The organism is Photobacterium makurazakiensis, from assembly GCF_050336715.1.
GTDB classification, from domain to species: domain Bacteria; phylum Pseudomonadota; class Gammaproteobacteria; order Enterobacterales; family Vibrionaceae; genus Photobacterium; species Photobacterium makurazakiensis.
This window is the reverse complement of the sequence record NZ_JAKJSJ010000011.1, coordinates 57,672-115,342: the sequence shown is the minus strand read 5'-3', so window position 1 is coordinate 115,342 and position 57,671 is coordinate 57,672. Positions and strand designations below refer to the sequence as shown.

Genomic DNA, 57,671 nt, shown 5'->3' with positions numbered 1-57,671 from the left:
TCAGTGTGCTTTGCGTGACAGCCAATGAAAAATCTAAACTACTATCAATTGCAGATTCTTTTATCTTAACCGCATCGTTAAATGGCGAAGAATCAACAGGGATGATATCTGGACAAATGCCGCTTTTGATGGCGATTGATCATATCTATTTCCGCTATGTTTCTGATTATCGTGATTCGATCCAAAACTGGGTAGTGACAGAGCAGCCCTTCCTGAGTGAATAAACATCATGAAAGCACTCTGAATCCTGTATCTGGAGACTATTTGTGGAGAATACTTGGTTATACGGCTCATAAAAAAAGCCCGCAGGGTAGGCGGGCAAGGTCCGGAGTTATCGTTATTGTAGTAATTGTCTTGGGGAGCGCTGCTAGTAGCTGCGATATTCTGTTGGGGTTTTGCCTGTTTTGCGCTTGAAAACACGGCAAAAATAATTCGAATCGTGGTAACCACAACGCTGAGCAACTTCTTCTAAGCGGAAGTTGTAGCGCTTGAGCATGAATTTAGCGCGCTCTAGCCTGACCCATGCAATATAATCAGCAAAGCGCATGTGCCCTTCTTGTCGGAATAATCGAGATAAGTGGTTAGGGGAAATATTAAACCTAGCTGCAACGGTATTACGGTTTATATTCCGGTGAAAATTCTCTTGTACATAAATACAAATGCCCTTGAATAGATCTTCACTTCGGCTATTAGTATCTTCAGCCGGCTTTTCAATCATATCCTTGCAATAGCTTAACAGCGCAAGTAATAAATACTTATCGGCGGGCTGCTTCTTCTTTTCATGCGCGAGAGTAGAAAGTGCATTCAAAATATGATCAATAGCATGGCCGGTTCGCTGTGGGACGCTGTACTTCACGACATCATAGAAGCCATCTTCATTTTCATGCTTGCTGACCAAACTTAGTCCCAGCTGGCTTTTGCCAAATAGTAGACTCAGCACCGAGCATTCATGATCCCAGTTGGGCTTATTCCAAGCATTGGCTGGAATAAACAGTGCGTCGCCAACCACCAAAGAGACATTGTCAATTTGCTGCTGATGGTTTTCAAAATGATTTTCGTACTTGCCTTTAAAAACTAATTCAAGACGAGGGAAGTTAACCTGGTAACTTGCTTCCGGCGGCGGAACAGAATCACCAGCAAACCAAATATGCTGAAAAGATGCATTGTCAGAGATGGCGCTATCAAGTAGGTCAGAGAAGGTATTCTTCATGTCACTCAATCTAATATATCTCGTTGGCCCCATGCTTTTCGTGAGGACGATGAATGGTAATGTGGCTGATATAGACGTCGTTTAGGTATAACGATTATGACTTAAGTTGCAGCAGTTTCATTATTATGGATTATGTAGCTTGTGGCGATATCTTGCTCTGTTAATTGTTAACTCGGTACCATTTAATTTGAGTTATTAGTCTTAAATTATGGCGTTACGAGACTTTTCACTTCTCTCGTAACGCCATCATGCACGCTATGAATTAGGCTTGAGCAAGATGAGCTTCAATTTTATCCATAATTTGTGGTGCTTTTTTCACTGCATCGGCAACACCGATGCGTACTATTTTTTTACCTTTGAAACGCTCTTCATTTTTGATGGCAATATCTTTGGTTAAAATTATGATGTCAGCTTGCTCTGCTTCTTTGAGCGAAATTTCATTTTCAATGCCAATTGAGCCTTGAGTTTCAATTTTAACGTCCCAGCCTTTTGCTTTTGCTGCAGTTTCCAATGCTTCAGCTGCCATGTAAGTATGTGCAACACCAGATGGACAAGAGGTAACACCAAGTACTTTCATTATTTTTCTCCCGAATGGTTCTAATTAATCAAATTCTAATTCAAGGCTGTCTTCTTCTACGTCTTCCGTAGATTCTTTACGTTCTTCGATTGGTTTTTTCAGTGCGTTCACCATTAGCGCTGTGGTGACAGCACCAGCGACGGTTGCGAGTAGATAGAAAAGGCGACCATCCACGACAGGCAGTACAATTAGGCCACCCCATGGTGCGTGGTTAAGTACGCCAAGCATAAAGGCCGTTACGTTACCGACAATACCACCTACTACGATTGATGGAATAACACGTAGTGGGTCAGAAGCTGCGAAAGGAATCGCGCCTTCGGTAATACCGATACAACCCATGATACCAGCAGCCTTTCCTGCTTCACGCTCTTCTGGTGAATAGCGCTTTGGCGACAGTAAGGTAGCTAGGAACATACCAAGTGGTGGTACACAGATAGCGACACCAACACCACCCATTAGCCAAGGCTGAGTACCGACTTGGGTTTGAGCAAACAGCGTTGCCACTTTATTAATTGGACCGCCCATGTCGAATGCAGTCATACCACCAAGAATTGCACCTAAGAATGCTTTTGATACTCCAGCCATGCCTTGTAGCCAGACATTCATACCTTCCATTGCCATTGCAATAGGAGTACCAATTACCCAAATAACTAACCCTGAGACAATAAAGGTACCGCCAATTGGTAGAATGAAATAGGTTGAGATAGCCTTCAATTTATTAGATAGAGGAATGCGTTTTAGTTGCAAAACCACATAACCGGCAATAAATCCGACGATAATCGCGCCGAGGAAGCCAGCATTCACTTGGTTCGCAAGGTAGGCACCAATCATACCCGGCGCAAGAGCTGGGCGGTCGGCAATTGAATAGGCAATATAACCACCAAGAACAGGCACGAACAGGGTAAAGCCTGCGATACCCATGTCCCAAATACCGGTTAGGAACGGGCCTTCTGGCTGAGCCCCTTTACCGTTAAGCATTACCGATAAAGCAAGTAATACACCACCTGCCACAATGAAGGGCAGCATATGGCTGGTCCCTGTTAATAAGTGCCGTTTCATCACCGCCAATTGGTTTTTCATTGAAATCACTCCATTTTCGTTATGGTTTATTTTTTTAGTTGGCGGGGGAGCCAACGTTATTGGTCTGAGCTAATCACTGCGACAGTATGCTGTCTTGTTGGCTGTAATTATGAGACTGAGCGAGTGAGGAAACTATTGGATAAAGAAAGCATTAACTGGACAATTGTATCCACCGCTAGCAGATGTGATGTAGCTCTCAGCCGTTTGGTGACTAAGCTCACGGTATATAGCTTTTTTGTCTACATGACATGGTGCTAGGTATTAAAAGTCCAGTTGGAGAAAAAAATCCAGTTAGATGAAAAGATGAACGCGATTGCGTTTATAACTTAATCAACAAAATCATCAGTTGGTTTAATTGAACGTATATTGCTGGATAAGTGAACGGTTGGACTTGTTTAGGGTTTACAGTATTACGCAATGTCCGTATTATCTGCCGCACAACGGAGAGATGGCTGAGTGGCCGAAAGCACCTGACTTGAAATCAGGCGAGGGGCGACCCTCCTAGGGTTCAAATCCCTATCTCTCCGCCACATTCAGAAAGCCCAGCAGAAATGCTGGGCTTTCGTCGTTTTAGTGGCAGCGAAAGGGATTTGAAAATCCTGCCATACCAAAATCGCTCCGCCACATTAGAAGAAGCCGCTGATTTATCAGCGGCTTTTTTGCATCTGAACTCTCTCTAAAAATCCCACGAAACCGCCCTTAACGAACCCACCTAAATTATAAAAAAAAGCACCTTTTTACGTTATCTCACTCCTCCTTCGACCATCGTCAAAGCTAAATATAATTCGCTTATTGTATGACTGAATTGTCGGTGTGTTTTTACATATGCGCTCAGGAGATATGGCATATGTTGGCAAGCCCAATATGGAATTTAATAACAGCTGTAATGATTACAGCACTAAGTATTTTTTTTGTTGATTTAGTGTTAAATATCGCGTCAATTCGCTATTTAATTCGGTTTTTTCGCTGTTAATTGATTAGATGACCAAATAAATTTGATATAACTGTCTGAGTTAATGTAGGGTATTGAAAGGTTTGTGGGGAATGAAACCCTTAAATAAGGATATTTTTATGCGTAAAATTCTTGCGGCATCGCTTGTTCTAGCCAGTGCATCGTTCACCGTTTCTGCTGAAGAGTGTGGCAAAGTGACTATTGCCGACATGAATTGGAATTCAGCAACATTAATGGCCAATGTGGATCGATTTATCTTAGATCATGGTTACGGATGTGATGCTGTATTGGTGCCGGGCGACACGATGCCAACAGGGGCGTCGATGGTCGAAAGAGGGCAACCAGATATTGCGCCAGAGTTTTGGAGTAACTCGATGAAAGCCGCTCTCGATAGAGGGGTTGCAGAAGGACGTATTCGCTATGCGGGCTCTAGCTTATCAGATGGTGGTGAAGAAGGTTTTTGGGTTCCGGAATATATGGTTAAAAAAGACCCGACTTTAGCCACTATTGAAGGTGTTAAAGCTAACGCTAAATTGTTTAAGCATCCTGAAGACCCAAGTAAATCTGCTTTCATGGGGTGTCCTGCAGGATGGAATTGTCAGATTTCAGCAGGTAATTTATTTAATGCTTTAGAGCTGGATAAAGCAGGGTTTGATTTGATTGATCCAGGTTCAGGTGCAGGCTTATCGGGTTCGATTGCCAAAGCATATGAACGTGAAGAAGCATGGTTTGGTTATTACTGGGCACCAACCGCGGTATTGGGTAAATACAAAATGGTGAAAGTTGATTTCGGCTCGGGTGTTGATGAGCAGCAATTTAAAGACTGTACTACTAACGTAGATTGCTTGGATCCAGTGCCGACCATGTACCCGCCATCGCCAGTTGATACGGTCGTAACTGAAAGCTTTGCGAAAAGTTCACCAGAAGCTGTTGAGTACTTATCTAAACGTGCCTTTACCAATGCGAAAATGAATTCATTATTGGCATGGATGGAAGACTATCAAGCTGATGGTGAATTTGCTGCGGAACATTTTTTGAATGAGAACCCAGAAATTTGGACGACATGGGTAAGTCCTGAAATAGCGGACAAAGTGAAGAAAGCGTTAGCAGCACTGTAAGTCTTTATAAAGCCCGGCAATTGAGAAGCCGGGCTTTTGCATTTTTAGGAAAAATTGTTATGTCAGATAAATCATGGTTGACGGAAATTCCGCAGCTTGACCGTTACCAACTGCTTGAAATTCGTAAAACACTCGATGGTGCTTACCGTAGCTTTTCTCGTGAATATGGTGACAGCATCGAATCCTTCTTTGACCCATTATTAACGTTCCTTATCTGGTTTGAAAAACTTCTGCTGGGCACGCCATGGTGGATAGTTATTGGTGTGTTAGCGGGCTTAGCATATTTAGCGAGTCGTTCATGGAAGCTAACCGCTGGGGTTGTTGTCGCCTTCACATTGATCGGTGTGTTCGGTATGTGGGACAACACCATGCGTACTATGAGTATTATTTTAGTCTCGACCATGGTTGCCATCGCAATTGGTATTCCCATTGGTATTGCGATGGCGCGATCCAACAGGGTGCAATCTATTACGATGCCAATGCTCGATATTATGCAAACCATGCCAGCATTCGTGTATTTGATCCCGGTCGTAATGTTACTGGGGATCGGTAAAATTCCAGGTGTGATTGCCGTGGTGATCTATGCGGTTCCACCTGTTATCCGTCTAACTAACCTGGGTATTCGTTTAGTTGATAAAGAAGTACTTGAAGCGGCTACCGCTTACGGTGCAAGCCCTATGCAGCGTCTATTCGGGGTACAGCTTCCGTTAGCAATGCCAAATATTATGGCGGGTATCAACCAAACTATCATGATGGCACTTGCCATGGTTGTTATTGCTTCAATGATTGGTGTTAAAGGATTAGGACAGCCAGTACTTCAATCCATCACAAACCAATATTTCACTTTAGGCTTACTTAACGGTTTAGCGATTGTGGCATTGGCGATTATTTTTGACCGTATTTCTCAGAGCTATGCAAAGCGTACCCAACAGCATTTAGGAGGTCGCTAACATGACGAACAAATCACAAACAACACCGCTTATTCGGGTTAAAAACTTGTACAAAGTGTTTGGCCCCAACGCAAAAGCAGTGTTGGAACAAGTGAAAGCGGGGAAATCGAAAGATGATATTCTGGCAGAAACGGGTCACACCGTTGGGCTTTGTGATATCAATTTGGAAGTGAATCCGGGGGAAATCTTTGTCGTCATGGGGCTATCGGGTTCGGGTAAGTCTACGCTTATTCGTCACTTTAACCGTTTGATTGACCCAACCGAAGGTGTGATTGAGATTGCGGGCACAGATGTCATGAACCTGAACGATAAAGGGTTACAAGATTTCCGCCGTAATAAAATGTCAATGGTATTCCAGCGTTTTGGTTTGATGCCACACCGCACTGTATTGCAAAACATCGGTTATGGTTTGCAAGTTCAAGGGGTGAAGAAAAACGAATGGGAAGCCAGTGCTCGTGAATGGCTTGAAACGGTAGGTTTGAGTGGATATGAAAAGCAATATCCATCACAGCTATCTGGTGGGCAGCAACAGCGTGTAGGGTTAGCCCGTGCTCTATGTACCGATGCTGATATCTTGCTAATGGATGAGGCATTCTCGGCGCTCGATCCATTAATTCGTAGTGAAATGCAAGACCAACTCATTGAATTACAAGAAAAGCTGCATAAAACAATCGTGTTTATTACCCATGATTTAGATGAGGCACTACGCTTGGGCGATAAAATTGCTATTTTGCGCGATGGTGTATTGGTTCAGCAAGGTGAGCCGGTCGATATTTTATTGAATCCTGCTGATGATTATGTCGAAGCCTTTGTAAAAGATGTTAACCGTGCACGTGCCTTAACGGTAGAAACCGTGATGAAGCCGCAAGGGGTGAGGATTTCTGCTGAAACAATTGGTGAAGCCGTCGCAGAAATGCGTAAAGCCAAAGATGATTACGGTTATTACATTAACGATGAAGGCTACCAAGGGGTTATAACCCAAGAGACCCTCGAAAACGCCGAGCAGGCCGATTATGGCAATGCGATTGATGAATCTATGTTAGAAGATGTGCCTTCAATACAAACAGATGCATTATTAGAAGCGGTGATCCCTGAAACATTAGAGAATAAGCACCCGTTACCCGTATTGAATGCTGAGGGTGAAGTCGAGGGGCGTCTGTCTCGTTCAACGTTAGCGGAAGTACTTAGTGAGCATAGTGCTTCATCTGATGAAGAGGCTGAAAGCAATGTTAAAGATAGTGTATCGGCTAGCAGTAAAGCAGCATAAAGTTACCTGAATTCATTCCGAATGAAATATTCTAAAACACCTCTGTCAGTTACTCTGACAGAGGTGTTTTTTATGTAGACCAGCAATTATCTGCCCCTCTACTTTATTTTTCTGAGTCTTCTGTCATCCTACAAATTTATTACTTTTTTACCTGCCGATATAAGCATATATATCATGGTGTTATTTTCTCACTTCTCATTTAAGTACCACCTCTCTCAAAGCTAAGACAATGTATAAGGTCTTGGTTATAGGCGTATGACTAAACTTTTCAGGCAGAACAGCAATGACTGTTGGAGGAATGTATGAGAAAGCAAATGATTTGGGCATTATTGCTCTCAGTTGCGTCTTTGGTTGGCTGCCATGATGAAGAATTAAATTTTGCGGTAACCTTATCGGGTTCGCAGGAAGTTCCGCCAGTGCAAACAACTGCGATGGCATCCGGAACGGTGACACTATTAATCACACAGGGTAGTGAGGATCATTTCTTCTCGCTTCCTTCAGGGCATATGAATAAAGAGGATGAGCCTGAATTTGGCAACGATGATACTTATACATTGAGTGCTGAGATAGATATCAGTGCGGTTGATAATGTGCTTGCTGCCCATATTCACCAAGGCAGTGTTGGAGAGAATGGTTCTGTTGCATTTGAATTTACGGATAACGGTGACGGTACGATGATAGTTACCGAAACCGACATTACCATGGAGCAGGCTGGCATGTTGATGGGCGGGGAATGGTATATCAATGTTCATACCCAACAAGCTCCGCCGGGAGAAGTGAGAGGGCAAATAGTGGATGCCGATACCCAAGTCCTGGCATTTGCTCTTAGTGGACGTCAGGAGGTCCCTGCGCTTGATACCGACGCATTTGGGCATGGTTATGCAACGGTCAATACAGTTAGCAATGATATTGATTTAACGGTGCTGACTACTGGGGTGGAAGATGCTGTTGCAGCTCATATCCATGAAGGTGAGATAGGTGCAAACGGTGGTGTGGTTGTATTTCTTGAGCAAAGTACTGAAGACGCGACAGTATGGCAAACACCAGATGGCACTAGCCTCGAGACCGATGTTGTGGAAACAATGCTAGCGGGTGGTCACTATGTCAATATTCATACTCCAGGTGTACCAAGTGGAGAAATCCGCGGCCAAATATTTAATGACACAGTAACAGTATTTGCATTTGGTTTAAGCGGTGACGAAGAAGTGCCTCCGGTTGTTACTGATGCGGCGGGTGACGGCTATGTGTGGTTTGATGGCGCAACAGGCTTATTGTCAGTCCTTATTCTAACAACAGGCTTAGAAGAGGCCGTTGCCGCGCATGTGCATCAGGGAGAGATTGGTACTAATGGTGGTGTAGCTGTTGAGCTCGAGCAAGACACGGGTGATGTGAATGTATGGCGAAGTCCTGATAACGCTATGTTGGATGAAGAAACAGCCAACATCCTGCTAATGGGCGGTCATTACCTTAATATTCATACGCCAGCAGTGCCAAGCGGTGAGGTACGGGGGCAAATAGATTAAATGTCGTGGTGTTGTTAACTCGCCCTGCAACAAAGCTGGCTATGGTTGATTGTAAATGAATATGAAGAAGGCCGCATTTGCGGCCTTTAATGTTAGCTTTTTTGGGGCTTGGTATAGTAACTATAGGGAGGCGATTAGTCAGAACTCAGTACAAAGCTATCTTGTAAGGTAGTGTATCGTTCATAGCCTTTGTGCCAAGCAGTAACCAGATCAGGTTCATGCTCAAAGTTGATGCATTGACCCTGGTACTTCTTCCCTTTTAGGCCATTATCGTAGGCCGCATTCAATTCACAGAATGTGCCATTGCCTCTGTTAAAGCCTTCATTGTATTGCTCGACTTGTTCTTTGTTTACAACAGTCAGGAAGGTTAACTCAGTAGCAGATCTTTGATGTTGACCTGTCGCACCATCACTAAAACCTAATTGATCCCACTTATTCTGCTTAGCAAGTTGAGTATCTGTGATAAAGCTCGAACAACCAAATAGCAATGAACTGGCGAGGGCAATTGATAATAATTTCATTTTGGCTCCTTAACACCTAATCGGGCTTAACATCAAATTGCCATTTAACTAAAGCAGCAGATCGTGGTTTTGTATAGAAAATAAGAGAGTAATTTATATGTTGACTTAAAGTTAACTTTAACTTTTATACTTGGCCTTCATCTTATTTATAGGGGTTAAGCGCATGAAAAAAGTATTATCAATAAATAGCAGTTTACGTATCGATGACTCACACTCACGCCAGCTAGTCGGTAAAATTATTGGCCAAATCAAAGGGCGCGGAAATGGCGCGGTGGTTACGGAACGTGACGTTGCGACATACCCTATTCCTCATTTTAGTGCAGAGACTGCTCTCGGGTTCTCTGGTGGTGAAAGTAAGGAGGCGTTGGCTGCAAGTGCCTTATCAACTCAGCTAATCGATGAAGTAAAAGCTCATGATGTTATTGTTATTGGGGCGCCAGTGTATAACTTTGCCATACCGAGTACCTTAAAAGCGTGGATTGACCATATTACTCGCGCGGGGGTGACATTTAACTACACAGCGGAAGGGCCGAAGGGATACTTAACCGAAAAGAAAGTGATCATTGTGATAGCTAGCGGAGGTGGACAAGTTGAAGCCATTGAGCAGCAATTGAGTTTAACACTATCGATGATTGGCCTTGATGATGTGACCTTTGTTCATGCCACGGGGTTAGATATGCCCGATAGTGCGCAGAATTTAGCAGCAATTCATCGTGAGATAGACGCATTAGCAACACGGATTGCTGCATAGGTGCTACTGATGAATTTAACTGCATTCTTTGAGCGTATCCATTATAGCGGCAGCACGATGCCAACACTGTCAGTACTGACGGCGCTACAGCGGCAATTTCTTTTACATGTACCGTTTGAAAATCTCTATATACGGAACAAAACAGCGTTGGACTTATCCCATGATGGTGTTTTTGAGAAAATTGTTCTCAAGCAGCGTGGGGGAGTATGCTTCGAGGCAAACGCCTTATTCCATGATGCTTTGCAAGTACTTGGTTTTGATGTCACGTTTATCGGTGCCGAAATGAACTCAGGTCAGCCTCTTGGTGGAATGAGAAATCATATGGCGCTCATTGTTACTATAGCCAGTGAACGCTATTTGGTGGATGTCGGGAATGGTCGAGATTTCGGTGAGCCTAAACGTGTCGACAGACCCTCAGCAACAATGGGAGAGGATACTCAGTATAAAGTGGATAGCTTTGAAGGCATGAAAGCGCTATATCGATTGAATGAAGAATCCGTTTGGGAGCCGAGATATATTTTTAGCGATACCCCATGGCAGCGCGAAGATTTCTCGACAGCAAGCCACTTTGTTCAAACGTCACCTGAGTCATGGTTTACCCAAAAAACGCTGGTGTCACTCAGAACAAATGATGGCCGAATGACATTATCAGATGGTTTGCTAATCCATACTGTAAACAATGTAAGAGATGAGAAGCCAGTCTCTGAATCAGAGAGCACTCAATTGCTGAAGGATATATTTGGTTTATCAGAGTGATAATGTGAAGTTAATATCGAATAACTTTCTGACTTCACTTAATATGGATAAAGCCCCCCCAAGTTCTCTACGGGGGGATAATAATGAAGAAGGTTATTTAGTCAGTGTCTCAGTTTGATTATAATTTGCTCAAAGTGTTGGAAGTGTTGTTAGAAGAGCAAAGCGTAACAGCTGCGGCTTCGCGGTTGCACCTAAGCCAATCCGCAGTCAGTAAGCAGCTTGCCAAGTTAAGAGAAACGTTTGACGACCAACTGTTTGAACGAACTGCACACGGACTGAGGGCCACCCCACGTGCAAAACAACTCGCACCTCATTTACGGCAGGTTTTGCAGCAGCTTGATCAATTCACTCGGCCAAACCATTTTGATCCGAGTGATAGCGAACGAGAGTTTCGCATTCACATGGTTGAAACGGCTTATTCCCTGACTTACCCCTATTTTATGCCGGAGCTATTAGTACAAGCGCCAAAAATAAAGCTTGATGCCCAGACATGGAACCATACCAGTGAAGATAAGCTTATGCGTTGTGAAATCGACATGGCGATTAGCTGCCGCGAGTGGGATCTTCGTTCTACCAGCCACATTGATAATATTCCATCACAGCTACAGTTTGTCGAGTTGGCTCGCGATCACCCTGTGTGCCTTGTTCGTCGAGGGCACCCTTTACTGAAAGAAGAATGGAATCTTGATACATTTTTAAAGTATCGCCACTTACAGGTGACATTTGGCGGTATTGATCAGTGGTTGTTGGATGATGTATTAAAGCTACAGCACTTAAAGCGAGATCAAGCGGTCAATATGACCGACTTTTATAGTGCGATGGGGCTGTGTGAGCAAAGTGATTTAATTTTGTGTGCCCCAGCCAAGTATGCTTCGCATATGCTCACTAGCTATGATCTACATACGCTTGAAGTGCCAGTAGATTTAGTGCCGGGAGGGTACGTGCTAATGTGGCATCGTCACTTTGAACTTGATCCAAGCCATCGTTGGTTACGCGAGCTGATCATCGATAAAGTGAAGAATGTTTCTTTACTCAACCAGCGAAGTTAATTGACTCTGAAGTGGGTAATACGTACTCGCTATACCCACTTCAACTCATGATAACAACCACGTGGAACAGCGAAACAATGGCTGTAAGTCGGTTACGCAACGGTTGATAGTTCTTGGGGTTTTGCTCTTGTTCGACTTCTCGAACTTTTTTCTCGGCAAACCATACCGCAATAAAACCAAAGAGCAAAACCGATACCGACCAGAAGTAACTGTCTGGTGAGTGCAGCAATACGCCCCAAGCAATAAACGCAAATAGGTTACTAAGGATAAGCGCATTACGACTTAGTGAGTGCTTTATATGATCGATGGCATTGCCCCATAAAACACCCGAAAGAAAGCTTAAAATCACCGCGCTATAGGCAACAAAAACCTTTTCGGCCTCTAAGCCAAATAACGTCTTATCTATCCAAATACAGATGATGGCCAGAATAAAAGGGACTAAACCAAGATATGCCAGTCGTGACATCGTTTGAGCGGGCGAGAGTGCCATCGGCGATCTTCCATAGAAAACTTACATGTTTTCAAAGCATAGTTGATTGCCCGTAAACAGGAAAACTCGGTCAGTTTAATGATCGGGGATCTGTAAACTCAATTATATAAATGCGTTATGGTTGTGGTCCCACCTTACTATTCTGCTCCAGAGTGGAACATAAAAATGGTAAATCCGTATTAGCAAGTAGCACGCTGAAATGATCGCGGAGAAAATCGCCGCGTTACTAAAACTTAACCCACCGGCAAATGGAATGAGTAAAGCAACGGCAGAGAGCACGATAACACGCCATGTTGTGGCGATATTGTAAGCAATCCAATGTTCAAAGTTGGTATTACGTAAATATCGACCGAGTATCGCCAGAGAAAGCAAATAGCAGGTTGGCACCAGACAAATGATTGTTAATGGCCAGCCGCTATATAGGGTTACACCAATCAATAATTTGCCCGATATCATATATGTCATGGCGAGAGAGTGGATGAAATCAATTGGCAAAAAAAGCGCAAATAGAGTTAATACACTGCCAACGGCATAGCTCACTGAGCCAGCAAATAGAATAAAAAAGACGGGTAAACCAATCAAAATATGAACAAGAGGTGCAACCGTTAAGCCGTGAAGTAGCCACTTTATGAGGTTGGCATTTTTAATCATGGTATTGCCTCCTTAATATGTGAAGGGGAACCGAGCTCATTCCGTTGATTTAGCGGTTAATCTATTATGTACATAAATTCATACTGACATGACGAATATTTGAACGATGTTTGATTAGCGTCAAGCGAGAGCTGAAATTTTTTACAGGATGGTTGAGGGCATTCTGTGATGTTCCTTCAATGCCAGCGCTTTTTAAGGTTTTTAAATGTCTGGCACTTATTACCAATTTTTGCCATAAGGCATTACCATAAGGCTGTTGGCTTAAATTGATTGAGATAAAAATGAAAAATAGTTTTTTTGCAGTGGCAATCTTACTGGCGATACCAATGTCGGATGCACATGCGGCTGTGGAAAATACGCCTGTTAGCTTTCAAGATATCCCGCAAGTAATGGTGAAATTTGATAATGCACCAGAGTACCAAAAGAAAGCGCTAACATATGGGCGCCTTCCACATGATGTGGAAATTGGTCGAGTACTTGTGACCTATATTGCGGATGAAGAAGGTAAGCCAGAAATCGAAACAAAAAACATTGTCACGGAACAGATTGTGATTGCTCGTAATCCAGAGCCAGTGAGTGGTGCCGTGTATAATGAATGGTTAGTTCCGCAAGAACAATGGGCTTTAACCTATGGTGAAGTACCTATGTTCGATCGATTTATGCCTTTTCAACGGGTAAAGAGTATTAAAGCCATTTTGATCACCGATGAAATACTGGCTTTACTGGGTAGTGAAGATGGCAACACTGCCGTTATCGACGTGGAATGGACTGAACAAGGGATGACGGTTTATAAAGATGGGTACTTGGTCGATGCGGGTTATGGCATTGCCCCTGATGAAATGAAGAAAACGTATAAGCTAATTGAAAATGAATAAACACTTGCTACTTGATTTGATCCTTACAGAGCTCAACGCTGTCTATCAAAGTGCGGTAGAGGCAACGGAGCGGGCTCAGAATACGGCAACAGATGATCAGAATGTTGCAGAGAACCAATATGATACTCTAGCGCTTGAGGCTGCGTATTTAGCACATGGGCAAGCGCAACGGGTCGCGGAGTGCCAAGCTGATATCACCGCTTATCAGCAGTTGAAATTAACACTCACGGAAATCAATAACCGAGTTACTCTTGGGTGTTTTATCCATTTAATCGATGAAGATGATAACGAAAAATTCGTATTTTTCGGTCCTGCCGCTGGTGGTGTCAAAGTGTGCTTTGAAGAAAAAGAGGTTATTGTTGTTACGCCGACATCGCCCTTTGGCGAAGCGCTTATTGGCCGCGAGCAAGGCGATGAAATTGATGTTCATATCGGTAATAAAGTGGTGCTTTATGATATTGAAAGCGTTGTTTAGGTAAGGGTATGTAGACAAGCGCTTTACGCTGCTGTCTTATCAAATCGATGGGTAGATATTAAAAAGGGAAGCAGCTGCTTCCCTTTTTTATGGTGGGGTAAAGTTACGCTTCAGGCTCTATGCTGTCTGAATTCATAGTAAGCAATTGGTCTTTTTGCTCATTCATCAAGTCATCGTAGATGGCAACAGTTTCTTTAAACTGCTCTTTTTCCTTGCTTGGAACCGATGAAGCCATTGGAATATTGGCTGTCATAGGGTTAACAGCGCGGCCTCGGATCAGAAATTCATAGTGAATATGTGCACCTGTTACACGGCCTGTTGCGCCAGCTAACGCAATACGTTGTCCTCGAGTGACCTTCTGGCCTTTACGAACAAGCATCTTACTATTATGCAGGTAGCGTGTACGGTAATTAGAACCATGTTCGATAACAATATAATTACCCGCATAAGGATGGCTTAGTGCTTGAACGACCACACCGTCACCAGTAGCAAGTACAGGGGTGCCTGTTGGGGTAGCAAAGTCGACACCATTATGGGGTGATACACGGCCTGTTACAGGGTGGCGTCGTTTAGGGTTAAAGTGAGAACTAATACGCCATTTTTGGTTTGATTGGTAAGGGTAGCGCATGAAAGCACGTTGTAGGCTCTGGCCTTTAGCATCATAGAAATTACCGTCACCATGAAGGTAAGCGGAGGTTGTTTTACCACGGCTATGAATACGTATCGCACGAATTTCATGCTGACCCGTTAAGGTGCTTTTTACCGACTGGCGCGATACTACAACTTCGAAATTATCACCTGCACGTATATCTCGAGCAAAATTAATCTTATCTTTTAGTAAGTTGGTGATCTCATAAATTTCAGTCAAATTTAGTCCAGCTCTTTGGGCTGAGACAGAAAAGCTGCCATTTATTTCACCTGTGGCAATGGTATCTTCCCAATCACCAGGAATTGAAATTTCCTCTACCTCAAATGCGGTATTATCAACACGCTGATAGGCTACCTTCTCTGCGAGACTGAATTCTAATTCAAGTCTTTCAAGTCTTTTTTCCTCACCATCAAGCCAAAATCGTAACCGGTGACCAGGTTGCAGAGTGTCAATTTTAAGGTAATTGAGATCAGCTTCCATAAGCAGTTGAATATCAGAGTATGGGACATTCAAGCGGGAAAAAATTTGGCTTAAAGAATCGCCCTTGTGAATCGTGTAGGCAAAGCGTGGCGGTTCAATCACGGGCTGGTCAGTGCTACTTTCATTGCTCCATGGTGTTGAAGAAAGTGCCAGCTGTAGCGGGATTTCTCGAATAGGCGAGGTGTTATAACTGAAGATAGCAGCCAAAGTGAGAACAGAAAGGCCTGCTAGCCCCAAAAATTTGATCGACATCCACTTGTTAGGGATTGTCATTTTTTGCGATGACATACAAAAAGAACTCGTCGTTATTGTTTAGTGGTAAGGGTTCTTTGTTGGGCATGGCCAGTGAAGCGCCTAGTATCCATACCAACTTAAATAATGCGTTAGCATCAGCTTCAAATCGAGACACATATTGCCACAGGTCGGACTTTTTGTTTGTCAAAAAACTTAGTATTTACACTTTTTTATCGTGGACGGATTATTTTGCGTAAGAAAGGTGATTTTAGTCACATTTTTCAGCGGGATGGTGCGTATTTGTTCACCACAATAAGCGATGTTTGAAACTTATTATGGTGAATAATCAAGAAAGGCAGATGAGTAGAAATGTCATTATTTTGTCTTTTACAGCTTGAATTGTTTTCCACAATCTTTGCAGATATGTATAGATTTGTAGAAAACTCTCTGCCAAAAGTTGCGTTTTATGCGCGCTAGATTATGACAGCTACATTCCATGTGTGATTTTCCTCAAGTAATTTATTACGCACACAGTCTCACATTACAAAGCTGAATGTATGCTTAATTGTACTCATTTGTCTTAATTATGATACAGGTTTGATGTGCTGGTCACGTTATGTGTGTGGATGCATTGCTTTGTAAAGTGTATTTAGAATGTTTAATGCGATATAGGAATGGGGTGATACAAGTTTTATGGGAAATGAGGGGGAGGGATTTCAATGTTATCGGGGGAGCGGTAAGGTCTTGAGTTAGACCTTACCAGCTATTTCTTTTACAAGAATTGGATTTTCACAGCTTGTAGCTTTGTCTTCGAGTCATCCATGATGAACTCAACAAGGCTGCCTGAAACTGGTTGGCCTTGGCTTGCGACATTCATTGCCGAAAAACCAATGTCGCCACCTAAATCACATGTGATAAGGCCAGTGTTATTTTGAGGGTTAAAGCTGCGGATAATGCCAGTTTGTGAAGTCATGATTTTTCCTTAAGCCCAAAGCCTGCATTTTGGAGTATAAAAATAGACTGGGTTTCAGTGCTATGTACTCACTTGCATTGGTTTTGTGGCTATTCAATTGAGTATGTATACGCTTAGTAACATGCTTAAACAAACATGTTAGTTCTGTCGTTTTACTCTGTGACCTTTATATCACCGTCAGGCGATCACCAACGCGCTGACTCATCACTGTTTCTTGCTCGCAACTTAGCGTGAACAGTGGAAATATAGAGTGAAATCTTTTAGAGGAGCTTGCTTACTTTGGCGAGAAGTGAGACGTGTTCTTCGGAAATCATTGCAGGTCTGAGTAGCAGACAAATGGACTCTACTCGTAAAATTTGCTGTTGTAAATACATTTTATTGCAATAAAGTGTGGTTTATGTCGTATTTTGTGGGTGATTTCAGCTTGGTTTAATAAAGTAGTGCTATTGCGTTTACACGTTGGTTTGGAAACGCACATCAAAATCAACGTAATAAGTACAGTCCAGACCTGAGGTAAATCGGTCGAAAATACGGTTCACAATTTGGTGATAATTGGGGGTAATGATGGCATCGACCGCACCACATAGGAGGTACTGTTTGGATGTCGAAGTGAGATTATGAGTAAAAAATGTGATTTTTTCCGCTTTCTCGGCTTCAATTAACGCTTTCACAATACCTCGGTTACCTGAACCGACATTGTAGATACCTGTAAGATCATCATAACGCTTTAGTAGTTTTTCGATGAAAAAGTGATTGTGCTCTGGCTCATCATTTCCATAAATTGGCGGGATTAGAGTCAGTTTTTTTGACAGTGCATTAACACTGGTTTTAAATCCATCTACTCGCAGTTTATGGTTCCAATATTTATCGACACCACCGACTATTGCGATTCGACCTTGAGTATTTGAGTTGAATTTTGTCATCAAATAACCGGCTGTTTCACCAGCATTAAAGTTGTTAAGGCCAATGTAATTGCATGCTCGCAGGTTTGGGCCGGGTTCACTCAATAAGCAGATACAGGGAATATTGTGTAAGGTGAATCGCCCGAGAGCCGATGCCACTGTGGGGTGTTCCAGAGGTTGCATTACAACCCCAAGGCATTTATCTATATCAATACTATTCAATACTGATGACAGTGAGCGATGATCCAGTTTGTCATAATTGCGCCAGCATATTTGGATATTACGTTCTGCCGCAGTGGTGTGGACGAAGGAGTGCAGGTTTTCATCGATTGAAGGGCCTGCGCCAGCAGGTAAGATAAAGGTTAGCTTTTTCCCTGCCTGCTGAAGATAATTTTCTTGGCTTAGCTGCGTTCTCAGCTGCTCAATGCCGCTCAACACTTTATCTCGTGTAGATTGACGAACAGTACCACGATTGTTTAGTACGCGGTCAACGGTTGCGGGGCTGACACCTGCCATAATGGCAATGTCTGAAATCTTAAACTCCTGCATACAGCACTCCTTTTTTACAGCCAAATTAAGATAACAGTGAGGGTAACCACAGTACCGTTGCCGGGAAAAAGATGGTGATAGCCATAATGAAGACATTCGCAGAAAGAAACGGGAGTGCTCCCATAAAGATCTGTCCAATTCCCATTTTAGATATCGCCGAGCAGACATTTAGGCAATTGCCCACTGGTGGTGTACAGGCTCCCACAGCAAGTCCGGTGATGAGTAAAACGCCAAACTGTAGTGATGAAACCCCCGCTTCGGCTGCTACCGGCAAGAAAATGGGAGTCAGGATCAAAATCGCAGGGCTAACATCCAAGAAAGTCCCGATGGCCAAAATAAACAGTCCTAATAACAGCATTAGTGCAATTGGGGATAACTCAAGACCCGTCAAGAAAGTACTAATTTGGTAAGGGATATTTTCTAGCGCAAGAACCCAAATATACAGCTGGGACAGGGCGATGATCATCATAATTTTTGAGCTGGTGGTGACTGTCGCACTCACACAAGATAAAAACTGTTTCATGGTGAGATTACGGGTGAGGAAGAAGCCAATGACTGCCGCGTACACCACTGCGATCGCTGATGACTCGGTTGGGGTTGCGATACCCAAAATCACGACACCAATAATCAGGATTGGCATTACCAGCACATAAGAAGATTTAATGACTTCAGTGACAACGATTGACAAGCTAATTTTGATGTCTTCTTTAGGAAACTTGTTTTTGTACGCAATGAATATCGTCATTCCAACCTGGAATAGGCCGATCATTAGCCCCGGTATGGTGGCGGCTAAAAAGAGCGCACCAACAGATTCTTGCGCAGCGATAGCGTATAAGACCATTGGTATAGAGGGAGGTATGATCATTCCCATGGTGGATGAAGCAACGGTGATCCCAGAAGAAAACTTTTTCGGGTAGCCTTTTTTCTCCATAGCAGGGATCAAAATAGATCCGATAGAAGCGGTATCAGAGGTTGAGGATCCTGAAATGCCACCAAACACCATCGAGGAGCCGACGTTAACCAGTCCTAGTCCACCGCGAAGGCGGCCAACAAAGAGCATGCAGAAGTTAATAAGTCGTTGGGTGATCCCCGACTCATTCATCAACATACCCATGAAGATGAACAGTGGTAGTGCCATGAGTGAGTATGAACTGAAGCCTGCAAATAAGCGTTGTGGTAAAACAGCAATAAGGTCGGGTTCATTCATGAAAAAATAAAAAAAGGATGAGATCCCCAAGGAATATGCAATGGGTACCCCTAAAAACAAAAGAACCGCCAAACTGCCTAATAATAAAAACATAATTAATCTTCCCCTAACCAAGACTTTCCAAGTGTGTCGGTATCAATGACTCCGACAGCAATTTTTATCCCACAGAAAAACATCGATAGTGTTGTACATAACGGCACAGCGGCCTGCGCCCACCAGCGGGGAACTTGCAATAGAGGGATATTTGTATGACCTGTGGTTTCAATCCAATCTAATGAGTGAATGAAAATGACGTAGTTAATCGCGAACAATAGGCACAGGACAAGTAAATCAAGTAGCTTACGGACAGTGGGTGGCATTTGCTCTGCAAACCAGCAGATAGTGATGTGTTCTCGTTTGGCTATGGCGACGGCGGCGCCAAGGCTGGTTGTGTAAGCAAACAGAATTACAGCGATTTCGTTGGCACCCATAATCGACTGGCTAAAGCCATACCGTAAGACGACCTGGGTGACAACCAGTGATGCCATGATGAAAAAAAAGCTGCGAGACAAGATGTTGGCTATTCTGATCACAAAAGCTTCCGTACCCAATAAAAAGGGCACAATGCCGATGGTTGGCTGTGACTTTGGGGTGGTGTATTCGATATCCATAAACCCTTTCTCCTAAAACACCAATCGTGGGAATCAATTCCAATTGAAATAAAGCACCCCTAAGGGTGCTTTATCATTAGGATAATTAACTGCAGCTATTTGAGGCTTTTATCGCAGCATCAATGTCATCCCAGCTAAAATCACCACGTTTTACGAAGTAGTCATAGACCGATTTCGATTGTTCTTTCAGTCTTGTTTTATCACTATCTGACACATCCACCACGGTCATATTTTTCTTCATTTGTTCAATGGATTTTGTTTCTTCTTGACGGTATTGGCTGACATTCATCGCCATTGTTTCGCGGGCGACGTCATCAAAAGTTGTTTGCAGATCTGCTGGAAGGCTGTCGTACCATGACTTGCTGACCATTAGCGGGTCCGGACCTATGGAGTGGTTATCAATAGTGATTGATTTCAGTACTTCATTGAGTTTTGAGTCCAGCATGTTGGTTGGTTGGGCTGTTACCCCGTCGACAACCCCAGTACGTAACGCAGAATAGGTTTCTGTCCAAGCGACACCTTGCGGGTTACTGCCAATGGCCTGTTCAAGATGGTAGAGTACTTCGTCACCAGAAGGGACTCGCATTTTTACACCCTTCAGATCGTCAACGCTTTTAATATTGGCTTTATTCAAACCGTGCGCCCGAAAGCCGATAGAGATCCCGACCGCAGGAATATGGATCCCATTGTCTGCCGCTTCGTCTGATAGGTTTTGCATCCAATTGGATTGAACGAGGCACTCAGCTTGGTCCCAATTTTGAACAAGGTAAGGCAGTGACATAATGTTGTACTTGAAAGAAGCATCAGGGTAGTTACCGCCACGTGTTCCTTGAAGAACGCCAGTCGCTAATGCATCAAACGACTCACGCTCATTGCCTAAAACACCGCCAAAATAATTTTTTACCTTAATTCGGCCTTCGGTACGTTTCTCTAATTCTTTTTTAAAGTATTTCATTGAATCACTGCGCAGTGACTTACTTGTTTGGGTATGGGCATACTTGAAGGTATATGTTTCTGTGGCTTGTGCTGTAAGGGGAAGAGCAATTAACAGGGATAGCGGTAACGAAAGAAGCTTTTTCATTGAGTACATCCTTATAATTGTAATGTTGGGCCGGCTCAGCCGGCCCTGAGTTTCTATGCAAGTTCAGTTTGTTTAATACCAGAAAACTGGGATTGGAATTTATTGAATGAAGCCCGGAACCCGTCTTCGAAAGTGCCGTCCTGTGGTCGGTAAACACTTTCGAGTGAAATGGCACCGCTGTAGTTTTTGTCTAGCCATTCTGCGATTGCTGGCAAGTGTGGAGCCATTTGCCCTTGGCCTAGCGGACAGTTAGATATACGTGCCTGCTCAATGAAGACGTTAATGTCTTTCATGTGGACATGGCCTAAGTAGCCACCTTCGAGGTTTTGTAGGGCTTGAGTTGGGTCTTCATGGCAGAACAGTGAATTGGCAGGATCCCACATGATTTTCAGGTGGTTAGTACCGAGATCATCAATGAGTTTTTTACCTAAAGCCGTTGAGGTAATGATTGCGTTGTTACCTGTCTCGACAGCCAGTGTTATGCCTTCACGTTCTGCAAGTTCGACAATTGGGCGGAAAAGCTGGACAGTTTTGTCCCAAGCGCCATTGGCGACATTCCATTCTTCGGCGCCATTGTCGCCAAAGATGATCATTTCTTTTTTGAAGCTCATCGTACGAACAATCGGAGCCCCAAATTGCTGTGCCATTTCGATACAGCGCTGTAGTTTCTCCATGTGGCCCTGATACCACTGATCACCCACTTCTACATCAAAAACTGAGCGGCCTGCAAAGTTATGACGAGAAATTGATGAGACTTTTAGGTCATAATCATTGATAAGTGCTTTTGTTTCATTCAGTTGCTTGGCATCTAAATCTCCAACTTCCTTTTTGTGAAGAAACTGTAGTTCAGCATATTGCAAACCGTGTTCCTTCATTACTTCGAGCGCATAGGGAAAATCGCGACTGATACCATCTGTAATTACACCAAGCTTTGCCATTTTTCTTATCTCCTAATTAGTCACTTATCTATGAGGGATTTACCAGTTAACTTCTGTATCAGACAGTTGCTCTAGTACTTTCACAATTGTCCAGTTATCGCCTTCGGGGTAGACCGTTTTACCTGCTTGGAACAGTTCGTAGGCTGCTGAAGTGGTGAACATAGGGACACCTTTATCTTTAGCCATCGTCATTGATATCCCGAGATCTTTGTACATGGTGCCGATGTGACTGCCTGTTTTTTCAAATTTACGATCCATGATGAGCTTGGCGCAGTTCTTAAATAGCGGGCTGCCAACAGCACTGGCACCAAATACGTCGTAAAGTACCTTGCCAGAAACACCTGCTTTGCTACCCAGTACAAGAGATTCGAAAATAGCGGCAAATGAAGCACCGATATAAGCTTGAAGTGCGGCTTTAACGGTTTGTCCTTGTCCAGCTTCTTCGCCCACATGAAAGATATTGGATGAGATGGCTTCAAGTACCGCACGGTTGCCATCAAGCACTTCAGATTTTGCCGCTAACATTAGAGTCAAGGTGCCATTTTGTGATCCGGCTAAGCCACCGCTGACTGGCGAGTCGATGATGTTTAAGCCTTTATCCGTTGCGTACTTTGCGACGTCTTCCATTTCTGCAGGATGAATCGTTGCGGTAATAGCAATGGTGCTGCCTTTTGCCATCGTCTCAGACAAATCGGTGACAACTTGCATGGCTTGCTTGCCGTTCATAACCATTACAAAAGCAATATCTACGCTACTGCCTAAATGGTTACATGAGTCGGCTAACTCGCCTCCTGCCTCGCGAAATGCCAGTGCACGCTCTGGGTTTAAATCAAAACCAACCACCGTATACCCTGCCGCAAGAATGTTCTTTGCCATGCCGGCACCCATGTCTCCAAGACCAACAAAACCAACCTTTTTCATCTTCATGTTCCTATGCAATGAGTGTTACTGGATTGAATTTGATACTAGGTGGCTCTGATGTATTCCCTCAAGACAATCTGTCATGTAAAGGTTTCATTTGTGACTAATATGTTAATTCTCACTAGTATGAGGTTTTTTTTAACATCATGAAGGCTTTAGCTCACAGTTTTAAATAGGTAGAGACAAAAGTTCTACATTCTGTATTTATCTATCAAATATTTCGCCTATCAATTATTTTTCAGTTTATTATCTTGATGTATGTGCTGGGTGAATAAATAACCTTATAAAACAGGCTGTTATGTAAGTGTTTTTTTGATGGGATTAAAACCCTCAAATGATAATGATTTGTTAAACGTGGCGGCGAGAAATAATTGCAAATGCAATTACTCTAGACTTTGGTTCAAGAAGTGATTTTATGCTGGTAAGCCTATACTTGCCGATTAAGTCGTTATTCGTGATAACCCTAGAGGTGATCAGCTGGCATTTGCCTTGAAAGAGCGGCGATTGATTGGGGCAATGGCTGTCGGTCTGAGTCGTATTGGTAAAGAAATCCGTATCGCACAGATGTTGATAGAAAAGCGCGCGGAAATCCCTCCTGAAATGCTCACTTGCCCCACGACTGATCTCAAGAAACTACTTAAGATGTCAGCTAAGCCATTGTCTTGTAAAACTTGTAATGACTATGTGGTTGGGCAAGACATTGAAGATTAAGTATTGAAATAAAGCTGAGTTGTGTACGTGGGCAGGGAGCTGCGGAGGTACTTTTTTTGGGGGAGGGTTTGACTGTCTAAGTCTCAGTTATATCAGCGAAACTTAAATTTTGAGTCTATGACTGAGACTTATATGTGGTCACGTTTTAATGCTTTTATAGTTCCAGAACTTGATAAACGGAACGCTGGACTGTAAAATTCTTAGCAAGCGACTCCCTGCACCTGATGCATATTTCATCTGTGTTGGCGTAGGTTATTTAATTCTATTATGTTTGCCAAAGAGGACATGAAATGAGTAACACATTCGATCCAACGAAAGAAACGCTGGAAGCGCCAGATGAGAAAAGCTTTTGGGATAAAATGAAAAGTGGCGCGAGAAAAATGGGCGGTTCGTTGGCCTGTACTGGTATTGAAGCCTACTTAGCAATGTCAGACAAAGCGACACCTTATAAAGATAAGATCGTACTTGGTTCGGCTTTAGCCTACCTGGTATTGCCGGCAGATATGATCCCAGATATTGTACCGGTTGCTGGCTATACCGATGATGCAGCTGCATTGGGTATTGCCGTTAAAACCGCTAGCGACTCAATCACAGAGAAGCATGAGGAAGAAGCACAGCAGATTTGGGACGATTTATGATACTGGATATTATCCCTTCATTTCTTCTTCCGTTTATTGGCGGCATACTCTTATATATATTTGCCTTTGATGGCATAAGCGAAATTCGAGAGTTGATCTCAAGCATTAATAAGAATAAGCAAAAGAGGTTGAATAAAAATAAGCGTTAATTGCTTATCGTAACTTTGTATATTGATAATTCGTTATTTCAGCCACAGGCTATACTCAGTATATTACTAAGGATGAGCTATTCTCTGAACAATAGAGAGGACTGATGACATGACGAATAATGCAGCATTGATAGTGCCTGACATTACTCTGGTTTTGTCATCATGGTTTAATCAAGACTTTCGCCTTACTGACGACTTTCCTACCACCTAAGCCCCGCTTGGCGTTTTTAGCCAGTAACCCCTGTTGCTGTATGTGTCACTTCGTTCTTTATGAATGACAGTGTTGGTTGAGGTGAAATCGACGACTGCTCGTATTGTTTTCTGAGGAGTGGTTGTTGCGAGGAAATTATCATGAAACGCATTCCCGAACCCTTTCGTATCAAAATGGTCGAGCCTATTCGGATGACCGATGAGAATGATCGTCGGATCGCGCTTGAAGAGGCGGGTTATAACCCGTTCATGCTGCGCAGTGAAGATGTATACATTGATTTATTAACCGACTCTGGTACCGGCGCAATGAGCGATAATCAGTGGGCCGGATTAATGCTGGGGGATGAATCGTATGCGGGAAGCCGAAACTATTTCAATTTGTGCGATGCCGTTAAGCACTTCTTCGATTATAACCTCACCATACCCGCTCATCAGGGACGGGGGGCAGAGCAAATCCTTTTCCCTTGCCTAATAGAACGAATGCGTAATGTACGGGGTGGTACAGAAGCAATATTCCTGTCGAATTTTCATTTCGATACCACTGCTGGCCATATTGAAATGAGTGGTGGTAAAGCAATTAACTTACTTACCGAAAGCGCTTTGCACACCACGACTTATGATGATTGGAAAGGGAATTTCGATATCGCCAAACTTGCGGCTGCCATTGATCATTATGGTTCTACGAACATCGCCGCCATTATTACTACCGTTACGTGCAATAGCTCTGGTGGTCAGCCAGTATCGATGGCGAATATGCGGCAGGTGTATGAGCTAGCACAGAAGAATGATATTCCAGTGGTGATTGACTCTGCCCGCTATTGTGAAAATGCGTATTTCATCAAGCAGCGTGAAGTTGGCTATAGCGATACATCGATATTAGACATTATTCGAGAAATGTACTGTTATGGTGACATCCTTACCATGTCGGCAAAAAAAGATCCGATGGTTAATATTGGTGGTATGTGCTGTATTCGCGACCATCAAGAGCTGTTTCAAGCAGTGAGAACCCGTTGCGTACCAATGGAAGGCTTTGTGACTTATGGCGGCATGGCTGGTCGGGATATGGAGGCTTTATCTCGGGGATTATATGAAGCTGCCGATGAAGACTTTCTCCACTACCGGATCAGCCAAGTGAAATATTTGGGAGAGCGACTACGTGAAGGCGGCGTGCCAATCCAACACCCAACAGGTGGTCATGCCGTGTTTGTAGATGCAAAGAAAATTCTACCTCATATCCCACCGGCGCAGTTTCCGGCGCACGCTTTGTGCAATGAGCTGTACTTAGAGTCGGGCGTACGAGCTGTAGAGATTGGTTCATTGTTGCTGGGGCGAGATCCACAAACCGGTGAGCAGAAACCAGCACCGCTTGAATTAATGCGATTGACTATCCCAAGGCGGGTTTATACCAACGATCACATGGATTATGTTGCTGATGCGCTGATAGCGGTATGTAAACGAGCCAAGGAAATTAAAGGCTTAGCGTTTGAATATGAACCGCCAGTACTGCGTCATTTTACCGCGCGACTGAAGCCAATATCGAGTTAGCTGATGATAATTGAACAGGTTGCTTTAATTATCCCCTATTTTGTGTCGATTATTTGGATATTGACCTAGTGCTAACTTGCTGATGACTAAAAATGAACAAAAGCCTGTTTATTATATAAATCAAGTAACCGCCTTTAGTCATTTAGCTTATTAATAAAAGCTAATAAGGAATTGAAATGAAAAAAACTTTACTTGCATTGGTATTAGCTGGCTTAGTTTTAGCTGGATGTGATCAGAAAGCCACCCAAGAGCCAGCCCAGCCTGCGGAAGAATCGCCAGCTAGTGTTGCTGATCCAGCTGTGCCTGTGCAGCTGCCTGTTGAGAGTGACGAAGTGATGGCGCAGCAGGTTTCTGACCCAGATCATACTGCCCGACATGCATTGGATTGGAACGGTACATATACCGGCGTTTTGCCGTGTGCAGATTGTGAGGGGATCAAAACTGAGTTAGTGCTTCAGCTTGATGGGACTTTCACCCTTGTCGAAGTGTATTTAGGCAAAGAAAAAGGCACGTTTGAACAAGAAGGCACATTCAACTGGAACGCAGCAGGCAACACTGTCTCGCTTGTTGGTGGTAGAGATGAAGCGGTGCAGTATTTTGTGGCTGAAAATAAGCTGTTCCGGTTAGATCAAAATGGTGAGCGTGTTACCGGTGATTTAGCAAGCCATTATGTATTGAAAAAGCAGTAATCGTATTTTATGAATAAATAAAACTACGGTAACTCAACTGCCCTAATGTAGAACTTTAACATTGGGGCACTTACTCTTTTAATACACCTCCATTTCGTTGCTACGATATTTTTGTGTCAGCTTTTTTTACACTAAAAGATAATCTAGAAAGCAATAAAATAATTAAGTAAGGTAAGCTATTGATTTAAAATCGTCCAAAAAAGTTGGCCTATTAGTTGCTTTATACCTCAAGGAAATAGGGAGTGTAAAACAATGAATAAGTATACGAAGGTTTTGGCGTTATCATTTTTATTTACACCAGCTGCAGTAAGTGCAGCTGTCATTGACTATATGGTTATTACAACAGGTGACCAGTTTTTAATGTCTGATTCTGAAATCGGTGCGATAGGGGTAAATAATAGTACGTCCCCTCCAGGCTCTATGCCGAGTTTACCTGGTGGTACAGCGAGAACGGTTTCACAAGGTATTACTTTAGATGGTGACGCGGCACTTATTGGTAACGATTTCTTTAACTTTAGTAACTCTGATGTTCATTCCGCAGATACAGGTGTCGGCAATCAAGGTGTTGATTGTGAAGGTACATTTAATAATTGTAATGATGGAACCTCAAATGATCGGTATAACACAACCCCAGTCACCGCAAGCTTTTCTTCTTTCGGAAATAATAATGGTGCTCAAGGCGGAGTTGACCACTCTGGTTTAGTTACTGAGCTGAATAACTTTTTCACTCAAATATCAGGTGCGGCAGCAACAGGCACTGAAATTAATTTGAGTGATGGGCAGGTTAATAACCAGTCTAATGCGATTTGGGATTACAGCAGTGATGGTATTGATGGCTTAACTTATATTGACATTGTTACAAATGGCAATGACTTTAGTATTACGAATTCCAACATCACGATAGTGGGTGATGCTAATGATATTTTAGTTTTTAGGGTTGAAAATAATGAGGCCATGTTAGCCAGCCAAAGTAACCTACTACTAGATGGCGCCATTGGTGATAATAACGTATTGTTCTTTGTCGATGATGACTCTAGTAGCTTTGGTTTTAATAATGTGACTTTCCAAGGAATGTCGATGTGGGATATTGGTAGCTCTAGCAACGAAGCTGTGTTTAACAATGTCCAATTCTGTGGTCAGGTCATTACGGATAAAATCAACTTCCAAAATGTCAGCGGCTCTGGCTGTGCGATTGATTTTACTGAATTTGAAACACCGCCAACACCGACGCCTGCTCCTGCTTCTGTTTGGGTAATGCTTGGTGGTTTAGCGGGCTTAGGCATTACGCGACGTAAAATGAAAAAAGCATAAATAAGAAGATTAATATTTGCGGCTTATGGTTAAGACTCAATAAGCCGCAAATATTATGACGTGATTAAATGAGCGATTAGCTCACAACCTCAATATCACTTTTTGGTACACAGCAGCAGGCAAGCACTTTCCCAGCTTCTTTTTCACCCGGCAAAAGGGCTGGCACATCGGGTTGATCTACCACGCCAGATTCCACCGTCACTTTACATGCACCACACAGTCCAGCACGACAGCTATTGGCTATCATGATCCCTGCATCTTCAGCTTGCTCAAGTAATGTTTTCTGGTTATTGCCTTCAAACAAGTTACCATCAACGCTTACGGTGAATGTTTGCTCTTTTACGGGCTGTTTTTTAGCGACACCAAAGGCTTCTTGGTGGTAATTGGATAGCGCCAAACCAGCTTGCTGGAGTTGGTCTTTCGCTTGTGACATGAAAGCATCAGGGCCGCAGACAAAGACTTGGCGATCGGTAAGATCATCGATGATATTGAGATGCTTCCTTGATAGCCTGCCTTGCAAACCGTTCCATGCTTTGGAGGGGCGACTTAATGCAATATGTACGGTTAAATGCGGATGCTGTTTCGCCAGAGTATTGAGCTCTTCTTGGTAGGGGATATCGGCTTCCGTTCGGCATTGATGGTAAAACACCACATTACGAATCTGTTTGTTATCAGCCAAATAGCGCAGCATGGAAATCATCGGTGTAATGCCACTACCTGCGGATAACAATAAGAGTTTGTCGGTATGGTGGCCGAGATGAAAAGTACCATCAGGCTTATCTGCAACTAAAGAATCACCGACATGGAAATTATCATGAAGCCAATTTGATATTCGCCCTTCATCAACTCGCTTTACTGATATGGCATAACGACCAGGTCGTGATGGGCTTGACGATAAAGTATAGCGGCGTGATACGTACTCACCATTAACTTCGATTTGTAGTGGTAAGTGTTGACCCGGTTGGTAAGTTGGTAAAGTCTGCTGCTTCGTGGGCTCGAGCCAGAAAGTGCAAAAATCTTGGGCAATCTCTTCTCGCTCTACACAGGTGAGCGTGAGGTGCTGTTCGCTATTATCGGGATAAAACTCTTTTGGTTTTGTTTCGAGTACTTCTACCTTATCGCCCGCTCGAATTATACCTTCATTCAAAGCGATAAGATTTTGTCCGAAATAAACATCACCGCGGCTATCTGCACGAAATTGCGATAAGGTTTTTAATGGCTCTTTCAGAGAATTGAATTTACCTGTTATTGGATCAACCGTTGTCAGAATACAGCGTGAGCACGGTTTAACGGCTTCAAATTCAACTTCGCCAATACGAATACGTTTCCAGCTATCTTCGATGAATGGCTCATTACCCGTGACCACTAAATTGGTCCTGAAATTATCCATGCTGTGTTGCTGAGGACTGCGTTCATTGAGTGCTTGTAAAGAGCCTTCACTAATGATCAGTAGCGGGTAGCCATCAGCAAAGCTGACATTTTGATTAATTTTAGCCCTGACACGATTTGATTGCTCACCGGTGTAAAGCAACTGTACTGAAACGCCAATAATGTCGCTGAACCAGCTATTTGCTTCTTCGGTTGTGCTATAGGCATCAAAGCTATCACCCCAAACAATTGCTTCCGTTGTTGCCATTTGAAATTCAGAGTATTTCAACGTGATTGGTGTTTTGTTCGGATAGCTCAGCACTAACCCGTGTGGCAAAATTGCGGCAGAAACTTTTACTAATAGCGGGTACTTCCTTGCTGTGATCATTACACCGTCATCAGACGCGACCATAAAACGGCGATCAAAGCTTATACCTTGCTTTTCGACCCAAGCCTGTGACTGGCTTATTCCACCGATTGATTTAATCGGGAATACATTGATTTGCGAAAGTGCTATTTGGGCGGTTTCTGAATGAGTCACGGGTATCATCCTTGTCATTTTTGGACTTTGAGGTCTCAGCATTTTATCAAATTCTATTGCAGAAGTTGATTGAAATTAGCGCCAAATAAATCCACGCATAGCGAATTAGTGCTTTGTGTAAGCGTGTGATTATATTGACTTTTATGATGTTCAAATGAAGTTTATCAAGAGTTTCATTGCTTTCTGTCATCTTAATTAATATATGGTCGTTATATATTCTATAGGCATTATTACAACCAAAAGATAAGTGTTATGGGAATATTAAAACATTACGGAATGAAGTTTAAACTACTACTGCTAATCGCGAGTGCAGCAGTATTTATGTTAGCGATTACAGCTTTTCAAATAAATCAGGCTTATGAAAATGACATTGCTGAACGAAAAACAGCAATGCAAGAGCAGGTGAAAGTTGTTATTAGTTTGGTTCAATTTTATTCAGATCAATACCCGGCAGACAAGCAACAAGCACAGCAAGAAGCGAAGGCAGCCCTTTCTGCTATGCGGTTTGAAGGGGATAATTATTTTTGGGTGATCGCAACGGATAATACCTTGGTAATGCACCCATTGCGTCAACAGCAAGAGGGGCAGTCGATGCAGTCTGTCACTGATGCAAGTGGGAAAGCCCACTGGCAAGAGATGACAACCATTGCACGTAATACCGGTTCAGGCTTTTTGACCTACGCATGGATAGCACCTGGTGGTGACGTGTCAGAAAAAGTCTCATATGTTGAAAACTATGTACCGTGGGGATGGGTTGTTGGCACGGGCGTACACCTACTTGATATTGAAGCACAGTTTTTTAATAACATTGTGCAGCAGCTCAGCTTAAGTGCTGTGGTTATTGTTTTATTAGTGTTATTGGGGTTGTGGATCAGTAATGATATTTGCCGTCCACTGGAAAAACTGACTCATTTGGTTAGAAACCTTGAGCGGGGCGATCTTACCCAAGACTTTTCGATGGATCGACGTGATGAAATTGGGCGTATAGCCACAGCGTTACATTCAGCCTCTTCTTCGATGCGATTTACCCTACAAGCGGCAAATAGCAATGCAGACCAATCGGTGGCGATGGCAGGGACTATTGCCGCTGCAAGTGAACAGTGTGCCCAGTCGATCACCGAGCAGCATCAGCAGTTGGCTCAATTAGCGACAGCAATGGAAGAAATGACGGCGACCATTACCGAAGTTGCACAAAATGCAGAAACCGCTTCGCACTCAACGGCTGACATTAACTCGCAGGTTGATGCCAGTAATCAACGTATGCAGCAAGCCATTGGGTCAATACATAATGTATCAACGGGAATCGCCAACTCTGATGCCCGCGTCGGTGAACTGAAAATGGGTGTTGAAGATATAGGCAATGTAACCCAAGTGATCCAAGGGGTGTCTGAGCAAACGAATTTGTTGGCCTTGAATGCAGCGATTGAAGCGGCACGTGCTGGTGAGCAAGGCCGTGGCTTTGCCGTTGTTGCTGACGAAGTACGTAACTTGGCAAGCCGAACTCAGCAGTCGACTATCGAGATTCAGGAAACGATCGATAAGCTGACGACGAGTACGTTAAAAACGGTTGAATCGATGACCGAGAGTACTGAGCAGACTCAAAATAGTGTAGAACATACCGAACAAGTTCAGGAGGAGCTTAGCCGTATTGCTACGTTAGTAGCAGAAGCCAATGACATGATCATGCAGGTCGCGACAGCAGCTGAGCAGCAAGGAACCGTCACGGAAGAAGTCAATAATACGGTAGCGCACATTCATACCGCGACCGATGACATTAACCGCGCAGCACAACACTTGGCGTCTGAGAGCCAGTCGCTCAGCAGGGCAGCCTCTGAACTAGGTGAACAGCTTAAACATTTTAAAGTGTAATCTAAGCATCTAATAGAAAACGTTTTACCATAAAAAACCACAAGCATTGCTTGTGGTTTTTTTATATCTATTCAATGTGATTATTTCGCAAGTGCTTGGTTTAACCACTGATCGAACTGTCCTTTTGGCAGTGCACCATTGATTGTGTCAGCCAGTTGACCATCTTTGAATACCATAACGGTTGGAATGCTACGAATGCGATATTGGGCAGCTAACGCCTGCTGTGCTTCGGTATCAATTTTAACAAAGCGTACGTCGCCATTACGTTCATTAGCAACGTCTTCAAATACAGGCGCAAAGCCAACACACGGGTTGCACCAAGGGGCCCAGAAATCAACGACTACAGGCTTATCACCCTGTAGTAATGACAAGAAGTTATTGGTAGTACCTTCAATAGGCTTACCGTCTAGCAAGTGTTCCTTACAAGCGCCACAGGTAGCGGTATCACCAACACGCTCAGTAGGGATGCGGTTCATCGCTTTACAATGAGGACAGCGGGTAGTCATTGTTGTCATAGTTACGTTCCATTCGATATTCTTAACGTACTAATTTAACGACTACCCCGAAAATAGAAAAGCAGGAATAACAGATTATAGTGATAGAAATAATCTATCGGTTATGATTTCACCTTGTAATATTGGTTGTTTGTATTGCCAATAACGCACCAAACCGTGGCTTAGTGAATAAGTCCCATATCTCTAGCTTCCTCAATGGTTAAGCCGCTTGCTCTGATATCACGAAGTATTTCAATGCGACGACGTGCTTCTGCTTGCTGGCGCTTATTTTTAGATACGTGAGACGCTGTCTCGTCTTTGTAATCCCACTTCGAAGAGACATTAGCCATCTCATTGTGGTCGATAGAATTGATAGACACAATTACCTCCTGAAATTAGTCCTGCGTCGAAATCCACCTATCTTTATCAAACGTTTGTGACAGAGTTAAGACGAACAAATCGACTTTGTGACATATCCCAAATTTGTGCAATTCTAATGAAAACTTGCTTTCCACGGGCTCGAAACGCGAGTACTGTTGATGATTCCACTCTGCGAATAATAGACTGTTTTAGATCAATTTTTTCGTCACTTAGCTAAGTTAGGAATGTATTGCTTAAAATAGCAACCAAGAGCCGGTGAAATTCCCATCAATATCATTTTAATTCATGGGTTTAGGCGGTTATTTATTCTGAGTGGTTGAATGATGTTCGGTTGATCGTTTTAAGACTTTACAGTCGGAACCATTACCCGTATTATTCGCCGCACAACGGAGAGATGGCTGAGTGGCCGAAAGCACCTGACTTGAAATCAGGCGAGGGGCGACCCTCCTAGGGTTCAAATCCCTATCTCTCCGCCACATTCAGAAAGCCCAGCAGAAATGCTGGGCTTTCGTCGTTTTAGTGGCAGCGAAAGGGATTTGAAAATCCTGCCATACCAAAACCGCTCCGCCACATTCAGAAAGCCTCGACAGAAATGTCGAGGCTTTCATCGTTTTAGTGGTAGCGAAAGGGATTTGAAAATCCTGCTATACCAAAATCGCTCCGCTACACTTTTCATGTCAAACATTGCCCCCCCTCCAAACCACGCAAAGCAATGGACGCATTTAATATCAAAGAGCCGCCCATGACGAATGAGCGTAGAAATACCGCAGCCGTTTGATTTTGGCCTTGAAGTGATATTAATCGACAAGATAAACAATCTGAATTGTCGCAGCGTACCATTGGTTATATAACCCGCATCCTTTTCTTAATATGTTAAAACGTGATGCAAAAGTTGATTGATGCGTTGGCTACTCAGGGATACTTTGTCTGGGATGATTTTCTAACTCCGGTTCAGGTGGATGCCCTGAAATCCTGCTTGCCCGAGAAGTGGAGCAAAGCGCGAATTGGCCGTAATGATGAAGTGATGCGTGAATCATCCATTCGTAGTGACAAAATTCATTGGCTTGCTGCTGAGCAAGGTGTGGCAGCGCAAGATTTTCTTGAAAGAATGGAAGTGATCCGTCGAGAGGTGAACAAACAGTTTTTTCTTGGTTTGTTTGAATATGAAGCCCACTTTACCAAATACGAAAAAGGCGACTTTTACCAAAAGCATCTCGATTGTTTTCGAGGAAATGAAAACCGCCGTTTGACGACTGTTTTTTATATGAATGACAGTTGGTCAGAGCAAGATGGTGGTGAGTTGGTGGTGTATGATCTCGATGATAGGGAATTGATGACGTTGCAGCCAAAATCAGGGCGACTACTTGTGTTTTTATCGGAGCTATTTCCTCACGAAGTACTACCAACAAATGTTGAAAGGTTCAGTATTGCGGGTTGGTTTCGAACCAATGGTGTAAAAGGTAGCTTGTTGGATATTGCGCGATAAAGCCCCATTAGACGCTTTTGATTACATCTAAAAACCAAAAAAATTGATAGAGCGGGTCCATAATGGTCGGCGAAGCCACTGATTTATCAGTGGCTTTTTGTATTTGAACTCTCGTTGTTGTGCTTAATGGCATTAATTAATCTTCAGTGATTTTTTTCAGCAGAAATAAGAATGCGACTTTTTCGGTTTCATTCAAATTCTTCAATGTTTCTTCGGTTATTTTTTTTGCACTCGGTAGCATTTTTTCGACTAACTCACGACCTTCAGGCGTTATCGTTATAATCACTTTTCGATTATCTTGGGTATCTTGTACGCGTTGGATCAACTCTCGAGCCCTTAATCGTTTTACTACCCCCCTGATTGTCGCCTGATCGATATCGGTCTCGTTGACGAGTTCTGTTAACGAGCTTGGTCCGCGATCAACAATTGTACAGAGTGTGGCGAATTGAATTGACGTTAGTTGCTCGTCATAACTTAAGCTCTGAAAGATTGCAGTATGTTTCTGATACGACTTACGAATCAGGTGACCGACCTGCTCACTTAAAATATAACCCTGCTCTTTTAAACTGTTATTTATATTTTTATTCATATATCAACACGTTATCTATATTTTGGCTAAAGGCCATATTATATTAATACAAACATTTTTCATCCTAAATGTCTGACATTTTATTCATCTATTTTAGCCATGTAGAATACAGCACTAAGCGGTCATTCTTCGCGAGACCGATTATATGAATATTTGCACGCCTTGCGATGTTGATCGCCAAGGTTGTGGGTACTGAAAGAGCAACGAGTATGCCAATACCGCAAGTTGCCACTTTTTGTACTAGTTCATAACTGATCCTACTGGATATTAAAACAAAACCAAGTTGAGTATCGATTTTATCTATTGAACCAATGAGCTTATCAAGTGCATTATGGCGGCCAATATCTTCACGAATACGTGTCACTTTACCTGTTTGGTCACACCAAGCCGCAGCATGAAAGCCGCCAGCATTTCGTTGGTACTCCTGTTTATGTTTTAGTTCTCCCACTGCATTTTTGACTGCCTGATAAGTTGGGAGTGGAGGTGGTGATAGCTGTTGAGGCGTTTTGACGGCCTCAGCTAAAGACTCTATCCCACACAAGCCGCATCCAGTTCGTCCCGTGATATTGCGTCTTTTATCCTTGAGTGCAAATATCCGACGGTTGGTGATGGTGATGTGAATTTGTACACCTGAATCAGACTCTTCAATTTCTATATCCTGGCATTCTGAGCGAGTCATAATAATTGACTCCGACAAACTAAACCCAAGAGCAAAATCTTTTAGATTTGAGGGGGTTCCCATCATCACTGCGTATGAGATACCGTTATATATCAGCGCAATTGGCTTCTCTTCAGCCACTACCCCTTCACTGTCCCACTGACCAATCGATCCTATTTGCACGGTTTCTAGTGGTTGGTATGGCCGATCGCTATCTACACCATATTCTAAACGGCCCCCTTTGTCGTATATTTTAGCTTCCATGCTCATGACCTCATTCACTTTGATTGTTTTAAAAGATGACGCTGTTGAGTGTCTTGCGCTGCATACCGTTCTTGCCATTGAGACGGTTTTGAAACGCGTTCAATGCGCACGGCTGTAACTTTATATTCTGGACAGTTTGTGGCCCAATCAGAGTTATTGGTGGTAATAACGTTTGCGCCACTTTCTGGGTGGTGGAAGGTGGTATAGACGACACCCGCTAATACGCGAGTTGTTAAGGTAGCTCTTAGCGCTGTGCTTCCCGAGCGGCTAGAAATTCCCACCCAATCACCTTCATTAATCCCATAAAACTCAGCATCACTCGGGTGTATCTCTAATTTATCTTCATCGTGCCATACTTGATTTTCTGTCTTGCGTGTTTGCGCCCCCACGTTATATTGAGAGAGAATCCGACCGGTTGTTAATATCATCGGGTATTTACGTGAAGCCACCTCGCTAGTGGGGGCATATTCTGTCACGACAAATTTTCCCTTACCTCTAGAGAAAGTTTGTGTATGCATAATTGGCATGCCTGATGGATTCTCATCATTACATGGCCATTGCACACTGCCTTGCTGTTCAAGCTTTTCATAACTGACACCCGTAAAGCTTGGAACCAGTGTAGAAATCTCGGTCATGATTTCTTCTGGGTGTTTATAGTTCATCTCAAAACCCAGCGCGGTAGAAAGCGCTTGAGTCACTTCCCAGTCCTCTTTTTCTGCTAGTGGAGCCATTACTTTTCGCACGCGGTTTATACGGCGTTCGGCATTGGTAAATGTCCCATTTTTTTCAAGAAAACTTGAGCCGGGTAATAACACATGGGCAAATTTAGCGGTTTCATTGAGAAAAATATCTTGGACGATAAGACAATCTAGCTCACGTAAGGCTTTCTCAACATGTTGGGTATTGGGATCGGACTGAGCGATATCTTCACCTTGTACGTATAAGCCTTTAAAGCCACCGGAAATCGCTTCATCAAACATATTGGGTATGCGGTAGCCCGGTTCGCCATCTAACTCGACTCCCCATACGGCTTCAAATTTAGAGCGCGCAATGAGGTCTGATACGGATTGATAGCCAGGTAATTCATGTGGGAATGCCCCCATGTCGCATGAGCCTTGAACATTATTTTGCCCGCGTAAGGGGTTAATACCCACACCGGAGCGGCCAATATTACCTGTTGCCATTGCTAAGTTCGCGAGTGACATCACTGTGGTTGAGCCTTGGCTGTGTTCTGTTACACCTAAACCATAATAAACGGCGGCGTTTCTTGCTTCGCCATAAAGGTTTGCGACGGTTCGAATAAGCTCGGCGGGAACACCAGTGATCGTTGCTGTTTGTTCTGGGGAATTCGATGGGTCTAAAATGAAATCCAACCAAGCGTTATAACTTTCTTCTTCACAACGTTCACCAACAAATTGACTGTCGAGTTGGCCATTTACAGCCAAGACGTGCGTTATGGCATTGATAAGCGCGACGTTAGAGCCCGGTTTTAAGGCTAAATGATAGTGTTCATTGAGGAAGGGGGTATCAAGTAGATCAATACGCCTTGGGTCGATGACAATCAACTTTGCCCCTTGGCGAAGCCTTTTTCTCAAAAGAGAACCAAAGACGGGGTGGGCATCTGTTGGGTTCGCCCCCATGACAACGATCACGTCGGCATCGAGAACTGAGTCAAAATCTTGTGTTCCTGCGGATTCGCCCAGTGTTTGTTTCAGTCCATAACCCGTTGGAGAGTGGCAGACCCTCGCGCAGGTATCACTGTTATTATTACCAAACGCGCCACGGATCATTTTTTGGACAAGGTAAGCCTCTTCATTGGTACAACGCGATGAGGTAATGCCGCCGATACTTTTACGGCCATATTTTTTCTGAACGTTTTTCAGTTTATCGGCTGCAAACTCAATGGCTTCTTCCCAGCTGACGGCTCGCCATGGTTCGTCGATATGATCTCTGATCATTGGCTCTTTTAGGCGGTCGGGGTGAGTGGCATAACCAAAAGCAAACCGGCCTTTAACACAAGAGTGACCATGGTTAGCACCACCGCCCTTATAGGGCACCATATTAACTAATTGATCGCCTTTCATTTCAGCTTTGAATGAGCACCCGACACCACAGTAGGCGCAGGTTGTGATCACACTGCGTTCAGGTTGTCCGATTTGGATGATGTTATTTTCCATCAGTGCTGAGGTTGGGCACGCTTGGACACAAGAGCCGCATGATACGCAATCGGAAGATAAAAAGTCGTTACCTTGACCCACCGAAATCGCTGAGTCGAACCCCCGATTTTCCACGGTCAGCGCAAAGGAGCCTTGCGTTTCTGAACACGCACGTACACACCGCGAGCACACAATGCATTTAGCGGGATCAAAGGTGAAATACGGGTTCGAGGTGTCCTTTTCTTGCTGTAAATGGTTCTCTCCGTCAAAGCCATACCTGACTTCTCGTAAACCAACGGCACCTGCAACGTCTTGGAGTTCGCAGTTGCCATTTGCAGGGCACGTTAAGCAATCTAAAGGGTGATCAGAAATATACAACTCAACAATGTTTCTGCGCAGTTTGGCAATTTCATCGTTTTGTGTTTTGACCTTCATCCCTTCCATTACAGGTGTGGTACAAGAGGATGGCAACCCTCTACGACCTGCTATTTGAACGGCACAAACACGGCATGAACCAAAGGCTTCTAAACTGTCTGTTGCACAGAGTTTAGGGATAGTAATATTAAGTTGAGCCGCCGCACGCATGACGGATGTACCTTCGGGGACCGTGACAGGGAAACCATCAATTTCCAGAGTTACCATTACATCGGAGTTAACCTCTGGTGTACCAAAATCTTTCTCAAATACCGCAGGGTCAAAGGACACTGGGTCAAAATATTCAACCATTACATTTATCTCCAGTCGCGTTAAAATCTTCGGTAAAGTATTGAACGGCGCTTTTTACTGGATTGGGTGTCATACCGCCCATCGCACACATCGACCCCAACTCCATGGTTTGGCATAAGTCGTCTAATAAAATGAGATTTTCTTTACGATCAATATTGCTGAGAATACGATCAATGACCTCGACACCGCGTGTTGAGCCTATTCGGCAGGGTGTGCACTTACCGCATGATTCAATCGCGCAAAACTCCATGGCAAAGCGAGCCATTTGTGCCATATCGGCGGTGTCGTCAAACGCGACAATGCCACCGTGGCCCAGAACAGCACCGATTGCGGTAAAGGATTCATAATCCATCAATGTTTCCCATTGTTCTTCTGGGAGGTATGCCCCTAAAGGACCTCCAACTTGCACCGCTTTTAAATTTCGGCCACTGGCAGAGCCACCCCCAAAGCCATATAACAGCTCTTTGAGGCTGATACCAAAGGCTAGCTCTACCACGCCACCTTGGCGTAAGTTGCCTGCAAGTTGGAAGGGTAGGGTGCCTTTTGAACGCCCCATTCCATAATTGGCATAAGCCGCCGCACCGCATTCTAAGATATAAGGAATAGCAGCTAACGAAAGTACGTTATTGATGACGGTGGGTTGTCCAAAGAAACCTTTCAAAGCGGGGAGTGGTGGTTTGTTTCTTACGAGCCCTCTTTTTCCTTCCATGCTTTCTAGTAGTGAGGTCTCTTCGCCACAAATATAGGCCCCAGCACCCAGTCGAAGTTCTAAGTGGAAGGCTTTTCCTGAACCCAAAATATTATTGCCGAGATAGCCATCGCTTAATGCAATCTCTATCGCCTCATTCATGATATTAAAGGCATGTTTATATTCAGAGCGAATGTAGACATACCCTTTGGTCGCCCCAACTGCCAATCCAGCTATTATCATTCCTTCTATTAACATAAAAGGGTCTGACTCCATGACGAGGCGATCGGCAAACGTCCCAGAATCCCCCTCGTCGGCATTACAAACAATGTATTTACCGCCTGTTCCTGCGTTGGCTGTTCTCACCGTTTCCCATTTGATACCCGCAGGGAAAGCGGCACCACCACGGCCTCGAAGCCCTGACTCAGTAACTTCTTCAACAATCTCTTTGTCGGTTAATTGAATGGCTCTGCGTAGCCCTAAAAAACCACTCATTGCTATATAGTCTGCAATTGATGTCGGATCAGCTATGCCTGCGCGTTTGAAGGTGAGACGCTGTTGTTTTTTCAGGTAAGGGATATCTTCGGTTAACCCTAAGCAATAAGCATGATCGCCTGAGAGGAAGGCTCCTTTGGCCTCTAATAGTTCGGTGAGCTTATCAACGGTCATGTTAGGGTAAGCGATACGCCCTTTTGGGGTATGAACTTCCACTAATGGTTCTAACCAAAAAGCGCCGCGGGAACCGTTACGTATCATGGTAAATTCGTCGCCACGATTTTGAAGTAATGTGGCTAAACGGTCGGCTCCTAGGGAGATCGCGGTGGTATCTTTAGGGATGAATATTTTATCGTTCATCGGCCTCTCCCTCAGCGGTATACTGTTGGGTAATCGTGTGTTGAATTGAATCTATATTGGCTCGACCATACAGGTCGTCGCCGACACACACATTCGGTGCACACGCGCAATTTCCCATGCAGTAGATAGGTTCAATTTCGACAGCGTTTTTAACTGAGCAATCTTTTGTTTGCAGCCACTCTTTTATGCTATTGCCTAAACTTACGGCCCCCATGGCTTGGCATGCTTCAGCTTGGCATATTTTTACAACGACTTTAGCTGGTGGCGTTAAGCGGAAATAATGATAGAAGCTGATAACTCCATCAATATCGGCCTCTGTTCGGTGCAATTGCTGTGATATTACTTTTATGGCAACACGGGGTATATAACCGAACGTGTCTTGTAAGTCATGTAATATGGGAAGTAGCGGTCCTTCCTTATTAATATTACTCTCTATCACTTTGAGAGTTGAAAATTCAATGGCATCGGTTTGTAGAGTGGGGGCATAAATAGAAGAAGTTTGCATACAGTGCTTTCCTTCGATAATTCTTAGTTAATCTTATCCATAATTAACGATGTTAATTAGAGGGCTAATTAACCATTAAAAATAAGACTCTACGCTAGGGTGCTATGACTATTCTAAAAGCATGACAAATTAGGCTTTGAATATACTTTTAGAAAGTCATGAAAATAACGCTATCAATTAATTAAGCCGATACGGGGTCAACAACGCCAATATATTGGAGGTAATCAGCACTTGAGATGACATCGCCATATTTACTGTTAATATCAAATAAATTGGCATCATGGGGAGACTTGTGGCGATCCCCGACACAATCTTCGAGCACGATAACTCGAAAGCCATGTTGCATGGCATCTACTGCCGTTGCACGAACGCAGCCACTTGTTGAGCACCCTGCAATCACAACAGTATCGACTCCTGATGCCGTTAATGTTGAGGCTAATGTTGTACCAAAGAAAGCACTGGCATACTGCTTCGTTATCACCAATTCATTGGTTTGAGGAATTACACCTGGGCAAAACTCTGCCAGTATATTGCCTTCGACCATTTCCCTCATGACAGGGGCTTTCTTCACCCAAGTACCGCCATCAGCAAAGCTTGGTGAATGGTAACGAATGTTCGTATGTATCACCATTTCACCGGCTTTTCTTGCCTGCTTAAGAACAGATTCCGTTTTAGCTACAGCATTTACAACATCGGGCGCATATAATAATGAATTGGGCGTTGTATATGCTTTCATGAAGTCTACAAGCAATAGGGCAGATCTAGCACCGAACCCTATTTTTGTATCCCACACTCCCTGGTAATTATTTTGAACATCATTAATCGATTTTATATCGCTCATATTTAATGCCCTGTTATTTATAGTCACCTGATAGAAGTGCACCCGCACCAGGTACGACAGGCTCTAAGTTCAATTCTTTGAGCATGCGGTAGGTGGTCGCAATGGCTGCTGTCAAAACGGGTTTTTCTGTTTGCTGCTCGACGGTTGTTACCGCGGCAAGAGAAGGCATTTGTACACACGCTGATAGCACGATAGCATCAACCGAACTCGTATCCATTTCTGCGACGATAGCGGGTAGGTTCATTGGGTCATGGCGGGCCACATCGAGGTTATTCGGTATTTCTAATGCTCGATGGTCAACAACGTCAATACCTTCAGCTTGGATATAGTCAACCACCATTTGGGTTAATGGCTTCATATAAGGGGCAACTAACACAATACGTTTAGCGCCCATTGCATGTAAGCCTTCGACTAATGCGCCAGCACTTGTTACTACCGGTGTTGGTGAATCATTCGACTCGGTCACTTTCGTGAGGCGTGCTTGTGATTCACGGTGATAACCTAAACCCATAGACATTATTGCGACTAGGCAGGCATAGCCGAGTACATCGACTTTGGCATCACTTAATTCCAAAGCACAGCGATCAGATTCGGCATCCATTGCCGCGAGTTCTTCTTTACTGACTGTTTTCATGCGCATACGGCTAGAGTGGAAGGTGAATCTCTCAGGGCGTATGCCTTGTCGCGCAAGTAGCATGGCTGGGATTTCTGTTTCCATTGTCACATTTGAACTTGGGACAATCTGACCAATTTTGAATAATTTGCTCATGGTGTTAGTTTCCTTACTTATTTTCCTGATGCGGGTAATTAGCAGCGCTATAGTTTTACACCCAAGAACGGGGTTAATTGTTCAAAGAAGCCATCGAGATCATCCCATGGGATCATATGCCCTGCTTTTTCTACTTTAACTATTGAGATAGAAGGTAGTAGCTCACGCATTTCTGCTTCATCAACGGGTTCAATTACGCCGCCTTTACCTGCGACCATGAGTAGTGTCGGAATAGTGATGTTGGGAATATATTGATGGATATCGTCATTATGAAAACCGTCATAGGTTACTCGAACGGCTTTTTCATCACAGGTATGTAACCATTCAGCGCGTAGAGTGAGTTGTTCGTCGGTCCACGTTGCACAGTATTTACGCATGGCTTCGGCATCACACCCAGCCGTCGCTTCAGCCATTGAGTCGATATACCAAGGTAGTTTGCTTGGGTAAGCGCGTCGACCTGGGCCTGAAACAGGGGGGTCGATGAGTACCAGCTGGGTACAGCCGGTTTGACTCATTGCCTCGGCTCGTATGGCAAAACGAGCTCCCATTGAATGGCCAACCAAAGTGTATTCATCAAATTTCATCGCTTGAGCAAAATCCACAATGTCTTTGGCACAAGTATCAAGATCATAGTCGAGCTCGGGGCCAGAAGACGATAGTCCCCTTCCTCGCACATCGAGTACATAGGTATCAAACTGGGTCGCAAAACGTTCTGCAACGAACTCCCATGTAATCGCTGGGCTAGTAATACCAGGAACAATCAGCACTTTTGGTCCTTTTCCACCATAGCGTAAGTAGTGCTGTCTGATGCCGTTAGCGTGGACATTGCCACCGTTTAAGAATGCTGAACTCATGCTAGTGTCTCGCTCTTCAATGAAACAGCGTATACGTCGTAGTCATATACCCAAGATGGATCTTCTTGTTCTTTCAGCCATGTATTTGCATTGGAAACACGTTGAACACGTGAAGCGCGCTCTTTACGGTTGGATTCATAAAGGTCAAAAGCGGTTTCATAATCTTCAAGTCCCACTTCATCAAAACAGCGCAGTAGCATTGCTGCATCTTCAATCGCCATACAAGCACCTTGTGCCATATGAGGCTTCATTGGGTGGCAAGCGTCACCAAGCATGACAAGACGACCGCGGCTCCATAGAGGTAATGGGTTGCGATTTTTTAACGCCCAGCGGGTAACTGATTCGGTGGAATCAATAAGAGCTTGAACGGTAGGGTGGTAACCTTCGAATGCTTCGTACATTTCTTCTTGGCTACTTTGTACAAAAGAACCTTCAAAATCTAACTCTGGTTGAGGCACACCTGTCACATAATAATATTCATCACGCTTGCCCGTTGTGTAATAGACCATCATATGGCGGTCTTCACTCCACCATTTAACACAAGGCTCAAACGTCATATTATGTTTGGCTAATTGCTCTCCTGTTATCAATGCTCGGTGTGCAACCCAGCCACTGTATGTAGGCTGCTCGGGGCCTAGCAGAACTTCCCTGATTTTAGAATTGATACCATCAGCACCGATAACGATGTCTGCTCGTGTTGTTGTACCATCAGAAAATGTTAGTAACACATCATCGCCAGAATCATCAATCGCTTCTAGCCCTTTACCGAAGTGCATTGTTCCATCTTGAATGGCATCAATTTGCATTGCATGGAGATCACCACGGTGAACAGTAATATAAGAAGCACCGTACTCTTTCTTTGCAAACTCACCCAACGGGATCCTTGACATATATTCGCCAGTGCGGCCGTCACGGCTGAACCAGAAGTCGGGGTGTGAACTCATCAAATTTAGTTTGTCTTCCATCCCCAGACGTCTGAATATTTTCATCACATTGGGGCCAATATGGATACCTGCGCCCAAGCGGTTAAAGCTTTGAGCTTGCTCATACACATCAACTTTATACCCTGCCTGCTGTAACAGAGCTGCTGCCGCTGCCCCACCTAAGCCTGCCCCAACGATTGCTATTTTCTTATTTGATTTAAAGCCACTCATTCGAATTCCTTCTTCATCTTATTTGATCTAAATGTCTACCAACCCGCTAAGTGTGTTGCCTTAGCCTTCCTGTTATTAATTTGTAGCGTACACGCTATAAATTGACAATGTTAAATTACCGTTAAGTTGTATGTATTGAACATTCATCACATTTATATAAATTGCAATATTATCAACTTATATTGTTTTTTGTTATTAATCAGTGATTTGTTGATTTATTTGTTTTTTGTTGCCGATGTGTGTGTTGGTTTTTTACAATTTATAGGTGCATATTTTTTAACATTGTGCATACAATTGAAGTCATCAATGAGCGTATACGCTATACATGAGCAGGTCGGGAACAACTTGGTTATACATAGCAAATATTTAATTTCAAAGGAGTGAAGGAAATGCCAGTTAGTGACTCACAATTAACGCAAATGTTTGAGCACGTACTTGAGCTGTCTTGTGTTGACCACTCGCAATCTGTCGCAATACTATCTAGTCATTATTCTGATCAACGTACAGTGAAAGCAGCGTTTGATGCAGCGCAGCGTTTAGGTGCCAAAGTATATAAAGTCGAGCTGCCAGCATTTAATCATCCTGTAGCGATGGGGAATGACTTAACGGCTTATTGTGGTGACACGCCATTAACGGGAAATATTGCAGCGCAAAGAGCACTAGAAGCTGCTGATTTGATTGTAGATACGATGATGTTGCTTCACTCTCCCGAGCAGGAGCAGATCTTAAAAACAGGGACACGCATCTTACTTGCTGTGGAGCCGCCTGAAGTCTTAGCCAGAATGTTGCCAACGAAAGAAGATAAGTTGCGGGTAGAAGCCTCTCAGGCATTATTGCAACAAGCATCCTCAATGACAGTTACATCCGAAGCGGGTACGAATTTACGTGTACAGCTGGGGCAATACCCTGCAGTGACAGAATACGGCTATGCGGACAAACCTGGACGGTGGGATCACTGGCCAAGTGGTTTCTTGTTTACATGGCCAAATGAAGAAACGGCAGAAGGGATAATCGTTATTGATAAAGGTGATATTTTATTACCGTTTAAAAATTACACTCGCGAAAAGATAACCCTCGAAATTGAAAAAGGCTTTATTACAAATATTTCAGGTGGCTTTGAAGCCGAGTATTTACGTGAATATATGGATTATTTTAATGATCCTGAGGCATTCGGGATTTCTCATATTGGGTGGGGATTACAACCTCGCGCACAATGGACTGCCATGGGCTTACATGACAAAAATGATGGTATGTGCATGGATGCTCGCGCTTTCTACGGTAACTTTTTATTTTCAACAGGGCCAAATACAGAAGTAGGCGGTACGCGAAAAACACCTTGTCACATGGATATCCCGCTAAGGGGGTGCAGTATTTACCTAGATGATGCACCTGTTGTTATTAAAGGAGATGTTGTTGCACCAGATGCCTCAATGGTGAAGTGAAGATATGAATGATTTCGCTGAACACGATAGCAATTTATAAATAATAATGAGCAAGGAGTTACTCATGGCAGATTATGTATTAAATACTTGGTATCCACTCACGTGGTCACGCGGTATTAAGCAAGCATTATCGAAGCACAGAATTACCGGGCAAGATGTCGTCCTTTATCGGAATAGTAATAATGCTGTTATTGCTATGGAAGATATGTGCCCACACCGATTACTCCCTTTATCGAAAGGCAAGTTGAAAGGTGATGATATTGAATGTGGATATCATGGCGTCACCTTTAATTGTTCCGGCGAGTGTATTCGTGTACCGGGGCAAGACATCATTCCTCGTAGTGCGAAAGTACGTACTTATCCAACTCATGAAAAACTAGGGCTTGTTTGGATTTGGATGGGGGAGGCAAGCCTTGCTGATCCATCAGAGATCATTGATATTCCTGAATACAACTCTGAAGACTGGAGCGTTGTAGAGGGGGACGCACTTGAAATCAAAGCAAATTATTTAAGTCTTGCTGATAACTTATGTGATCCAGCACACGTGAGTTTTGTACACCTAAGTACGCTGGGTAATGCTGCAAGTGAAGATATTCCAGTGCATCATAAAGTTGAAGAGAAGAAGATTCTGACATGGCGTTGGATTATCGATGCTCCTGCGATCCCTATTTTTGAAAAGTACGGTAACTTCAAAGGTAATGTTGATCGTTGGCATTATTATCATTATTACGCACCAAGCATTGCCATTATTGATTTTGGCAGCGCGGAAACAGGCACAGGGGCACAGGAAGGGAGTCGAGAGGGAGCAATGCAAGTGCTAGCCTGTCACTTCATGACGCCAGTCGATGAATTTAACTCGATTGATCATTGGTTACATATTAAAAACTTCCAGGCAGACGAGCAGACCAATAAGGCTCTGTCGGCTGACTTTAGGCTGGCATTTGATGAAGATAAAGAGATACTTGAAGCAATTCAAGAGAAAGAAATACAACATCCAGATCGTAAAAGGCTGAAAATTGCGATTGATGCTGCACCTGCAAGAATGCGCCGTATTGTCGATAACATGATTAATGCTGAAGCTAGTACTGATGCAAACAATGAACTGCTAATTCCAATCACTTCTAACGGCTAATATTATGAACTCAAAACCTTTTTTACTCGGTTGTAATGGAAGAGGGGTGCAATTGTCATCCTTAGATAAGCCTATATCGCTCGATGAACTGCCGATATACGAACAATTTAAATTGGTTAGTGAATCTGGTGTGTTTGATTATTTTGACCGTATTCCATTACGCTCTAATATTGATGAGTATAAACATGCTATTGAGACATTTAATCTCCCCGTTCATACCGCAAGTTGGTTTTACCAATTAGGTGAAGACGACGATCTACTTGATGATAACTTACGTATATGCCAAGAAATTGGTGCAAGCTGTCATAATATAATGACCTTTAAGCACCATAAAGACGGACATGTTTTAACGAACTTAGAGATTTGCGATCATTACTTAAGCACGTACGACAAAGCAATGAGCTTAGGTGTTGAGCCGACCTTTGAACTACATGTAAATATGTGGACAGAAGACTTTCTTAGGGTTCAGGAAGTAGCTGAGCTGGTGCAAGCTCGAGGGATCCCATTCAATTTCACACTGGATTACAGCCATGTTAATTTCAAAATTGGCAACCCGGAAGAGCTAGAGTTATCTGGGGTACGAGAAGCCGTAGCCCGTGGTGAGGTTATTCTGGACCCGTTTGAACCTGATTCTTTGTGTGATAAATGGTTAAACATGGGCATTGTTAAATGGTTACAGTTAAGAACTGTTGCGCCTAATCAGCCACATAATTTATGGCATAAAGTGAATGATGAAGAATATGCTCGTGGTATTCAATATCCAATCGTTAAACCGAAAGAAGGGGAATGGCATTCAGAGTGGAGCGCTTATTTACTTGAACCATCAAAAGAAGCGATTAGAAAAGCATTGAAATATCATAAGAACACCCCTGATAGTCCATTAAAGTATATAACAACAGAAATGATCAACCTACCAGATTATGGGTTAGGAGCTAAATATAATTTATTCGAACAAAATGTAGAAGCAGCGAAATTTATAAGAAGTACATGGGAAGAATTAAATAAATAAGTTAAATATAAACTTAAAGATAAAGTGAGGGATAATAATGGCCGAAATAACATATATTGAACCTGATGGTAATAGTCGTAAAGTCTACGTTGAAAACGGGCAAAGTTTGATGCAGGGAGCAATTAATAACGACATCAACGGAATTGAAGCTGAATGCGGTGGTGCGTGCGTTTGTGCAACATGTCATATTAGAGTTGATGAGGCTTGGTTCTCAAAAATCCCTCCTGCAGAGGAGGTAGAGCAACTAACGCTCGAAGAAACAGAAAACCCTACAATACATTCAAGGTTAGCATGCCAGATACAAGTGAATGATTCGCTTGATGGCCTTGTTATTCATGTGCAGGATTCGTCGTTCTAGTGGGCTTAGCCCACTTTATTTCAGCATTTTCATTGTGATAAAAACTTATCAATAAATATTTCCATTGACCGGATAAGCCTTGCCCATAAACGTTAACTTTTGGGGCGCTGTATGTTTGTAATATTATTAATAACAACATACAGTAATGGCGATATATTTAGGAAGCAATATGAACAATAACGAAATAGCTATTACCAGACCATCAACTGATCAATTATATAGTAAAGTAACGTGGCGTTTAATTCCATTTTTGTCTCTGTGCTATTTGGCTGCTTATTTAGACCGAATTAATGTCGGTATAGCTAAGCTACAAATGACTGGTGATTTAGGTTTTAGTGAAGCGATATATGGTTTAGGTGCAGGGTTATTTTTTATAGGTTATATAGTCTTTGAAATTCCCAGCAACCTACTTTTGCAAAAAGTTGGAGCAAGATGGTGGATTGCAAGGATTATGGTCACTTGGGGTCTATTATCTGCCGCGACGATGTTTGTAACCACACCCACGCAATTTTATATTGTTCGTTTCCTTTTGGGTGTGGCCGAAGCAGGTTTTGTTCCAGGTGTTTTACTTTATCTTACATACTGGTACCCCACCTATAAGCGCGGAAAAATTATAGGCTTATTCTTAATGGGGCTTCCTGCCGCATCAATTATAGGTGGCCCACTTTCTGGATGGATAATGGAAACGTTTAATGGGGCTCGAGGGCTAGCTGGTTGGCAATGGCTCTTCTTCTTAGAAGCGCTTCCGTCAGTTATTTTAGGTCTGCTTGTGTTTATGTTTCTTCCGGATGGCATTAGACAAGCGAAATGGTTAAGTGACGATGAAAAAGAGGAACTTGAATATAACCTAGAGCAAGACCATAAAGAATCAAAGCAAAAACATTCAATAAAAGATGGTATAGCCTCAGTACGTGTCTGGATATTATGTTTTATTGATATGAGCTTTATGATGGCTACCTACGCTATCGGATTCTGGTTGCCAACACTTCTTTTAGAAGCTGGAGCTGGTAGTGTTTCTGAAATTGGTTATTTGTCTGCTATTCCGCCTTTAGTTGCACTCTGCACTCTTTTACTTTTGGCTATGAGCTCGGATAAACATCGCGAGAGACGATGGCACCTTGCTATGCCATTACTTGTCGGTGCTGTAGGTCTAGTGCTTAGTATTTTCTATACCGACAATTTGACGATGACTGTATTGTGCTTCACCTTAGCTAATGCTGGTATTGTTTCTGCGTCAGCTGTTTTCTGGTGTCTTCCTGGTACTTTCTTACGCGGTGCTGCTGCTGCTGTCGGTATCGCATTGATTACCTCTGTCGCTAACATTGGTGGTTTTATAGCAACTTCTGCTCTGGGCTGGCTGAAAGAGCTAACGGATTCTTCTAGCTCTGGGATGCTTATATTTTCGGCGTTCCTACTCATGAGTGTTGTGCTTGTTTTACGCTTGCCGAAGGAAGAAGTGAATAGATAAGGTTGAATGGGGTAATTTTGGCTTAATTGTCTCAATTACCCATTTACTGTTTATTACAGGTGATATTATGAATAAAGAACGCGTTGTTATTATTGGAGGGGGACATGCTGGTGGCTCTGCAGCGGCATTTCTTCGACAGTACGGTTTTACTGGTACTATAACCATTATTGGCTCTGAGTCTAACCCACCTTATCAGCGTCCGCCGCTCTCTAAGGCGTATATTAAGGGAGTTGCAGATTCTAATAGCCTTTTACTAAGACCGAGTACGTTTTACCAAGAAAAAAATATAGATATTAAGCTGAACACGAGTGTCACTCGTATTGATCGTAATAATAAAACTGTTGAAACTGCATGTGGCGAAACATTGAGTTACGAGTATTTAATTATTGCGACAGGTTCAAGACCACGTGTTTTAAATATTCCGGGAAAAGAAAGTAACGGAATTATATATCTACGCAGTATTGAAGATGCAGAGCGTTTAAAGTCAGGCATTAACCCTGACACGAAAGTAGCCATTATTGGTGGTGGATATATTGGCCTTGAGGTCGCCGCATCAGCACGCGGCTTAGGGGCAGATGTAACGGTTATAGAGCAAGAGCCGACATTACTCTCACGCGTAGCATCAAACCATTTATCCGGTTTTCTCTTGAACGCGCATCAGGAACAAGGTGTTAATTTCTTACTGAGTGCTAGCGTAACGGATTTTAATCATATGAATGGTCAACTGGAGAGCGTTAGCCTTTCAAACGGTCAAAAGGTTGATTGCGACATTGCTGTAGTTGGCATTGGCGCGATCCCCAATACTGAGATCGCGAACTATGCAGGCATTCGGTGTTCAAACGGGATCACTGTTGATCGGGATTCTAGAACCAGTGATCCCCATATTTTTGCCATTGGAGATGTAGCAAATCGCTATGTGTCAGTTTCAGAAACTAACCTGCGATTAGAAAGTGTCCAGAATGCGTTAGAACAAGCTAAAGTGGTGGCTAACAATATAGTGAAGAAACCGAACAAACCGGAAGAAACGCCGTGGTTTTGGTCAGATCAATATGACTATAAACTTCAAATCGCAGGTATGAAAAATACCGCAACTAGCCAAGTGGTGAGGAAGTCTAATAACGCAAATGGCTTATCGGTTTTTCATCTGAAGAATAATCGCTTAGTATCGGTGGAGTGTATCAATAGCCCCGTCGACTTCATGCAGGGGAAAAAACTCATTCATACAGATGCTAAGATGGACAGTACATTGCTTTCTAATGCCGACCTATCACTGCGCGATTGTGTATTAACAGATAAGCTAGAACTACAGTCGTAGAATTAGAGTTTTATCATGCGCATGTATTTATTTAGGTTGATATATGTTTTGGTTAGTTACTGATATTTAACGTTTTGTACTTGGATATGATAGGCAAGCCATGAGTGCAGTCGCTAACCATTTTTATTTTGACCAGCCATCTACGGCTAACAAATTCTCTTCTACAGATGGCTTTATCTGGGTCTTCTTCTTGTCTTTATAAGATACACTCTTTATTGTTTTGGCTTAGTAGCGTGAAACGAGGAAAATAAAGACGATGTACAGTTTTGAGCAATTAAAGATGTTTGTTGCAGTGTGTGATTGCGGTTCGATTTCTGCGGCGGCAAGAAAGCTGAAACGTGCGCAGTCAGGTGTTAGCCAATCTATTTCAAACCTTGAAATCGCTTTAAACCAATCCTTGTTTGACCGCAGTGGCAATACGCCAAAATTGACGGTTGAAGGTGAAGCATTATTGCCGATAGCACGCTCAATATTGTTACAGCAACAACGGTTAGATCAGAAGGTCGCAGCACTCGACGCCGCCGAAGAGCACGCATTGATTATAGCCATTGAAGAGAGCCTGATTGAGCCGGCGCTGTTACGTCAATTGGCCGAAATTGGTGAGCAGTACCCGATGACCAATATTGAACTCTTATCTTCTTCGACATTTGATATTCGTGGCATGGTGAGTGAAGGCAGTGCACATATCGGTGTCGTCTATGCTGATGGTAAAATGCAAGAAAATACCGAGTTTTCGACATTAGGCTATAACCGATTCGTCACGCTTGCGGCCCCCTCACATCCATTAGCGCATATGTCGGTGTTGAAAGATTCTGACTTAAGAAATTACCGCCAGATAGTACAACGCGCTTCATCAGGGCAAGAGCTTTGGTTTAGTTACGCAATTAGCTCTCAGGTTTGGCATGCTAATACTCACCAATTGCTGTTGGATCTTGCTTCTGAGGGGCTGGGGTGGGCTATTGCGCCACAACGACTTGCTTCTGCATATATCGAACAAGGGAAGTTAGCGATATTGAACGTGGAGTATGAACCGGAAGGGTGGATGACGACCATAGATGTTATTCAAACCCGTCGGCACACCGCAGGCCCGGTTCGACAGGCTGTACTGAATACATTAAATAAAGCTTTCGAGCATTATCGGTTTTAGGCTATTTGCCGTAGTTGTTGCGATCAGTTTTGTTGTTTATCATTTGAGCGTTGTTTCTTCATTTTCAATATCCAGAGAATGAATCGGTATACCCATTTCCCTATTTTTCCTGCAGATGAACGTGGGTACTGGCTGTAGCAAAATAAACATAAGCCCGGTAGCAGAACAAGAATCCTGATATACCATGGCCACAGTTCATTAATGACAGATGGAATATTGTTTCGGTTTGGGCTGCTTGATAGCTCAGTGACCCAAAGGATTAGTTGGGAAAAAAACAGCAAGGCCCCCCAGAAACAGGCATGTTTCTTTTTTATTTTTATCATGCTTTAGCCTGTATTATCCCTATCGTGGTTATTAAAATGAATCAAAGGTCGAAAGTTCGACCTTTGATTATGGTATCGCCGTTAACTATTATGCCTGATTATTCCTGCCATATTATTTTTACAGGTTTTACCGATTGACTCATGCGGTTTTGAATCCCCATTTGAGCGGGGGATGGAGCTTGAACTTCAACAGAATAGTATTTCACTTTTCCTGCGGTTAAGTCTGAACCACTCATCGCATCCCCGCTGATTAATGTGACTCCTGACGGAAATGAAATGTAGTAAGTCCCAATCCTGTCAGGTGCTGTAATACCGTGCAATTCAACGCTATGTATTCCAGGTGTTAAGGGTACTTCAACAGCGACTTGGCGTGATGGGCTTGGCATTGTGCGCCAAAGTTGACCATTAACATATAATGCATACGTATCATCGTTTGCCGAGCCGTTATCCCCGAAGGTGAAGAGGTAGTTTTGTTGCTCGAGTTCAAAGGGCAAGCTATTACTCTCTTGATCCCCCTGAGCATTCACAACTTTCGCCCACACGGGGCCAGATGCTGCGTCATGTGGGATCACAACGGTTAACTCTGTTGGGGTTGCATTGGTGATCATTGCTGCGATAACCGCGCCTTCTTCACCCGTGAAGTAGACACTGTTATTGGTGATGATTTTCGAAAAGCCGGCACCAGAAATTGCCATAGTGTCTCCCCAAGCGGCTTTATCTGGGGTTATTGATGACAACGTAAGCTCTTTCACTAACTCAATACTGAACTGGGTATCCAGTTCAACGTCGATTAAGTCGTCCGAAAATGGGTTTCTATCGACGAGATAGTGCTTGAGTGAAATAGTCAGTGGTGACTCTGCCTTTTCAAGGTAATTTGCCGGTAAGCGAACTTTCAGCGGTGACACCGGGGCAGTGGCACCCGCCGCGACCCAGTATGATTCATAGGTGGGTGCATCGTCGGTATGGGCTAACTTTTCACTGCCAGTAAACGTGACGGAAGGTTTGAATCGATTATTGCCAAAGATGGAATTCTGAATAACCGGATCGAGACCTTTCCCTTTTAGTGCGACTTCTTTTTGTTCACCATCGACCATGATGACACTCGGTGTCACATCTTCTACCGAAATAGGGAAAATGACACGGTACTCGAGAAAACTGTTCGTTGAGGATATATCAACGGCCAACTTTCCTAGGTCGATAGCAGTACCCCCTACGTCAATAACGGTCGCAGCACTTCCCCATGGTGTGAGTTTAATGCCAAGAGCAACGGCCATTTTTTTTATGGCTTTCGCGCCTTGCTCTCTAGCAATAATTTTCACAACATCTTCAAGCATAGCCGTGGTTGTTTTATCGATAACCGTCCCTATACCATCTGCAAATCCATTTGCGGTTCCTTTTCCCCAACCGGCTTCAATGCCATCAAATACTCCCCATTTAAAGAACGTATCCAGTACGGCTTGAGTGGTGCTGTCTTGAAGTTTCACACCAACCACCGTATTGACGATCGGCACCATTGCTTGGCTCATGAAAGTACGAATTGCCAGTTTATAAGACGGCGAATGATAATAATCGCTCCATCTGCCCATTTCTTTAAACCCTGGCGTATACAAACGAATATCAGCAGAACGGTGCTTCATGTCTTCAGTTTGGACACTGGCATTGTAGAAGGAAAAAATACCGTTCTGTGGGCCAAGTAATTCGGATGAGAAATAGCTATTGGCGTGATCGCGAATTAACTTGCCATTATAAGCATTCAGAAGCTGATAATCGGCAAATAAGAGGGTGTCGTTTTCAATGTCTATTTGACCGTTGTAACTGTCACCAGCCCGTTGCAAAGTAACCACGAAGTCTTGCTGGTTTTCTTGAGGAGAGACGCTGGCCTGTCCAGACTGACTTGAAAATGCCACTACCGTGTTACTTCGAGACTGAATCGACGAACTGGTGCTCTTTTCGCGCAATTGCCCTTTTGTAATCGCGGTATCAATTGCTGAGCCTGCCATCTCAATGGCACTGAGGAATGCACGGTTGAAATCGGCGCGTCTGTAGTCTTCTAAGTAGTATGGGTCTTGGCCTAGCTTTGTATCAAGGTAATCACCAAAAGTGCGAGTTGATTCCACCAATAAGTCCATTGCTGCAAGTTGATCTTCGTGATGAATCGTCGCTTCTAACCCCATGCTGCTGTAAACAAGCCCGGCAGCCATAGTATACGGACTAATGTTGAGTGTGGCTTGTCCGGGTAATACAACGGCACTTAATAGCAAGGAGGGCGCTGTATTTTCTTTTTCTGGTGCAAAGATATGAACCGTTGTCGGGCCTTGATTTCGAGTTGGGAGTATAAAGTTACCGTCTGCGGTGATATTGGCCTCAGCAGTCCCTAAAAACTCTGCAACTAACTCATTCAATGTCAAGGTTGAAGCGGTAGGTAGCGTTACCATGCCATTGGTTTGCTGGCGTATTTCTATCGGTAACCAATTGGATGCCTGATCGGTCACAACGGCTATAATGCCACTGGCAGCGTCAATCGGAAGTGAGACTGTAACGCTGGTCGCCGTCGTAGCTTGTGCGGTTAATGCTACACCATTAAGGCTAATTCGAGTGTTTGGTGAATGTAGATTAACCCCTTCTAGTCTAACCATCTCGCCGGCATAGGTGTAGCCGCGATTGTTCTCTGTCATGACAGAAAAGATTAGAGGCGCGGTACTATCAACAATAGTGATCGCTTGCGGGTAAGAAATCTTCTGACCATTCGATATTCTAATCACGCCTGATTGAACGTCATTTGGCACGATAAAGGATAACGATCCATCGTCTTCGACGTTAGGCGTAAAGTTAAACAGCTTGTTATCTTGTTGCCAAGCCATGATGGGTGTGTCACCAAACCCTTCCCCCCTGATGTGAATGGTATCGCCTTTACGGGCAATTCCATCTATAGACTGGCTTCCTTGTGTTGTTATAACTGATAACGCGGTCACAGTAAGGCGCTCAGTTTTATCATGTAATTCTGCTTGCTTGAGCGCACTTTGTCTGTCGTCATCATTGATATCAGAGATATTGTCGTTGTCATCATCGGTATCAGCAAAATCAAGGACGCTGTCGTGATCAGAATCATCTGGCATTGTTGGGTCAATACCAATTTCTAACTCATCGAGAATGCCATTGCCGTCTGAATCGACATCTACAAAGTTAGCAATACCGTCATCATCAATATCGGTGACTCCCTCAATAGCATCATCGATCCAATCTCCGTCACTATCTAAGTCCCACCATGTTGGCAAATTATCTCGATCTTGATCGAAGTCCTCTAACGATAAAAGCTGTTCTAATCCATCGAGAATGCCATCACCATCTGAATCGGGGTTGGTTGGCTGCATACCAAGTGCGAGTTCGGTGACATCAGCAAGGCCATCCATATCACTATCTTTAAACACAGATACGGTATACGAGAAATGCTCTGAAACAGCGTTTTTTAAATCAGCAACAGAAAAGGCATGTGTTCCATCAGCGGTCAGTCGCGAACTAACCGCGAGGTGTTCATCGCTTTGCCACGCAATTTTGACGGTAGGTAAACTGGCTCCAGCCCCATTAAGTAGCGCTAAGGTTGGCTGAAAGTCAGGGCTGGTTTTATGAAGCAGTAAGGTGATGATGTCGCCAGCCTGTCCCTCAAACAGGAAGTAATCAGTATCGACGTTATAACTCGGGCCAGACGCTATGACGCCTGTTACTTCAAAAGGATAACTCTGATTGAGGTTATTCCCGTTAGGGTAGAGGTTGCCGTTGAACTCTTGTTCTTGATATGAAAAAAGGGTCTTTTTTTCAGGGTTGAATGGGTAGGCATCTGTTTGATCGGGCTCACCGTCACCATCCTCATCGGCTTGAGCGTAGTTACCGACGCCATTTCCATCTGAGTCGATCCACTCTGCGGTATTCTCTGGAAACTGGTCATCGCTGTTCAGTACACCATCGCCATCAATATCGAGATCTTGGTCAGAAGGAATCCCATCGCCATCAATGTCGACATGAATCGTTTTGCTGCCTGAACGAGAAAATTTGCCATCAGAGATAGTCAGTTTTATCGTGTAATTACCTTCTTCAGAAGCAATAAAGCGTGTACTTCTGGCTGCTGATACTGAAATTTTTCCTGCACCTTGCGATGGCTCGTCAACTATTTGCCATTGGTAAGTCAGTGTGTGGCCACTTTCTGTTGTGCTTCCGGCGGCACTTAGCGTAATAGCTCGATTAATTGATGCATAGTCAGAAGCGGTAAATAACAAAGCAAGAGTATTGCTTTCAGGAATAGGGTTAGATGGCCCTGTATTATTGGAATGGTCGTTATCGTCTAAGAAGCAGCCAGACAATAAAAGACTAATTAAAAGGGTAGAAGCAGTTTTTGAGCGTCGTATGGCTCGCCTACCGTTTAACGATGTACACATTGAAAATCCCTTTATTCGATGTGAATAAATAAGTCGTAAATAAACCAAGTGAAGTAGCTTGGAGTATTCATAAATTTAGATAGCAAACGATGACAAAGCGGCATGGCGCTTTTCATTGGATGTTCTCCGGTGACTTTATACTTAATATTCAAAGGGGGCATTGCGAGGGGTTATACAATATTCTGGATGTTTGCTGTGAAATAACGCGCATTTAAAACATGTTAAATTACATTGGTTTTTATCGGTTTGGTATGTGTATGTGTCGTTTTTAGGCGACACGTGCATTCTTCACGCTTTATCCTCATATCTTACTGATTTGCTATAGTTGTTTAAATGTCGGGTACAAGGAAGTTACGAGGAAAGTATGAAACGATTTTTAGCTTTATTTTCAAGTCATATTATAGCGGTTGCGATAGGGTTTGCCCTTGGGATTTATGCCCTACCTATATTAATTGCCCCCGAGGCACCTCCTGCCGCAGCAATATCATCTATTCAGCAAGATGCGCAGTTTACTGCTGTCTTTGAAAAAGATCGCCAAGACAGCGATTTTCTTCATTGGGGGGAAGGTGACGTATCGATTGCTCCTAACGCTATTACCTTTACTGGGTCGCTTGCACCCGGGCCTGACTATAAGCTGTACTTATCGCCAGAGTTTGTTGAAACCGAATCGGACTTTAATCGCTTAAAAATGTCGATGGTAAAAGTCGGTGAGATTAAAACGTTCAACAGCTTTATGGTTGAGCTTGATAATTCAGTTGATATTGCTC

52 protein-coding genes and 2 tRNA genes (2 of these 54 cut by a window edge) are annotated in these 57,671 nt (G+C 43.4%); 27 read left to right on the top strand and 27 right to left on the bottom strand.

Translation table 11 applies throughout. From position 1 onward, the window contains the following. Nucleotides 1-224: the 3' portion of a MurR/RpiR family transcriptional regulator gene (locus tag L4D09_RS04155; RefSeq protein ID WP_428456234.1), read on the top strand. 571 nt of this gene lie to the left of the window's left edge; the window shows 224 of its 795 coding nt (coding positions 572-795); its start codon lies beyond the left edge, outside the window; it ends in the stop codon at nucleotides 222-224. Nucleotides 225-367: 143 nt separating this feature from the next. Here L4D09_RS04155 and L4D09_RS04150 read toward each other — a convergent pair whose 3' ends face one another. The 3 genes from L4D09_RS04150 to L4D09_RS04140 form a co-directional block, all read right to left on the bottom strand. Further along, nucleotides 368-1,210: a helix-turn-helix transcriptional regulator gene (locus tag L4D09_RS04150; protein ID WP_428456233.1), complete on the bottom strand. Its 843-nt coding sequence runs from the start codon at nucleotides 1,208-1,210 to the stop codon at nucleotides 368-370. Between the two features lie 262 nt (nucleotides 1,211-1,472). Further along, nucleotides 1,473-1,787: a PTS fructose-like transporter subunit IIB gene (locus L4D09_RS04145; protein WP_428456232.1), complete on the bottom strand. Its 315-nt coding sequence runs from the start codon at nucleotides 1,785-1,787 to the stop codon at nucleotides 1,473-1,475. A 24-nt stretch (nucleotides 1,788-1,811) separates the two neighbouring features. Continuing rightward, on the bottom strand, nucleotides 1,812-2,876 hold the full coding sequence (locus L4D09_RS04140) for a PTS fructose transporter subunit EIIC (protein WP_428456231.1): 1,065 nt from the start codon (nucleotides 2,874-2,876) through the stop codon (nucleotides 1,812-1,814). A gap of 433 nt (nucleotides 2,877-3,309) precedes the next feature. On the opposite strand from L4D09_RS04140, the gene L4D09_RS04135 reads away from it, so the two are divergent. From L4D09_RS04135 to L4D09_RS04115, 5 genes are all read left to right on the top strand, one after another. Beyond that, nucleotides 3,310-3,397: transfer RNA gene (locus tag L4D09_RS04135), tRNA-Ser, on the top strand. A 541-nt stretch (nucleotides 3,398-3,938) separates the two neighbouring features. After that, the gene (locus L4D09_RS04130) at nucleotides 3,939-4,937 is read left to right on the top strand and encodes an ABC transporter substrate-binding protein (RefSeq protein WP_428456230.1); all 999 of its coding nucleotides are present in this window, start codon (nucleotides 3,939-3,941) and stop codon (nucleotides 4,935-4,937) included. Nucleotides 4,938-4,996: 59 nt separating this feature from the next. Beyond that, complete coding sequence (locus tag L4D09_RS04125) at nucleotides 4,997-5,887, top strand: ABC transporter permease (RefSeq protein WP_428456229.1); 891 nt, start codon at nucleotides 4,997-4,999, stop codon at nucleotides 5,885-5,887. Nucleotide 5,888: 1 nt separating this feature from the next. Beyond that, the gene (locus tag L4D09_RS04120) at nucleotides 5,889-7,154 is read left to right on the top strand and encodes a quaternary amine ABC transporter ATP-binding protein (RefSeq protein ID WP_428456228.1); all 1,266 of its coding nucleotides are present in this window, start codon (nucleotides 5,889-5,891) and stop codon (nucleotides 7,152-7,154) included. Nucleotides 7,155-7,456: 302 nt separating this feature from the next. Further along, entirely contained in the window at nucleotides 7,457-8,677 is a 1,221-nt protein-coding gene (locus L4D09_RS04115) for a CHRD domain-containing protein (protein ID WP_428456227.1), read from the top strand. A 134-nt stretch (nucleotides 8,678-8,811) separates the two neighbouring features. Here L4D09_RS04115 and L4D09_RS04110 read toward each other — a convergent pair whose 3' ends face one another. Further along, nucleotides 8,812-9,198, bottom strand: coding sequence for a DUF2799 domain-containing protein (locus L4D09_RS04110; RefSeq protein WP_428456226.1), 387 nt, complete (start codon nucleotides 9,196-9,198; stop codon nucleotides 8,812-8,814). Between the two features lie 163 nt (nucleotides 9,199-9,361). Here L4D09_RS04110 and L4D09_RS04105 point away from each other — a divergent pair, with 163 nt between their 5' ends. The 3 genes from L4D09_RS04105 (at nucleotide 9,362) to L4D09_RS04095 (ending at nucleotide 11,754) form a co-directional block, all read left to right on the top strand. Continuing rightward, nucleotides 9,362-9,949, top strand: coding sequence for an FMN-dependent NADH-azoreductase (locus L4D09_RS04105; protein WP_428456225.1), 588 nt, complete (start codon nucleotides 9,362-9,364; stop codon nucleotides 9,947-9,949). Nucleotides 9,950-9,958: 9 nt separating this feature from the next. Continuing rightward, on the top strand, nucleotides 9,959-10,705 hold the full coding sequence (locus tag L4D09_RS04100) for an arylamine N-acetyltransferase family protein (RefSeq protein ID WP_428456224.1): 747 nt from the start codon (nucleotides 9,959-9,961) through the stop codon (nucleotides 10,703-10,705). 104 nt (nucleotides 10,706-10,809) lie between these two features. Further along, a complete protein-coding gene (locus L4D09_RS04095; RefSeq protein WP_428456223.1) occupies nucleotides 10,810-11,754 on the top strand; it encodes a LysR family transcriptional regulator in 945 nt (314 codons plus the stop codon). A 40-nt stretch (nucleotides 11,755-11,794) separates the two neighbouring features. Here the strand turns inward: L4D09_RS04095 and L4D09_RS04090 are convergent, their stop codons facing one another. Next, the gene (locus L4D09_RS04090; protein WP_428456222.1) at nucleotides 11,795-12,244 is read right to left on the bottom strand and encodes a DUF3429 domain-containing protein; all 450 of its coding nucleotides are present in this window, start codon (nucleotides 12,242-12,244) and stop codon (nucleotides 11,795-11,797) included. Between the two features lie 102 nt (nucleotides 12,245-12,346). Beyond that, nucleotides 12,347-12,895, bottom strand: a complete 549-nt coding sequence (locus L4D09_RS04085) for a hypothetical protein (RefSeq protein ID WP_428456221.1) — start codon at nucleotides 12,893-12,895, stop codon at nucleotides 12,347-12,349. 281 nt (nucleotides 12,896-13,176) lie between these two features. On the opposite strand from L4D09_RS04085, the gene L4D09_RS04080 reads away from it, so the two are divergent. After that, complete coding sequence (locus L4D09_RS04080) at nucleotides 13,177-13,770, top strand: hypothetical protein (RefSeq protein ID WP_428456220.1); 594 nt, start codon at nucleotides 13,177-13,179, stop codon at nucleotides 13,768-13,770. Further along, nucleotides 13,763-14,245 carry a GreA/GreB family elongation factor gene (locus L4D09_RS04075; RefSeq protein WP_428456219.1) on the top strand — a complete coding sequence of 161 codons (483 nt, stop codon included), beginning with the start codon at nucleotides 13,763-13,765 and terminating at the stop codon, nucleotides 14,243-14,245. Before L4D09_RS04080 ends, L4D09_RS04075 begins: the two co-directional genes overlap by 8 nt. A gap of 103 nt (nucleotides 14,246-14,348) precedes the next feature. Here L4D09_RS04075 and L4D09_RS04070 read toward each other — a convergent pair whose 3' ends face one another. The 8 genes from L4D09_RS04070 to L4D09_RS04035 form a co-directional block, all read right to left on the bottom strand. Further along, the gene (locus L4D09_RS04070) at nucleotides 14,349-15,662 is read right to left on the bottom strand and encodes a peptidoglycan DD-metalloendopeptidase family protein (protein WP_428456218.1); all 1,314 of its coding nucleotides are present in this window, start codon (nucleotides 15,660-15,662) and stop codon (nucleotides 14,349-14,351) included. Nucleotides 15,663-16,380: 718 nt separating this feature from the next. Further along, complete coding sequence (locus L4D09_RS04065; protein ID WP_428456217.1) at nucleotides 16,381-16,581, bottom strand: hypothetical protein; 201 nt, start codon at nucleotides 16,579-16,581, stop codon at nucleotides 16,381-16,383. Nucleotides 16,582-17,033: 452 nt separating this feature from the next. Next, nucleotides 17,034-18,032, bottom strand: a complete 999-nt coding sequence (locus L4D09_RS04060) for a LacI family DNA-binding transcriptional regulator (RefSeq protein ID WP_428456216.1) — start codon at nucleotides 18,030-18,032, stop codon at nucleotides 17,034-17,036. 25 nt (nucleotides 18,033-18,057) lie between these two features. Further along, a complete protein-coding gene (locus L4D09_RS04055) occupies nucleotides 18,058-19,332 on the bottom strand; it encodes a TRAP transporter large permease (RefSeq protein ID WP_428456215.1) in 1,275 nt (424 codons plus the stop codon). Between the two features lie 2 nt (nucleotides 19,333-19,334). Beyond that, nucleotides 19,335-19,889 (bottom strand): TRAP transporter small permease, encoded by a 555-nt coding sequence (locus L4D09_RS04050; protein ID WP_428456214.1) that lies wholly within the window; start codon nucleotides 19,887-19,889, stop codon nucleotides 19,335-19,337. 85 nt (nucleotides 19,890-19,974) lie between these two features. Next, a complete protein-coding gene (locus L4D09_RS04045) occupies nucleotides 19,975-20,970 on the bottom strand; it encodes a TRAP transporter substrate-binding protein (RefSeq protein WP_428456213.1) in 996 nt (331 codons plus the stop codon). Nucleotides 20,971-21,023: 53 nt separating this feature from the next. Further along, a complete protein-coding gene (locus L4D09_RS04040; protein WP_428456212.1) occupies nucleotides 21,024-21,908 on the bottom strand; it encodes a sugar phosphate isomerase/epimerase family protein in 885 nt (294 codons plus the stop codon). A gap of 39 nt (nucleotides 21,909-21,947) precedes the next feature. Beyond that, nucleotides 21,948-22,829 carry an NAD(P)-dependent oxidoreductase gene (locus tag L4D09_RS04035; protein ID WP_428456211.1) on the bottom strand — a complete coding sequence of 294 codons (882 nt, stop codon included), beginning with the start codon at nucleotides 22,827-22,829 and terminating at the stop codon, nucleotides 21,948-21,950. A gap of 450 nt (nucleotides 22,830-23,279) precedes the next feature. Here L4D09_RS04035 and L4D09_RS04030 point away from each other — a divergent pair, with 450 nt between their 5' ends. From L4D09_RS04030 to L4D09_RS04010, 5 genes are all read left to right on the top strand, one after another. Further along, the gene (locus tag L4D09_RS04030) at nucleotides 23,280-23,540 is read left to right on the top strand and encodes an oxidoreductase C-terminal domain-containing protein (RefSeq protein ID WP_428456330.1); all 261 of its coding nucleotides are present in this window, start codon (nucleotides 23,280-23,282) and stop codon (nucleotides 23,538-23,540) included. A gap of 290 nt (nucleotides 23,541-23,830) precedes the next feature. Next, nucleotides 23,831-24,178 carry a YkvA family protein gene (locus L4D09_RS04025; protein WP_428456210.1) on the top strand — a complete coding sequence of 116 codons (348 nt, stop codon included), beginning with the start codon at nucleotides 23,831-23,833 and terminating at the stop codon, nucleotides 24,176-24,178. A gap of 500 nt (nucleotides 24,179-24,678) precedes the next feature. After that, on the top strand, nucleotides 24,679-26,082 hold the full coding sequence (locus L4D09_RS04020) for a tryptophanase (RefSeq protein WP_428456209.1): 1,404 nt from the start codon (nucleotides 24,679-24,681) through the stop codon (nucleotides 26,080-26,082). 176 nt (nucleotides 26,083-26,258) lie between these two features. After that, nucleotides 26,259-26,771, top strand: a complete 513-nt coding sequence (locus L4D09_RS04015) for a copper resistance protein NlpE (RefSeq protein WP_428456208.1) — start codon at nucleotides 26,259-26,261, stop codon at nucleotides 26,769-26,771. A gap of 252 nt (nucleotides 26,772-27,023) precedes the next feature. Then, nucleotides 27,024-28,082, top strand: coding sequence for a hypothetical protein (locus L4D09_RS04010; protein WP_428456207.1), 1,059 nt, complete (start codon nucleotides 27,024-27,026; stop codon nucleotides 28,080-28,082). A 76-nt stretch (nucleotides 28,083-28,158) separates the two neighbouring features. Here the strand turns inward: L4D09_RS04010 and L4D09_RS04005 are convergent, their stop codons facing one another. Beyond that, on the bottom strand, nucleotides 28,159-30,000 hold the full coding sequence (locus L4D09_RS04005; protein ID WP_428456329.1) for an MOSC N-terminal beta barrel domain-containing protein: 1,842 nt from the start codon (nucleotides 29,998-30,000) through the stop codon (nucleotides 28,159-28,161). Between the two features lie 243 nt (nucleotides 30,001-30,243). On the opposite strand from L4D09_RS04005, the gene L4D09_RS04000 reads away from it, so the two are divergent. Continuing rightward, nucleotides 30,244-31,860: a methyl-accepting chemotaxis protein gene (locus L4D09_RS04000; RefSeq protein WP_428456206.1), complete on the top strand. Its 1,617-nt coding sequence runs from the start codon at nucleotides 30,244-30,246 to the stop codon at nucleotides 31,858-31,860. Nucleotides 31,861-31,940: 80 nt separating this feature from the next. On the opposite strand, the gene trxC is transcribed toward L4D09_RS04000, so the two are convergent. After that, nucleotides 31,941-32,375 carry a thioredoxin TrxC gene (gene trxC / locus L4D09_RS03995; protein WP_428456205.1) on the bottom strand — a complete coding sequence of 145 codons (435 nt, stop codon included), beginning with the start codon at nucleotides 32,373-32,375 and terminating at the stop codon, nucleotides 31,941-31,943. A 161-nt stretch (nucleotides 32,376-32,536) separates the two neighbouring features. Then, a complete protein-coding gene (locus tag L4D09_RS03990) occupies nucleotides 32,537-32,734 on the bottom strand; it encodes a hypothetical protein (RefSeq protein ID WP_428456204.1) in 198 nt (65 codons plus the stop codon). Between the two features lie 389 nt (nucleotides 32,735-33,123). Here L4D09_RS03990 and L4D09_RS03985 point away from each other — a divergent pair. Continuing rightward, nucleotides 33,124-33,211, top strand: a tRNA-Ser gene (locus L4D09_RS03985). Nucleotides 33,212-33,618: 407 nt separating this feature from the next. Next, nucleotides 33,619-34,221 (top strand): 2OG-Fe(II) oxygenase, encoded by a 603-nt coding sequence (locus tag L4D09_RS03980; RefSeq protein ID WP_428456203.1) that lies wholly within the window; start codon nucleotides 33,619-33,621, stop codon nucleotides 34,219-34,221. 136 nt (nucleotides 34,222-34,357) lie between these two features. Here the strand turns inward: L4D09_RS03980 and L4D09_RS03975 are convergent, their stop codons facing one another. The 9 genes from L4D09_RS03975 to L4D09_RS03935 all read right to left on the bottom strand — a co-directional run bounded on the left by L4D09_RS03975 (nucleotide 34,358) and on the right by L4D09_RS03935 (nucleotide 44,280). Beyond that, complete coding sequence (locus tag L4D09_RS03975; RefSeq protein WP_428456202.1) at nucleotides 34,358-34,810, bottom strand: MarR family winged helix-turn-helix transcriptional regulator; 453 nt, start codon at nucleotides 34,808-34,810, stop codon at nucleotides 34,358-34,360. Nucleotides 34,811-34,898: 88 nt separating this feature from the next. Further along, nucleotides 34,899-35,732 (bottom strand): formate dehydrogenase accessory sulfurtransferase FdhD, encoded by an 834-nt coding sequence (gene fdhD / locus L4D09_RS03970; RefSeq protein WP_428456201.1) that lies wholly within the window; start codon nucleotides 35,730-35,732, stop codon nucleotides 34,899-34,901. Between the two features lie 14 nt (nucleotides 35,733-35,746). Next, the gene (gene fdhF / locus L4D09_RS03965; RefSeq protein WP_428456200.1) at nucleotides 35,747-38,614 is read right to left on the bottom strand and encodes a formate dehydrogenase subunit alpha; all 2,868 of its coding nucleotides are present in this window, start codon (nucleotides 38,612-38,614) and stop codon (nucleotides 35,747-35,749) included. Further along, nucleotides 38,607-40,157, bottom strand: coding sequence for a formate dehydrogenase beta subunit (locus L4D09_RS03960; protein ID WP_428456199.1), 1,551 nt, complete (start codon nucleotides 40,155-40,157; stop codon nucleotides 38,607-38,609). Before L4D09_RS03960 ends, fdhF begins: the two co-directional genes overlap by 8 nt. Next, on the bottom strand, nucleotides 40,147-40,662 hold the full coding sequence (locus L4D09_RS03955) for an NAD(P)H-dependent oxidoreductase subunit E (RefSeq protein ID WP_428456198.1): 516 nt from the start codon (nucleotides 40,660-40,662) through the stop codon (nucleotides 40,147-40,149). The genes L4D09_RS03960 and L4D09_RS03955 overlap by 11 nt, the downstream gene beginning before the upstream one ends. Before the next feature lie 181 nt (nucleotides 40,663-40,843). Continuing rightward, a complete protein-coding gene (locus L4D09_RS03950; protein WP_428456197.1) occupies nucleotides 40,844-41,503 on the bottom strand; it encodes an N-carbamoylsarcosine amidohydrolase in 660 nt (219 codons plus the stop codon). Between the two features lie 13 nt (nucleotides 41,504-41,516). Beyond that, the gene (locus L4D09_RS03945; protein WP_428456196.1) at nucleotides 41,517-42,272 is read right to left on the bottom strand and encodes a maleate cis-trans isomerase family protein; all 756 of its coding nucleotides are present in this window, start codon (nucleotides 42,270-42,272) and stop codon (nucleotides 41,517-41,519) included. Between the two features lie 47 nt (nucleotides 42,273-42,319). Beyond that, nucleotides 42,320-43,126, bottom strand: coding sequence for an alpha/beta fold hydrolase (locus tag L4D09_RS03940; RefSeq protein WP_428456195.1), 807 nt, complete (start codon nucleotides 43,124-43,126; stop codon nucleotides 42,320-42,322). Then, the gene (locus L4D09_RS03935) at nucleotides 43,123-44,280 is read right to left on the bottom strand and encodes an FAD-dependent monooxygenase (protein WP_428456194.1); all 1,158 of its coding nucleotides are present in this window, start codon (nucleotides 44,278-44,280) and stop codon (nucleotides 43,123-43,125) included. The genes L4D09_RS03940 and L4D09_RS03935 overlap by 4 nt, the downstream gene beginning before the upstream one ends. Nucleotides 44,281-44,669: 389 nt before the next feature. Between L4D09_RS03935 and L4D09_RS03930 the strand changes: the two genes are divergently transcribed. The 7 genes from L4D09_RS03930 to L4D09_RS03900 all read left to right on the top strand — a co-directional run bounded on the left by L4D09_RS03930 (nucleotide 44,670) and on the right by L4D09_RS03900 (nucleotide 52,151). Continuing rightward, nucleotides 44,670-45,722, top strand: a complete 1,053-nt coding sequence (locus tag L4D09_RS03930; RefSeq protein ID WP_428456193.1) for a 2,5-dihydroxypyridine 5,6-dioxygenase — start codon at nucleotides 44,670-44,672, stop codon at nucleotides 45,720-45,722. Nucleotides 45,723-45,786: 64 nt separating this feature from the next. Continuing rightward, on the top strand, nucleotides 45,787-46,854 hold the full coding sequence (locus L4D09_RS03925; protein WP_428456192.1) for an aromatic ring-hydroxylating dioxygenase subunit alpha: 1,068 nt from the start codon (nucleotides 45,787-45,789) through the stop codon (nucleotides 46,852-46,854). 4 nt (nucleotides 46,855-46,858) lie between these two features. After that, nucleotides 46,859-47,863 (top strand): hypothetical protein, encoded by a 1,005-nt coding sequence (locus L4D09_RS03920; RefSeq protein WP_428456191.1) that lies wholly within the window; start codon nucleotides 46,859-46,861, stop codon nucleotides 47,861-47,863. A 37-nt stretch (nucleotides 47,864-47,900) separates the two neighbouring features. Further along, on the top strand, nucleotides 47,901-48,221 hold the full coding sequence (locus L4D09_RS03915; protein WP_428456190.1) for a 2Fe-2S iron-sulfur cluster-binding protein: 321 nt from the start codon (nucleotides 47,901-47,903) through the stop codon (nucleotides 48,219-48,221). Between the two features lie 169 nt (nucleotides 48,222-48,390). Beyond that, complete coding sequence (locus L4D09_RS03910) at nucleotides 48,391-49,689, top strand: MFS transporter (protein ID WP_428456189.1); 1,299 nt, start codon at nucleotides 48,391-48,393, stop codon at nucleotides 49,687-49,689. A gap of 67 nt (nucleotides 49,690-49,756) precedes the next feature. Further along, nucleotides 49,757-51,004, top strand: a complete 1,248-nt coding sequence (locus tag L4D09_RS03905; protein WP_428456188.1) for an NAD(P)/FAD-dependent oxidoreductase — start codon at nucleotides 49,757-49,759, stop codon at nucleotides 51,002-51,004. Nucleotides 51,005-51,260: 256 nt separating this feature from the next. After that, nucleotides 51,261-52,151, top strand: a complete 891-nt coding sequence (locus tag L4D09_RS03900) for a LysR family transcriptional regulator (RefSeq protein ID WP_428456187.1) — start codon at nucleotides 51,261-51,263, stop codon at nucleotides 52,149-52,151. Between the two features lie 421 nt (nucleotides 52,152-52,572). On the opposite strand, the gene L4D09_RS03895 is transcribed toward L4D09_RS03900, so the two are convergent. Then, on the bottom strand, nucleotides 52,573-56,904 hold the full coding sequence (locus L4D09_RS03895) for a PKD domain-containing protein (protein ID WP_428456186.1): 4,332 nt from the start codon (nucleotides 56,902-56,904) through the stop codon (nucleotides 52,573-52,575). A gap of 364 nt (nucleotides 56,905-57,268) precedes the next feature. On the opposite strand from L4D09_RS03895, the gene L4D09_RS03890 reads away from it, so the two are divergent. Further along, nucleotides 57,269-57,671, top strand: partial view of a DM13 domain-containing protein gene (locus tag L4D09_RS03890; protein WP_428456185.1) — the 5' portion only. Its footprint extends 68 nt past the window's final position; 403 of the gene's 471 nt are visible here — the first part of the coding sequence; the start codon lies at nucleotides 57,269-57,271; its stop codon lies beyond the right edge, outside the window.

What these genes read in the sequence shown, in the direction of transcription:
- L4D09_RS04055 (WP_428456215.1), bottom strand. Translation starts at nt 19,332, where the DNA reads ATGTTTTTATTATTAGGCAGTTTGGCGGTTCTTTTGTTTTTAGGGGTA.
- L4D09_RS03925 (WP_428456192.1), top strand. Translation starts at nt 45,787, where the DNA reads ATGGCAGATTATGTATTAAATACTTGGTATCCACTCACGTGGTCACGC.
- L4D09_RS04000 (WP_428456206.1), top strand. Translation starts at nt 30,244, where the DNA reads ATGGGAATATTAAAACATTACGGAATGAAGTTTAAACTACTACTGCTA.
- L4D09_RS04080 (WP_428456220.1), top strand. Translation starts at nt 13,177, where the DNA reads ATGAAAAATAGTTTTTTTGCAGTGGCAATCTTACTGGCGATACCAATG.
- L4D09_RS03950 (WP_428456197.1), bottom strand. Translation starts at nt 41,503, where the DNA reads ATGAGCGATATAAAATCGATTAATGATGTTCAAAATAATTACCAGGGA.
- L4D09_RS03915 (WP_428456190.1), top strand. Translation starts at nt 47,901, where the DNA reads ATGGCCGAAATAACATATATTGAACCTGATGGTAATAGTCGTAAAGTC.
- L4D09_RS04125 (WP_428456229.1), top strand. Translation starts at nt 4,997, where the DNA reads ATGTCAGATAAATCATGGTTGACGGAAATTCCGCAGCTTGACCGTTAC.
- fdhF (WP_428456200.1), bottom strand. Translation starts at nt 38,614, where the DNA reads ATGGTTGAATATTTTGACCCAGTGTCCTTTGACCCTGCGGTATTTGAG.
- L4D09_RS03900 (WP_428456187.1), top strand. Translation starts at nt 51,261, where the DNA reads ATGTACAGTTTTGAGCAATTAAAGATGTTTGTTGCAGTGTGTGATTGC.
- fdhD (WP_428456201.1), bottom strand. Translation starts at nt 35,732, where the DNA reads ATGGAAGCTAAAATATACGACAAAGGGGGCCGTTTAGAATATGGTGTA.
- L4D09_RS04085 (WP_428456221.1), bottom strand. Translation starts at nt 12,895, where the DNA reads ATGATTAAAAATGCCAACCTCATAAAGTGGCTACTTCACGGCTTAACG.
- L4D09_RS03895 (WP_428456186.1), bottom strand. Translation starts at nt 56,904, where the DNA reads ATGTGTACATCGTTAAACGGTAGGCGAGCCATACGACGCTCAAAAACT.
- L4D09_RS04070 (WP_428456218.1), bottom strand. Translation starts at nt 15,662, where the DNA reads ATGTCATCGCAAAAAATGACAATCCCTAACAAGTGGATGTCGATCAAA.
- L4D09_RS03940 (WP_428456195.1), bottom strand. Translation starts at nt 43,126, where the DNA reads ATGAGTTCAGCATTCTTAAACGGTGGCAATGTCCACGCTAACGGCATC.
- L4D09_RS04025 (WP_428456210.1), top strand. Translation starts at nt 23,831, where the DNA reads ATGAGTAACACATTCGATCCAACGAAAGAAACGCTGGAAGCGCCAGAT.
- L4D09_RS03980 (WP_428456203.1), top strand. Translation starts at nt 33,619, where the DNA reads ATGCAAAAGTTGATTGATGCGTTGGCTACTCAGGGATACTTTGTCTGG.
- L4D09_RS04035 (WP_428456211.1), bottom strand. Translation starts at nt 22,829, where the DNA reads ATGAAAAAGGTTGGTTTTGTTGGTCTTGGAGACATGGGTGCCGGCATG.
- L4D09_RS03975 (WP_428456202.1), bottom strand. Translation starts at nt 34,810, where the DNA reads ATGAATAAAAATATAAATAACAGTTTAAAAGAGCAGGGTTATATTTTA.
- trxC (WP_428456205.1), bottom strand. Translation starts at nt 32,375, where the DNA reads ATGACAACAATGACTACCCGCTGTCCTCATTGTAAAGCGATGAACCGC.
- L4D09_RS03905 (WP_428456188.1), top strand. Translation starts at nt 49,757, where the DNA reads ATGAATAAAGAACGCGTTGTTATTATTGGAGGGGGACATGCTGGTGGC.
- L4D09_RS04120 (WP_428456228.1), top strand. Translation starts at nt 5,889, where the DNA reads ATGACGAACAAATCACAAACAACACCGCTTATTCGGGTTAAAAACTTG.
- L4D09_RS04075 (WP_428456219.1), top strand. Translation starts at nt 13,763, where the DNA reads ATGAATAAACACTTGCTACTTGATTTGATCCTTACAGAGCTCAACGCT.
- L4D09_RS04100 (WP_428456224.1), top strand. Translation starts at nt 9,959, where the DNA reads ATGAATTTAACTGCATTCTTTGAGCGTATCCATTATAGCGGCAGCACG.
- L4D09_RS04105 (WP_428456225.1), top strand. Translation starts at nt 9,362, where the DNA reads ATGAAAAAAGTATTATCAATAAATAGCAGTTTACGTATCGATGACTCA.
- L4D09_RS04010 (WP_428456207.1), top strand. Translation starts at nt 27,024, where the DNA reads ATGAATAAGTATACGAAGGTTTTGGCGTTATCATTTTTATTTACACCA.
- L4D09_RS04045 (WP_428456213.1), bottom strand. Translation starts at nt 20,970, where the DNA reads ATGAAAAAGCTTCTTTCGTTACCGCTATCCCTGTTAATTGCTCTTCCC.
- L4D09_RS04015 (WP_428456208.1), top strand. Translation starts at nt 26,259, where the DNA reads ATGAAAAAAACTTTACTTGCATTGGTATTAGCTGGCTTAGTTTTAGCT.
- L4D09_RS03920 (WP_428456191.1), top strand. Translation starts at nt 46,859, where the DNA reads ATGAACTCAAAACCTTTTTTACTCGGTTGTAATGGAAGAGGGGTGCAA.
- L4D09_RS04090 (WP_428456222.1), bottom strand. Translation starts at nt 12,244, where the DNA reads ATGGCACTCTCGCCCGCTCAAACGATGTCACGACTGGCATATCTTGGT.
- L4D09_RS03960 (WP_428456199.1), bottom strand. Translation starts at nt 40,157, where the DNA reads ATGAACGATAAAATATTCATCCCTAAAGATACCACCGCGATCTCCCTA.
- L4D09_RS03955 (WP_428456198.1), bottom strand. Translation starts at nt 40,662, where the DNA reads ATGCAAACTTCTTCTATTTATGCCCCCACTCTACAAACCGATGCCATT.
- L4D09_RS03945 (WP_428456196.1), bottom strand. Translation starts at nt 42,272, where the DNA reads ATGAGCAAATTATTCAAAATTGGTCAGATTGTCCCAAGTTCAAATGTG.
- L4D09_RS03930 (WP_428456193.1), top strand. Translation starts at nt 44,670, where the DNA reads ATGCCAGTTAGTGACTCACAATTAACGCAAATGTTTGAGCACGTACTT.
- L4D09_RS04020 (WP_428456209.1), top strand. Translation starts at nt 24,679, where the DNA reads ATGAAACGCATTCCCGAACCCTTTCGTATCAAAATGGTCGAGCCTATT.
- L4D09_RS04150 (WP_428456233.1), bottom strand. Translation starts at nt 1,210, where the DNA reads ATGAAGAATACCTTCTCTGACCTACTTGATAGCGCCATCTCTGACAAT.
- L4D09_RS04060 (WP_428456216.1), bottom strand. Translation starts at nt 18,032, where the DNA reads ATGCAGGAGTTTAAGATTTCAGACATTGCCATTATGGCAGGTGTCAGC.
- L4D09_RS04110 (WP_428456226.1), bottom strand. Translation starts at nt 9,198, where the DNA reads ATGAAATTATTATCAATTGCCCTCGCCAGTTCATTGCTATTTGGTTGT.
- L4D09_RS04065 (WP_428456217.1), bottom strand. Translation starts at nt 16,581, where the DNA reads ATGACTTCACAAACTGGCATTATCCGCAGCTTTAACCCTCAAAATAAC.
- L4D09_RS04130 (WP_428456230.1), top strand. Translation starts at nt 3,939, where the DNA reads ATGCGTAAAATTCTTGCGGCATCGCTTGTTCTAGCCAGTGCATCGTTC.
- L4D09_RS04145 (WP_428456232.1), bottom strand. Translation starts at nt 1,787, where the DNA reads ATGAAAGTACTTGGTGTTACCTCTTGTCCATCTGGTGTTGCACATACT.
- L4D09_RS03910 (WP_428456189.1), top strand. Translation starts at nt 48,391, where the DNA reads ATGAACAATAACGAAATAGCTATTACCAGACCATCAACTGATCAATTA.
- L4D09_RS04005 (WP_428456329.1), bottom strand. Translation starts at nt 30,000, where the DNA reads ATGATACCCGTGACTCATTCAGAAACCGCCCAAATAGCACTTTCGCAA.
- L4D09_RS04040 (WP_428456212.1), bottom strand. Translation starts at nt 21,908, where the DNA reads ATGGCAAAGCTTGGTGTAATTACAGATGGTATCAGTCGCGATTTTCCC.
- L4D09_RS04050 (WP_428456214.1), bottom strand. Translation starts at nt 19,889, where the DNA reads ATGGATATCGAATACACCACCCCAAAGTCACAGCCAACCATCGGCATT.
- L4D09_RS03935 (WP_428456194.1), bottom strand. Translation starts at nt 44,280, where the DNA reads ATGAGTGGCTTTAAATCAAATAAGAAAATAGCAATCGTTGGGGCAGGC.
- L4D09_RS04115 (WP_428456227.1), top strand. Translation starts at nt 7,457, where the DNA reads ATGAGAAAGCAAATGATTTGGGCATTATTGCTCTCAGTTGCGTCTTTG.